Consider the following 57,198-nt stretch of genomic DNA (forward strand, 5'->3'; position numbering starts at 1 on the left):
CCGGCCGCGCCGGCGATGATGGCGGTGGCGAGCCGGTCGTTGACGACGGGCGGGACGCCGCGGGTGTACTTGACCTCGACGTCGGCGCCGGTCGGCGCGATCACGTCGTGGACCAGCTTGGTGACCAGCTCGGGCAGGTCGCGCCAGGCATCGCGGCTCAGCACGCGGATCGTGCCGCGGGCCATGCCCTCGATCGGGATCGCGTTGGCCGCCTCGCCGGCCCGCACGGCACCCCACACCATGGAGACCCCGGCGCGGGCGTCGAGCTTGCGGTCCAGCAGCGACGGCACGTCCACCAGGATCCGGCCGAGCGCGTGGACGAGGTCGGCGGTCAGGTGCGGCCGGGCGGTGTGCCCGCCGCGCCCGGTGAGCCGGACCTCGATCTTGTCGGCGGCGGCGGTGAACGGCCCGGAGCGGACCCCGACCAGCCCGACCGGCAGCTGCGGCGCGCAGTGCAGCGCGTAGATCGCGGCGACGTCCTTCAGGCCGCCGGCCGCGATGACCTCGGGCGCGCCGGACGGCATCGTCTCCTCGGCGGGCTGGAACAGCAGCCGCACCCGGCCGGGCAGCTCGTCGCGCTCGGCCAGCTGGGCCAGGGCGAGACCGACGCCGAGCAGGATCGTGGTGTGCACGTCGTGGCCGCACGCGTGGCAGACGTTGTCGACGGTGGAGCGGTAGGGCACGTCCTTGGTGTCGGGCAGCGGCAGCGCGTCCAGGTCGGCGCGTAGCGCGATGACCCGGTCGCCGTAGCCGATGTCGCACATGACGCCGTTGCCCTTGGGCAGCATGCGGGGCGACAGACCGGCGCGGGTCAGCTCGCGGGCGACCAGGGCCGCCGTCTCGAACTCCTGGCCGGAGAGCTCCGGATGCGCGTGAATGTGACGTCGGACGGCTACGAGCTCGGCACCCCGGGAGGTGAGCCAGCGGTCGAGCTGACCGGGCAGCGGATCGGCCCCGGGTGGAGTCTCGGGCCAGGACGACGTCAACTTGCTGACCCGTGCCGCCGCGGCGGCAGGATCGGGCAGCGTCAGCGCTCTCGTCACGGTGAGTTCTCTATTTCGGTCTAAAGGAGCGGCCCGCCCCATGCGTGCCACGGACAGACTAACTGGGTCAAGGTGACGGAGCGCAACATCATTCTCGTGATGCTGGGATAGCTGAGCGTCACTTGATTGGTACTGGAGGCGTAAAGTTGCTGGCCCCGTCGGAAGTGCACGGTCCGCTTCAGACAAGAACCCCTCACCTCCTACAACGGGTGACAGGCGCCACGGTCACGTGGTGTCGCGAGTAACTTTTCGCCTTGGTGCCGCCGTCATCGTCGCCCCAGATCGACGCACAGTGACGGAAGACGTCGCAGCGTGGCATGCACCCGGGGGTCGGCGCGCCGCACCGTGCGTCCGTCCAGCCCCCCGATCGGCAGGTGCACCAGGAAATCCAGGGAAAGTAGACCCCCGATGTTCCGGGCGCGTTTCGGTACCCCTGCGGTAGACGCTGCACCGCACCGTTCCGGTTCCCAGAAAGCGGGGATTCAATCCTGCCGTTTCAGGAGCGCGACACGATCAGTACGCAGGGTTGCCCACGGGTCACGGTACGGTGAAGGACCGGACCCCACCTTTCTTAACCGGCGAGCAGCAAGCAAGATAGTGGGGACCGCGGTCGTACAGCGAGAAAGTCATCTCCCCTTCATGACGACGGTTTACTGCCTGTGACTCAGCTCCCGACGTGGCACGGCGAGCCCCTGCCACCCACCGGCGCTCTGGCCTCCGCCGGAGCCGGGCGCGATCCTGCGCGCGGCCCTGAGCAGCGGGAGCCCCGCGAGCCTGGCTCCACGAGCATGCCCGTGCCCGGCCAGCGTGCCGCGCCGGGCGTGGTGATCGGCGGGCGCTATGCGCTGCGCACCGCCATCGGCCATGGCGGCATGGGCACCGTCTGGCGCGCCAGCGACACGGTGCTGCGCCGCGACGTGGCCGTCAAAGAGGTCATCCTGCCGCCGAACATGGCGCCCAGCGACCGCGACTCGATGTATCAGCGGACGCTGCGCGAGGCCCGCGCCGCCGCCGCGCTGTCGCACCCGGCCGTCGTCCAGGTCTACGACGTGGTCACCGAGGCCGGTCGCCCCTGGATCGTCATGGAGCTGCTCCAGGCCCGCAGCCTCGCCGAGATGATCGTGGAGGACGGCCCCCTGGCGGCCCGCGCGGTCGCGAAGATCGGCATCGCGCTGCTCGGCGCGCTCGAGGTCGCCCACGCCGCCGGCGTGCTGCACCGCGACGTCAAGCCGGCCAACGTCCTCATCGCCGGCGACGGCCGCTGCGTGCTCACCGACTTCGGCGTGGCCCGCATGCCCACCGACAGCGAGCTGACCACGCCCGGGATGGTGCTCGGCTCGCCGCACTTCATCTCCCCCGAGCGGGCCATCGGCGCCAAGTTCGGCCCGCCCAGCGACCTGTTCTCCCTCGGCGTCACCCTGTACACGGCGGTCGAGGGTCGCCCGCCGTTCGACCGGCGCGACCCGTTCGAGACGATGCGCGCCGTCGTCGAGGAGCCCCCGGCCCAGGCGGTCCGCGCCGGCCCGCTCGCCGGCGTGCTCTACGGCCTGCTGGAGAAGGACCCGGCCCGCCGGTGGAACGTGGAGACCGCCCGCGCGGTCCTGCGCGACCTGCTCGCCGGCCCCCTGGCCAGCAACGCTCCCGCGCACATGACGGACCCGTATGCGGTGGTCCGCCCGACCCACCAGCCGACGGTCGTGACCCCGCAGCACGCCCCGACCGGCCAGATCGGCGGCCGGGCGATGATGGCCCCCGGCGAGACGGTCAGCGGCGCCCTGCGGCGCATGCACTCCGGTGCCCCGGCCAGCCCCGCGCCCGACGTGGAGCTGGAGCGCACCGACGCCAGCCGGTATGCGGCGTACCAGGACGGCCCGCTCGGCACGACCGACTGGACGCAGGCCCCGGCCGCGCCCCCGAAGCAGCCCGGCACCGACTTCAAGCGCCTCGTCACCCAGGCCCCGACCTGGATGAAGGCGGCCGTCGCCGGGGGCGTTGTGGTCGTGCTGGTCGTCGCGCTCGCCATGTCCGGCCTGTTCTCCGGCGACGGCGACGACTCCCCCGCCGGCAAGCCCCCGGTCGCCGCGTCGAGCCCCCCGGCCCGCCCGCTGCTGGACGTCGAGGCGTTCACCCACCCGGGCGGCATCACGGTCAACATCCCGAAGGGCTGGACGAAGAAGCAGCTGGGCAACGCGTCCGCGCCGTACTTCGACATCACCGACCCGGCCGACCCCAACCGGCGCATCCGCATCAACATCGAGAAGGCGTCGAACACGCCGCGCGCCTTCCTGGAGGGCGCGGAAAACCGGTTGAGGACGACCACGTCGAGCTGCGCGCAGCCCTACACCCACGTCGACATGACCGACAACAAGCTCGACGGCCACGACGCGGCGATCCTCGAATACACCTGCGGCGCCGGCGACCAGCAGCGCCACGCGCTGTGGAACGCGGTCGTCCAGGGCGGCAAGAGCTACCACTTCTTCGTGACCGTGCCCGAGGCCAACTTCACCGACAGCCGGATCATCTTCGACGAGATGGTCCGCTCCTTCAAACTCACCCCTCCGACCACGGGCGCCTCCACCGGCCAGTAGGTCGCTGCTCTCCCGACCCGGCGACGGACGCCGCTGCTGATTTCCGAGCGGCGTCCGGCCGGGTTTTCGCTGCCGGCGGGCGAGCTCCGGCCGGTTTCAGCGGCGGCAGACCTCACCCGGCGTTCAGCGGCGACGTCGACCGAGGCTCGGTTCGGGCCAGGCGGCGAGCGGGCTCGGTTCGGGCCAGGCGGCGAGCGGGCTCGGTTCGGGCCGGCGGCGACATCGGCCACGGCTCCCTTCGGCGCGCAGGCGGCAACACGCGCCGCCCAGCCCGAAGGTTCAGCGGCGTGCGGTGGGCGGGCTCGCTGGCGGTACCACGGCGCCGGTTCGTAGGCGGTGATCCACGGCCGGATCGGACCGGGGCGCGCTTGCCCGATGACCAGATCCGTCCCGCGGCCGAAGGGCGCAGGTCCGAGGGGGTTACCGGTGGAGCCGCGGTGGCGGGCGGGCCGACCGGGCGAGGGACGGTGGCGGCGCGTGCTAAGAACGACGGATGAGTGATCTGCGCGCCGAAGCGGAGGCCTGGCTGGCCGACGATCCCGATCCTGCCGATCGGGACGAGTTGCGGGCGGTGCTCGACGATCACCAGGAGCTGCGGGAGCGGTTCGCGGGGCCGTTGACGTTCGGGACCGCCGGGCTGCGGGGGCCGTTGCGGGCCGGGCCGAACGGCATGAACCTGGCCGTCGTGCGGGGCGCCGCGGCGGGGCTGGTCAGGTGGCTGGCGGAGGCGGGCGTCGAGGGGCCGCTCGTCGTCGGGTACGACGCCCGCCACGGCTCGAAGGCGTTCGCCGAGGAGACGGCGCGGGTGGCGCAGGGGGCGGGACGGCGGGCGCTGGTGCTGCCCGGGCCGCTGCCGACGCCGGTCCTCGCGTTCGCGGTGCGGCACCTGGGCGCGGCGGCCGGGGTCATGGTGACCGCGAGCCACAACCCTCCGCAGGACAACGGCTACAAGGTGTACCTGGGCGACGGCTCGCAGATCGTGCCGCCCGCGGACAAGGAGATCGAGCGGGCGATCCGGGCGGTCGGGCCACTGCGCGACGTGCCGCTGGGTGACGCCGGCGAGACGCTGGGCGAGGACATCGTCGACGCGTACGTGGCCGGGGCGCTGCGCACCGTCCAGCCGGACGGGCCGAGGGACCTGGTCGTGGCGTACACCCCGATGCACGGCGTGGGCAGGGACGTCTTCGCGGCGGCGGTCGTCGCGGCCGGGTTCCCGGCGCCCGCGGTCGTGGCGGAGCAGGCCGAGCCCGACCCGGACTTCCCGACGGTGGCGTTCCCCAACCCGGAGGAGCCCGGCGCGACGGACCTGCTGCTCGCCCTGGCCACGGCGCGGGGCGCGGACATCGCGATCGCCAACGACCCCGACGCGGACCGGTGCGCGGTGGCGTACCGGGGCGCCGACGGCTGGCGGCTGCTGCGGGGCGACGAGGTGGGCGTCCTGCTCGCCGACCACCTGATGCGCCGCGGGGTGAAGGGCCGCTACGCGACCACCATCGTGTCGTCGAGCCTGCTGTCGCGGATGTGCGAGGCGCACGGCGCGCTCTACGGCGAGACGCTCACCGGCTTCAAGTGGATCGTGCGGGCCGGCGACGACCTGGTGTACGGCTACGAGGAGGCGCTCGGGTACTGCGTCGCGCCCGGACACGTGCGGGACAAGGACGGGATCACCGCGGCGCTGCTGGTGTGCGAGCTGGCCGCGGGGCTGAAGACGCAGGGCCGGACCCTCGGCGACCGGCTCGACGAGCTCGCGCTGTGCTACGGGCTGCACGCGACGGACCAGCTCAGCGTCCGTGTCGACGACCTGGCCGACATCGCCGCGGCGATGGCCACGATCCGGCGGCGGCCGCCGGTGGACCTGCTCGACGAGCCGGTGCACGCGGTCGAGGACCTGCTGCCGGGCGCGGACGTGCTGATCGTGCGGGCCGGCACGACCCGGGTGGTGGTGCGACCGTCCGGGACCGAGCCGAAGCTCAAGGCGTACCTGGAGGTGGTCGAGCCGGTCGCGGACGGTGACGTGGCCGCCGCCCGGGAGCGGGCGCGGGCGTCCCTGGCCGCGCTGCGCACGCAGACCGCCGAGGCGCTGGGACTCCCGTAGGTGTAGACCGGGGTCGCGGTCAGCCCGACCCTCGCGCTGCGCACGCAGACCGCCGAGGCGCTGGGACTCTGACCACCGTCGCGCCGCGATTCGGCGCGCTACAGCACCGCCGAGAACACCGTCGACTCGGCCAGCTTCCGGAACTCGGCGAGCGCGGCCTGGGAGCTGTCCGGCCGCGTGTCGCCCTTCGGCGCGTTCGGCGAGTCGAAGTACACGAGGGCCTTGATCGCCGGGAACCGGCCGAGCTGCTGGCGCACCGTCGAGTAGATCCAGGCCTTCTGGGCGGGGTCGGCGGCGTGCTCGTACACGCCCCATTCGGCGACCATGAGGGGCTTGTTGCCGTGGGTGCGGGTGACCCAGGTGTAGAACCCGGGCCACTTCGCGGGGTCCGAGGTGCGGTCGACCAGGTAGGCGAAGTCGCCGTGGCCGTAGCCGCCGGGCCTGGCGTACAGGTACGGGTCCATGCCGATCCAGTCGACGACGTCGTCGCCCGGGTACAGGTCGCCGAACCACGGCTGCACGCACCACGGCTCGTACGCCATGTAGACCATGACGAAAACGACGTTGGTGACGCCGGCGGCGCGCAGGCGCAGGACCGTGTGCCGGTACATGGCGGCGTAGTCGCGGGCGGTCATGCCGCCGCCGGCCCGCACGTCGTTCTCCGGCTCGTGGTGCAGCGCGACGAACAGCTTGCCGGGAAACGCCCTGAGCCGGGCGGCGGCGCGGTCGATGCGGGCGTCCTGGCCGCCGGCGGCGACGTCGGCCCAGGTCGTGTTCCAGGCGACCTTCCAGTTCGCGAACAGGATCCGCTTGCGCGGCTGCTGCACGATGGCGATCTCGTCGGCGGTCGGCCAGATCTCGTCGCCGCGGTGGTAGGAGTGCAGGATGTCGGCGGGGCGGCCGGTGGTGCGCTCGAAGTTGCCGAGCGCCTGCGACGCCGGCAGGTCGGTGAACGCGCCCGGCGCGACCCCCCACAGCAGCCCGCAGCCCGGCACCAGCTTGGCGTTCAGCCCGCAGCGGGTGCGCTCGGCGGCCTTCGTGGTCGCGGGCGGCGTCCCCGGCGGCACGGCGGACGACGGGGCCGGCGAGGGGGTTGCGGCGCCGGTGCCGAGGCCGGCCGTGTCGTCGTGCTGCGTCGCCGGTACGGACGCCGCCCGCGGCTCGGGTCTGCCGACGGCCGTCGCCGCGAGGGCGCCCGAGCCGGCGAGGACCCCGACCGCGAGTGTCACGGCGAGGACTGGATGGGTGCGCAGGAAGGAGCGTCGGTGCTTCATCGCCGGTCACCGTAGGCCGCCGCCGCACTCACCAGGCAATGCCTGAGCAGCGGGAATCCCCCGATCCGGCGACGAGACTTAAGCCGCCGCTCAGAAACGGGGCATGCCGCCGAACTGCCGGTCGCCGGCGTCGCCGAGGCCCGGGACGATGTACATGCGCTCGTTGAGCTTCTCGTCGATCGCGGCCGTGACCAGCCGGATCGGCAGGCCCGAGTCGGCGAGGCGCTCGATACCGGCGGGGGCGGCAAGGACGCACAGCACGGTGATGTCGGTCGCGCCGCGGTCGACGAGCAGCCGCACGCAGTGCAGCAGCGAGCCGCCGGTGGCCAGCATCGGGTCGAGGACCAGCACCGGGATGCCGGTCAGCACGCCGGGCAGCGACTCCATGTAGGCGCGCGGCTCGTAGGTCTCCTCGTCGCGGGCCAGCCCGACGAAGCCCATCGAGGACTCCGGCAGCAGCGCCAGGGCCGAGTCGGCCATGCCGAGCCCGGCGCGCAGGACCGGCACCAGCAGCGGCGGGTTGGCCAGGCGGGTGCCCCGGGCGGTCGCGACCGGCGTCTGCACCGGGAACTCCTCGGTGGCGAAGGAGCGGGCGGCCTCGTACACCAGCATCGTGGTGAGCTCGTGCAGTGCGGCACGGAACTGGCCGTTGTCGGTCCGTTCGTCACGCATCGCGGTCAGCCGCGACTTGGCCAGGGGGTGATCCACCACGAGTACGTCCACGACGCGTAAGCCTAGACTCGGGGGCATGACCCTCACCGCCGAGGTCGCGCGCTCACAAGGCGCCCTGCGAACCTTTCTGCACGGTTTGCCCGGTGTCGACCAGGTCGGCGCGGAGCAGCGCGCCGCCATGCTGGGCACCCGGTCGATCAAGACGTCCGCGAAGGCGCAGGCCCTCGACCTGGCGATCCGTATGGTCGATCTGACCACCCTCGAAGGCTCCGACACCCCGGGCAAGGTCCGGGCGCTGTGCGCGAAGGCGATCCGGCCCGACCCCGCCGACCCGACCTGCCCGAGCGCCGCCGCCATCTGCGTCTACCCGGCGATGATCTCCGTGGCGGCCGAGGCGCTGCGCGGCAGCGGGGTCCACCTGGCCAGCGTCGCGACCGCGTTCCCGTCCGGTCAGGCGCCGCTGGAGGTGAAGCTCGCCGACACCCGTGCCGCGGTCGCCGACGGCGCCGACGAGATCGACATGGTGATCAAGCGGGGCGCGTTCCTGGCCGGGCGGTACGCGGAGGTCCACGACGAGATCGTGGCGGTCAAGGAGGCGTGCGGCGACGCGCACCTCAAGGTCATCCTGGAGACCGGCGAGCTGGCCACCCTCGACAACGTGCGCCGGGCCTCGTGGCTGGCGATGCTGGCCGGCGCCGACTTCATCAAGACGTCCACCGGCAAGGTCCAGCCGGCCGCGACGCTGCCGGTGACGCTGGTCATGCTGGAGGCGGTGCGCGACTTCCGGGCCGCGACCGGCCGGATCATCGGGGTGAAGCCCGCCGGCGGCATCCGCACCGCGAAGGACGCGATCAAGTACCTGGTCATGGTCAACGAGACGGCCGGCCCCGACTGGCTGGACCCGGACCGGTTCCGCTTCGGCGCCTCCACGCTGCTCAACGACCTGCTCATGCAGCGCACCAAGCTCGCCACCGGCCACTACGCGGGCCCCGACTACTTCACCTTGGACTAGGGCGATGGACTTTCAGTACGCACCCGCGCCGGAGTCACGCTCGGTCGTCGACATCCGGTCCTCCTACGGCCTGTTCATCAACGGCGAGTTCGTCGACGGGCGGGGTGAGTCGTTCAAGTCGGTCAACCCGGCCACCGAGGAGACTCTGGCGGACATCGCGGCGGCCGACGCGGCCGACGTGGACGCCGCGGTACTGGCCGCGCGCCGCGCCTTCGACACGGTGTGGGGCCCCATGCCCGGGCGGGAGCGGGCCAAGTACCTGTTCCGCATCGCGCGGATCATCCAGGAGCGGGCCCGCGAGCTGGCGGTGCTCGAGTCGCTGGACAACGGCAAGCCGATCCGGGAGTCGCGCGACGTCGACGTGCCCCTCGTCGCCGCCCACTTCTTCTACTACGCCGGCTGGGCCGACAAGCTGCCCTACGCCGGGTTCGGCCCGGACCCGCGCCCGCTCGGCGTCGCCGGTCAGGTCATCCCGTGGAACTTTCCGTTGTTGATGTTGGCGTGGAAGATCGCGCCGGCGCTCGCGGCGGGCAACACGGTGGTGCTGAAGCCGGCCGAGACGACGCCGCTGACCGCGCTGCTGTTCGCCGAGATCTGCCAGCAGGCGCAGCTGCCGCCGGGCGTGGTCAACATCGTGACCGGCGCCGGGGACACCGGCCGGCTGCTCGTCGAGCACGACGGGGTCGACAAGGTGGCGTTCACCGGCTCGACCGAGGTCGGGCGGGCCATCGCGAAGGCCGTGGCCGGCACCCGCAAGCGGCTCACCCTGGAGCTGGGCGGCAAGGCCGCCAACATCGTCTTCGACGACGCGCCGTTCGACCAGGCCGTCGAGGGCGTCGTCAACGGCATCTTCTTCAACCAGGGGCACGTCTGCTGCGCCGGGTCGCGCCTGCTGCTGCAGGAGTCGGTCGCCGAGGAGTTCCTCGAGGCGCTGAAGCGGCGGATGGCGCAGCTGCGGGTCGGTGACCCCCTGGACAAGAACACCGACGTCGGCGCGATCAACTCCGCCGAGCAGCTGGCCCGGATCCGGCAGCTGTCGCAGGTCGGCGAGGACGAGGGCGCCGCCCGCTGGTCCGCGCCGTGCGACCTGCCGGCGCGCGGGTTCTGGTTCGCCCCCACGATCTTCACCGGCGTCACGCAGGCGCACCGGATCGCCCGGGAGGAGATCTTCGGGCCGGTGCTGTCGGTGCTGACGTTCCGTACCCCCGACGAGGCCGTCGAGAAGGCCAACAACACGCCCTACGGGCTGTCCGCCGGGGTCTGGACCGAGAAGGGGTCCCGCATCCTGCACCTCGCGGACCGGCTGCGCGCCGGCGTGGTGTGGGCCAACACGTTCAACAAGTTCGACCCGACGTCACCCTTCGGCGGCTACAAGGAGTCCGGCTACGGCCGTGAGGGCGGCCGTCACGGGCTGGAGGCCTACCTTGAGCACTGAGTCACCGGCGCGTCTCGCGGTGCGCAAGACGTACAAACTCTTCATCGGCGGCGCGTTCCCCCGCAGCGAGTCCGGGAGGTCCTACCAGGTGCATTCGGCCTCCGGCGAGTTCCTGGCCAACGCCGCCCTCGGCTCCCGCAAGGACGCCCGCGACGCGGTCAAGGCGGCCCGCGCGGCCGTCGGCAAGTGGTCCGGCGCCACCGCGTACAACCGCGGCCAGATCCTCTACCGGGTGGCCGAGGTCCTCGAGAGCCGCCACGACCAGTTCGTGAGCGAGGTGAAGGCGGCCGAGGGCGTCTCGCGCAAGGAGGCCGCCGCGCTGGTGGACGCCGCGACCGACCGCTGGGTCTGGTACGCGGGCTGGTCGGACAAGATCGCGCAGGTCCACGGCGGGGCCAACCCGGTCGCCGGGCCCTACTTCAACCTGTCCGCGCCGGAGCCGACCGGGGTCGTGGCCGTCGTCGCGCCCGCCGCGTCCTCGCTGCTCGGCCTGGTCAGCGTCATCGCGCCGGCGATCGTCACCGGCAACACCGTGGTGGTGGTCGCCTCCACCGACCGGCCGCTGCCGGCGATCTCCCTCACCGAGGTCCTCGCCACCTCCGACCTGCCCGGCGGCGTCGTCAACGTGCTCACCGGGAAGGTCGCGGAGATCGCGCCGTGGCTCGCGGCGCACATGGACGTCAACGCCGTCGATCTCACGGGTGTGACGGACGACACGCTCGCCAAGGAGTTGGAGATCGCCGCCGCGGAAAACCTGAAGCGGGTGATCCGACCTGCGAACCCGGACTGGAACGCCGACCCGGGCGTGTCCCGCATGCTTGCATTGTTGGAGATCAAGACGGTCTGGCACCCCAAGGGGGTCTGACCGTCGCCAACCGGGCACACTAGGGTGTTTGTGCGCGAGGCCATCTCAGTGAGCAGTGTGCCCGCACGCCGAGCCGACTACGGAGGTCACAGTGGCCCGCCAGTCTTCCCGTCCGTCTTCCTCACGTCCGGCGTCCTCGCGCCCAGCGGCTGCGAAGAAGAGCACGCCGGCGCCCGCTGCACAGGAGCCAGCCGAGGTGTCCGAGATCGCAGACACCACTGAGACCACGGAGACCACTGAGACCGCCGAGGTCGTCGAGGACGCCGCGGCGGTCGACGACGTCGAGGCGGTCGAGGACGACGAGGTCGAGGCGCTGGACGACGACGCCGACCTGGACGAGGAGGACGGCGACCGGGAGCGCTCCGCGCAGGCCGACGCCATGTGGTCCGACGTCAACATCCAGCCGGTCGAGATCGCGCTGCCCAAGGGCGTCGGTTACACCCTGCGGGCGTACCGGCTGTCGACCGAGCTGACCCCGACCGAGCTGGACGAGGAGGAGGACGACTTCGCGATCCTCCACCGTCGCGAGGCCGATGTGGACGACGAAGAGGTCGTCATCCTCGACGAGAACGCTGAGCTGTTCGTCGACGAGGAGCCCGAGCCGGCCCCGTCGCTGTCGAAGCCCAAGAAGAAGAAGTCGGACGACGACTCCGACGACGAGGACGAGGCCGTCGCCAAGGACGACTCGGAGGATGAGGACGAGGCGGACGAGGTCGACGCCGAGGCGGACGCCGAAGACGAAGCCGACGAGGAGGACGAAGCGGACGAGGAGGAGCCCGAGGAGGTTCCCGCGTTCCTCAGCCACCGCGGCAAGCTGCTGCTCTTCCGCAGCGTCGAGGGCCTGGTCGAGTTCGTGAAGTCCGACGCGGAGCACGACCTGCGCCAGCTGGACACGTGGAGCAGCCTGCAGACCCGCATCACCGCCTCGTCGGTGGTGCCGAAGGACGAGGACCGCTACGAGCTGGACCTGGTCGTGGAGAACCTCCGCGGCGGGCAGGACGCCTGGGACTCCGACCTGCTCATCGCGGCCGGCGAGGCCGCCCGTGACCTGGCCTACTCGCTGCGCCTGGAGCCGGTCCGCACCGCCCTCGCCCCCGGCTCCCCGCTCGACGACCTGGACGAGGCGCTGCGCGCGGCGGCCGGCGGCGGCGTCAGCGGCTTCTTCGCCAAGCGGCGGCTCAAGAAAATCGGGGCACAACAGGCAGCGCTCGGCTGGCGGACGATAATCGGCAAGATTTCTGCCGCCGTGGACTGGCGTGATTGATTTGTGACCGACAGGATCTAAGCCGTGAGCATTTTGGCACGGCGGGCACGACCCGGCCTTTGACCGGACGGGTGGCGGCGGTGCGCGACGATCAGCCGAGGACGGCATTCAACCGAAACGGCTGATCGCGTCACCCGCCCGCAACCTGTTTAGTAGAGGTCGTTCAGTTTGACCTGCGGTAACACACGGCGGGGCGCCGGGACACGTCCCCGCCGACGTGGTGAAAGCTCAACTGATGTCCCGAGAGGAGGACGACGCGGTGGCGCTCGTTCGGGTGTACTGCGGTCTGGCGTCGGCTGATCTCGCCGAGCCGCAGTCAAGCTCCGAAATCTGGTTGACCGTCGCGGTCGTCGACGACGCCGGCCGACTCATCGACATCTGCGAGGTGAGCGACGACGCCGGCGGCTACGCCGAGCTCAGCGCGCTGCTCGCGCAACGCTCCGGCGGTCAGTCCGCCGTCGCGGTCGCGGCCGAGAGCGACGACCACGTCGTCACCCAGCTGCTCACCGCGGCCGGGCGCAACCTCGCCTTCACCGACGACGACTCGGCCGACGACTACGCCGAGCGGTTCGCCGACGACGAGTCGCCGGAGGAGATCCAGTCCAACGCCGCCGAGCGGCGCGCCGTGGGCCTCGCCCGCGCGCTGCAGGCCGGCGTGCTCTCCGCGGTCGGGCAGTCCCCGCCGCGGGACATGCTGCCGCTGAAGCCGGTCCTCGCCGCGCACGCCGCGGTCGTCGCCGGCCGCCAGAGCGCCGCGGCGACGCTGCGGGAGGTGCTGCGCGAGCTGTACCCGGCCGCGCTGCGCGCCTACCCGGACCCCGCCGAGACGATCCCCCTGGCGGTCCTCGACGCGCTGCCCGAGCCGGGCATCCTCGGCGGCGGGGCCGCCGGGCGCAACCGGGACGCCCAGGTCGTCGCCGAGCTCGCCGCCGCCGGGGTGGCCGACGCCGACACGCTCGGCGAGGCCATCACCGCGCTGCGGGTCGCGATCGCCGAGACCCCCCGCCGCACCGGGGTCAACCGGGCGCTGACCACCGCGGTCGCCGAGACCATCCGCCAGTCCGTCGCCGCCGTGCGCGCCTGCGACGCCGCCGCCGCCTCGCTCGTCGGGGTCCTGGCCGACAAGATGAGCCCGTCGCGGCTGCAGCCGGGCCGCCAGCGCTCGCCGCTGACCCCGGTCGCGCCGCTGCGTGCCGCGCCGCCCGCGCCCGTCTCCTCGCCGAGCGCCGCCGGCGCCCACGGTGCCGTGCCCGCCGTCGGGCAGGACGCCCCGCCGACCCGCAGCCGGGTCGCCGCGCGCGCCGCCGAGGCCGCCCGGGCCGCCGAGTCGACCGCCGCCCAGGCCGCACCCGCCGCACCCGCCGCCTCGTTCGGCGCCGGGGCCCAGCCCGCGGCCGCCGCCGGGCGCACCAACGCCGCCGCGGCGACCGGTGGCCGCCGCCGCGCCCAGGCGGGCAACGCCGGCACCCCGCAGATGCCCACCCAGGCGCAGCCGCCGGCCGTGTCCGCCCCGCCCGCCGCCTCCGTCGTGTCGGGCCCGCCCGGACGCCGGGCGGTTGTGTCCGGGCCGCCCGCGGTCTCCTCGGCCCCGCCGGCGACCACGACGCCCCCGGGCTACCAGCCCGCGGCCGCGGCCTACGGCCAGCCGGTCACCTCCACGCCGCCCGGCCTCGGCCAGCAGGTCGCCACGGCGCCGCCCGCGTACGGGCCGCCGGTCACGTCCACGCCGCCGGTCACGTCGACTCCGCCCGGTTACGTCGCCTCGACGCCGCCGGCCTACGGGCAGCCCGTCACCTCGACGCCGCCCGGCTATGTCGCGTCGACGCCCCCGGCGTACGGGGTCAGCTCGACCCCGCCGGCGTACGGCGTGACCTCCACGCCGCCCGGCTACTCGCCGACCTTCCCGGGGGCGTTCGACGCGCCCGGTGCCGGGTCCGCTCCGGCGTACCAGCCGGCCGCGTACCAGCCGCCGACGCCGACCTACGCGCCCGCCCCGCCGATCCCGCCGACGTACCAGCAGCAGCCGATCCCGGCGTCGATGCAGTCGATCCCCGTGCCGCTGCAGCCCGCGCCGCCGCAGCCGGTCCCGGTCGCGCCACTGCCGGTCGCACCCGCCCCGGTCGCGCCGCCGCCGGTGGCCCCGGCCCCGGTGATCCCGCCGCCGGCCGCGACCGAGCCGACGTTCTCCTCCCTGATGCCGACGCCCCCGCCGGACATCGCCCCGCTGCTGGCCGACACCGGCCTGGACTTCACCCGCCCCTCCTCCTCGCCGCCGGCCGCGGCCCAGGAGAGCGACAGCGGCGCGATCCGGCTCAGCGACCTGAGCTCCCTCGGCGAGCCGCCGAGGCTGGACCCGGCGACCCCGGCCCCCGGCAGCCGCAGCGGCTGGCCGCTGGGCGGCGACAGCAGCGACGCCTTCGACGGCGACCCGCTGAACGTCGCGTCGTCGTCCACCTTCTCCTCCGACCTGAGCAGCCTGCCGCGCCTGAGCGACCTGCCCAAGCCGCCCGTGGAGCTGCAGGACCTGGAGACCCCCGGCGAGTTCGGCCGCCGCGCGGCCGCCGAGCCCGCAGGCCGCGCCGAGCTGCTCAACCGCTCCGAGCTGAGCCGGTCCGACCGGCACCGGGCCGACCGCAACCGCGCCGACCGTGACCCGCTCAACCGCTCCGACCTGCCGGGCTCCGACGCTGACAGCGGTGCCGAGACGACCGGCCGGCGGCGCGGCAGCCGCGCCGACGAGGCCGCCACGACCGGACGCGCCGAGGGGCGCCGCTCGGAGCGCGCCCGCGCCGAGGCGTCCGCCGAGTCCTCCTCGCGGGCCGAGTCCACGCCCCGCACCGAGACCCCCCGGTCCTCGCGCACCGAGATCCCGCGCTCCGAGCGGGCCCGGACCGAGATGCCGCGCTCGGAGCGGGCGCGCACCGAGATCCCCCGCAGCGAGCGTTCGCGGGCCGAGCGGCCGGTCGAGCTGCCCCGCCAGCGCGAGGGCCGCGTCCCGCCACCGTGGCAGACCGGCGACCTGCCGGCCGAGCCCGCGGGCCTGCGCCTCGTCGAGCCGGCCCCCGTGCCGGACCCGGCGCTCACCGGGTACCCCGACGAGCTGAGCGGCGAATACAGCGGCGAGTTCCGCTTCGAGCCGCCCGCGCTGCGCCTGGTCGAGGGCCCCGCCGAGCGGGCCACCGCCCGCAGCAACGGCACCGGCGCGGGCCGCAGCCGCCGCGCCGCGGCCGAACGCGCCGAGTCCACCACCAAGCCCTCCGACGAGGCCGACGGCGACCTGCTCATATTCGCCGCCGCCCGCTCCGCGTGGTTCACCGACTGGGACGCCGACAGCGAGTCGGAGTCGGCGGCGGCGCGCCCCGCGGTCAGCTGGGAGAGCCAGAACGACTCAGCCTGGCGCGCCGCCGAGCAGGCCGCGCAGCCGAAGCTCGGCGACGAGACCTCGACCGGCCTGCCGCGGCGCGTGCCGCAGCAGAACCTGGTCCCCGGCTCCCCGGTCAACGCCCCGGAGCGCCCGCTGCGCATCGTCCGCGACGCCGCGCAGATCGCCGCGCACACCACCGGCTACTTCCGTGGCTGGCGCCGGGGCCAGGAGGTCGGCGGGTTCTCCGTCGGCGGCCGCCCGGGTCGCGAGGCGGCGGGCGGCTGGGACTTCAGCCGCGAGCGTGAGGCCAGCCGCGACTACCAGGAGCGCGAGTACGAGTACCGGTCAGCTCGCCGCTGACGCTGTTCTTCCTCGGAAGAGGGTCGCCCGGTTTTCGGGCGGCCCTCTTCTGCTTTTGCCCTGCGTCTTTACTTGGTGACTGTGCGTTGAAGTTCAGGGTCGGCGGTGGACCGGGGCGGCGCCCGGCGGGAGAATTTGAGTCACGAAGGCGGCCCGTCGGGCGCGGACATGGCCGTCAATCCCGCTCAAGCACGCCGTCAGTGGCGTTGACGCCTTTCTACGTGTCGGAGGAACCATTGAGCGTTGTTGAGCCGCCAGCGGCCTTACAGACCTGACCGGGCTGCCGCCTCCATGATCCCGAATGGTTCTGGCTGCCAGGGCTACCGGAACTGTTCGGGATCATGAGCGGCGGCGGGTGGTCCGGCGCGCTGGGCAACCGGGGCGACCCGACGCGAGCCCGGCCCGGCGCGGACAGCACACGACCCAGTTCGACGCGGCCCAGGTCTGCGATGCGGCCCAGATCTGCCATCGCGGTGCCGGCAAAAGCCGCGCCTCCAGCCACCGCACCACCCAGGCCGGCCCTGCACCGGCTCGATCTCCGTACGATACGCCGTGCTGGGAGAGGCGCCGGGACTCCGTGCCGGGGAGAGACGCCAGGCGGAAGCGCGACGCAGGTGCGCCAGCGGCCGATCTCAGTGGCGGTCGGATCGCGGGGACGGCCGGATCGCGGGCACGGCCGGATCGCGGGGACAGCCGGATCGCGGGCACGGCCGGATCGCGGGGACAGCCGGATCGCGGGGACAGCCGGATCGCGCCGGCGGACGGATCGCGGGGGCGGACGGCCGCGCTTCGCGTGGCTCGCTCTGCCAACCCGCCGGAAGGCGCTCCGGCCACGGCCTGGACGCGGGAACAGACGCGCACCGGGTCCGCCGGGGAAGCGCACCGGCCGCGGAAACAGACGCGCGCACCGTGTCCGCCCTGCTGAGGAGGCGGACGCGGTGCGCGCGTGACGACGTGCGAGAGAGGGGGTATTACCAGGGGTGTTACGCGGGGGCGGTGGCCCGGGTGCGGCGCATCGAGAGGACGTACTCGACGAGCGAGATGAGCACGTTCTTCGTCGACTCGCGGGAGCGGGCATCGCAGGAGACGACTGGGACGTCGCTGGAGATGGCGAGCGCCTCGCGCACGTCGTCGGCGTTGTGGTACTGGACGCCGTCGAAGCAGTTGATCGCGATCAGGTACGGCAGCCGGCGGTGCTCGAAGAAGTCGATCGCGGCGAAACAGTCGGCGAGACGCCGGGTGTCCACCATGACGACAGCGCCGATGGCGCCGCGGACCAGTTCGTCCCACATGAACCAGAAACGGGTCTGGCCCGGGGTGCCGAACAGGTACAGGATCAGGTCACGGTCGATCGAGATACGACCGAAGTCCATCGCGACCGTGGTCGTCGTCTTGCCGGGCACATTGCGGGTGTCGTCCACACCGACGCCGGCGGAGGTCATGATGGCCTCGGTGGTCAGCGGTGTGATCTCCGAGACCGAGCCGACCAGTGTGGTCTTGCCCACGCCGAAACCTCCGGCGATGACGATCTTCGCTGACGTGACCCGCCCTGGGCGGACTGCCACGTCAGAGCCTCCGAAGTCCACTCAGCACCCTCTCAAGCAGTTCTGTGCCCACCGACTCGTTTTCGTCGAGCGAGGTCGGCTCGTACACCGCGACGAGTCCGTCGGCAGCCATGTCCGCCACGATGACCCGCGCCACACCCAGCGGAAGCTGCATGCGCGCCGCGATCTCAGCGAGAGACTGCAAGCGACCGTCGCACAGCGTGGAAATGTATTGCTGTTCTTGCCCGTGAGCACCGCCCGGCCGAGAGTTGGCCGCTCGACCACGCACGGTGGTCTCGACCAGCGCCTCGATCGCAATATCCAGCTTGGGCCGGGTGCGACCTCGGGTGACGGCGTACGGCCTGACCAACGCGCCGGTTGGTTCATCGCGCTCGGCCATGGTCGCCGTTCACCTCCTCACTCGTCGGGCCTCGTCAACAGCTAATGCGTCAACAGCTAATGCGTAAAGCTCTGTCACCTAGTTCAGCTTCAGCCGAGCATCGATGCGGTCGGCCGGGGTGGCGGTGTCAATGCGTCACCGACCCGGTCAACCAGCAGCGCCATTTCATAGCCGACCTGACCGACGTCACACGCCCGGGCCGCGAGGACCGCGAACGACGAGCCGTCGGAGATCGACATGAGGAAGAGGAAGCCGTTGTCCATCTCGACAACGGTCTGCAGCACTGCGCCGCCCTCGAAGCAGCGGGAGGCGCCCTGCGTGAGGCTCACCAAACCGGAGGCGATCGCGGCGAGCTGGTCACCACGGTCGCGCGGCAGGTCACGAGAGGCGGCCAACAGCAGACCGTCTGCCGAGACGGCTACCGCGTGGGCGACGCCCGGCACTCGGTCTGCGAAGTTGGCGAGCAGCCAACCGAGATCCTGCGTAGATGTCATGCCTCTTGCTCCTTGCCAACCTGCGAGTTTTGAGGCCCGGCCGAAGTGGGCTCCGGGGTTTTCGAGTCGTCGGACCGGGTGCGGCCGCGCTGAACGCCTCGGTGATACGCGGACAACAGACCACGCACGGACTCCGGCGTGCGCCGGTGCACCGTGGCGGGGTTCTTCTCCACCCCGCCGGGGACCAGTTGCGCCTGCGGCACGCGTTTTGGCAAACCCGTGTCGGTCGTCGCAAATTCCTGAGCCTCGGCGAGTGCGGCGGCCGCCTGCCATCCTTCGTCTGCCGCAGTCTGCCAGTTTACCGCCGAACCGCCGGATGTCCGGTCGGCCGAACCTCGCGAGGTTTCACCCGGAACCCGGGTTTCAAAACGCTGCGGAGGCACGTATGCCGTGTCGCTGTACGTGACCTCGACCGGCCGCGTCGAGGCACCGTTGGACGCCGGTGCCGGCACCGCCGCGGGGGCGGGCGGGGCGGCCGCGACGGGCTCGTCGTCGAAGGTCGGGCGCTTGCTGGTGGTCTGGAACCAGGCCGACTCCAGCTCGCGGAAGATCGGCAGCTCCATCGTCTCGTCGACGAAGCGCTGGCGGGAGTCGGTGGCCTCGACCTCGGAGGTCGCGGGGTCCCAGTCGAGCCGGACCTGCGGGATCTCCGCCGTCATGTCGACCGGCGGGTACGCCTCGGGCTGGGCCTGCTGGGCGGCGGCCGCCGCGTAGCGGTCGGGCTGCGCCGCACCGGGCTGCCCGGGCGCCGCGGAGACCGGCGGCCAGACGGGCGGTGCCGCCGCGGCCGGGGGCGGTCCACCGGCGGCGTACGCCGTGGGCGCCTCGTAGCCGCGCGAAGCGGGAGCCTCGGGGCGCTGGCGCGGGATCTGGCCGCTGACCTCGTCCTCGGCGACCTCGCCCTCGACGGTCCAGTTCTCGTGGGCGCGGCGCTGCGGCAGCGGGTTGAGGTCGCCGGGCGACTGGCGGCCGCGGTCCCCGTCGCCGTTGACACCGGTCAGGTCGGACCAGGCGGGCAGGCTGCGGGCGGGTCCGGCACCGGCCGGCGGGCGGCCGGCGAAGCCACCGTCGCGCGGGGGCGGGCCGGAGGGGTCCTTGCTGAAGCCGCCGCCGTCGCGGAAGGCGCTGGGTCCACCGTGCGGCGGCTGCCCGTTGGCCGCGGGAGGGGTCTCGCGGCGCGGCGGGGTGCCGTTGGCGAAGCCGTTGACCGTGGGCCGCTCGCCGGTGTGCGGGCCGGCGCCGAAGAGCCCGCTGCTGGTGAGCGTGCCGAAGCGCGGTCCGCCGCCGTTGCCGCCGCCGACCGGCGACGGGCCGCTCTCCAGCGCCAGCGGCGAGACGAGCGGGGAGCGCGGTGCGGGCGTCGACGGGATCGGCCGTGCCTGGACGACGTCGTTGGGGCCCACGGCGGGCATGCCCGCGGTCGGCATGCCGGCGTTGGCGCGGCCGGACAGCGCCCGCGGCACGAGGACCCCGGCGGGCAGCGTCATGTCGGCGATGGTGCCACGCTCGCGCGCGGCCCGCAGCTCGACCTTGACGCCGTGGCGGGCGGCCAGCCGGGCGACCACGACGAGACCCATCATCCGGGAGACGGCTACGTCGACCATGGGCGGGTTGGCGAGGCGGTCGTTGAGCTCGTTGAGCTGCTCGGGCGAGACGCCGATGCCGTGGTCTTCCACCAGCAGGACGGCACGGTCGCCGACGCGGCGGGCCTCGACGATGACCGCCGAGTCCGGCGGGGAGAAGGCGGTCGCGTTGTCGAGCAGCTCGGCGACCAGGTGGACCATGTCGTTGACCGCGTGGGCCGCGATCTCGATGTCCCGGTCGATCATGCCGAACTCGATGCGCGTGTAGTGCTCGACCTCGGACTGCGCGGCGCGGAGCACGTCCATGAGCGGGGCGGGCTCGCGCTGGATGCGGGTCGAGTCGGCGCCGGCGAGGACCAGGAGGTTCTCGTCGTTACGGCGCATCCGGGTGGCGAGGTGATCGAGCTGGAAGAGCTCGGCGAGCCGGTCCGGGTCCTCCTCGCCGCGCTCCAGCCGGTCGAGGTGGCCGATGAGCCGGTCGACCAGGATCTGGGAGCGGCGGGCGAGGTTGACGAACATCGTCGCGACGCTGGCCCGCAAAGCGGCCTGCTCGGCGGCGGTGCGGACGGCTTCGAGGTGCACCGCGTTGAACGCCTCGGCCACCTGACCGAACTCGTCCCGGCTGCGGACCGGGAGCGGCTCGGCGATCTGTAGTGCGAGCTGGTGCGGCGACATCTGCCCGGCCAGGGCCGGGTCGCGCAGCCGCTGCACGGCCTGGGGCAGCCCGTACTGCGCGACGGTGAGTGCGCCGTGGCGCAGCTCCCGCAGCGAGCGGGCCATCGACCGGGCCACGATCCAGGCGAAGAGGATGGCCAGCAGCAGCATGCCGAGCAGGGCGCCGGCGGTGACGAGCACCTGGCGTTGCAGGTCGTTGCGGTGCGCGGTGGCGTCCTCAATGTTGTGCTCGTCGAACTCGGTCTCGATGCCGCGCAGCAGGTTGGTCTTGTTGACCATGGCGTTGTCCCAGGCGGCGACGGTGAAGATGTCGCCCGGCAGCGCCTCGGTGGTGAGCGGCGTCAGCTGGCCCTCGAACTTGGCGGCCTCGCGCAGGTCCGAGCCGGCGATCTTGCGGTCGAACAGGTCGCGGTGCCACGGCTCGGAGACGACCCGGAACTGCTCCTCGGCCTGTTGCTGACCGTTGAGCGCGGCGTCGAACTCCTTGCGCAGCTGCGGGGTGAACGCCCTGGTGGTGAGGACCCGCAGCACGACGACCCGCTCGAGGGAGACCTGCTCCTTCATCTCGGAGATCGCCGCGGCGGCGCGCATGTCGGCGCCGAGCGCCGGGTTGTTGGACAGCTCGGCGGCGGCGTCGCGGATGCTCAGCAGGTCGTCGATCAGCGTGCGGTAGCGGCTCACGACGGTGCTGGCCAGGATCTCCTTGCCGCCCTCGGAGATCTGCTTGCGCATGCCGGGCAGGTCGAGCAGCTGGGTGTCGATCGATGCGAGCCGCTTGCGGAAGTCCTCCGGCGGGTCGGCGAGGCCGGACCGGGTGAGCCGGTACTCCTTGCTGGCGTCCTCGGTCTTCTGGATCTGGCGCTCGAGGGCGGCCCGCGCCTCGACGTCGCCGCCCTGCACGGTGAGCACGCCCAGCAGCAGCGCCGCGTTGGCGCGCTCGCTCTGCAACTCGTGGACGAGGGCCGAGGCCTGCGCCGAGAGGCCCGACAGCGTGCGGGCCCGGTCGGCGTCGTTGGCCTCACCGATGTTGTTGACCAGGCCGTTGGTGCCGACCACGATCGTCGCGATGATGGGAACGATCATGATCAGGCCGAGCTTCGACCAGATCGGCAGGTCTCGGAGCCGGCCTACCGGGAGACGCAGACGCGACGAGACCGGCTCCCGCGTCGTTGGCCGTTTGCTCACTTCACCGCCCTCCGAACCGGGGCCTTGTGCAACAGCAGGCACCCGCGACCGGCCGACCCTACTGGGCCAGACCTCCGAGATTCCACCATGTCCCGTCGCAAGAAGAAAGCCCAGGCCTCCCGCTAGCCGATATGTACTAAGTCAAGAAATCTGTCCGTTTGGCGGGTGCTTCAGCCGATCGTCCGGTGACGCTGGGCGATTTACCCGATGCACGCAGATGATGACGAGTGACAAATCAGGACAAATTTACGACATCAACTTCGCGTACGCCGGCTTGATGACGTCATTGATCAACGCCAGGCGCTCATCAAACGGAATGAAGGCACTTTTCATTGCATTCACCGTGAACCACTGCAATTCAGACCATCCATAGCCGAAGGCCTCGACCAGCAGCGTCATCTCGCGGCTCATCGAGGTCCCGCTCATCAGCCGGTTGTCGGTGTTGACGGTCACCCGGAAGCGCAGGTCCCGCAGCAGCCCGATCGGGTGCTCCCGGATCGAGGCGGCGGCGCCGGTCTGCACGTTGGACGACGGGCAGAGCTCCAGCGGGATCCGCTTGTCCCGCACATACGCGGCGAGCCGGCCGAGGGAATTGTCGGCCGCGATGTCGTCGACGATGCGCACACCGTGTCCGAGCCGGTCCGCCCCGCACCACTGGATCGCCTGCCAGATCGACGGCAGCCCGAACGCCTCGCCGGCGTGGATGGTGAAATGCGAGTTCTCGCGCTGGAGGTACTCGAACGCGTCCAGGTGCCGGGTGGGCGGGTACCCGGCCTCCGCGCCGGCAATGTCGAAGCCGACCACGCCCGCGTCGCGGTACTGCACCGACAGCTCGGCGATCTCCATCGAGCGCGCCGCGTGCCGCATCGCGGTGAGCAGCGTGCCGACCCGGATCGGGGTGCCGGCCGCGGCCGCCTCCGCGGAGCCCTCCCGGAAGCCGTCCAGGACCGCCTCCACCACCTCCGTCAGCACGAGGCCCTGCGCGAGGTGCTGCTCGGGGGCGAAGCGCACCTCGGCGTAGACGACGCCGTCGGCGGCCAGGTCCAGGGCACACTCCCTGGCCACCCTGACCAGGGACTCCCGGGTCTGCATCACCGCGACGGTGTGCGCGAACGTCTCCAGGTAGCGCTCCAGCGAGCCGGAGTCGGCCGCCGCGACGAACCACTCGCCCAGCCCTTCCGGGGTCGCGGCGGGCAGCTCGTGGCCGATGGCGGCGGCGAGGTCGAGGATGGTGGCGGGGCGCAGGCCCCCGTCGAGGTGATCGTGGAGCAGGGCCTTCGGCGCGCGACGGATCTCGTCGTAGGTAGGAGCAACCATGGAACGACACTAGTAGCGTGCACGCTTCCGTCATCACACATCTGCGGTGTCCGGTCTGTGCCGGCGGTCTCACGGACGCCGGCCGGGCGCTGCGGTGCGCCGCGGGCCACTCGTTCGACGTCGCCCGGCAGGGCTACGTCGACCTGACCGCGGGGCGGACCGTGCATGCGGGCGACAGTGCCGACATGGTCGCGGCACGCGAGTCGCTGCTGGACGCCGGGCACTTCGACCCGGTGTCCGACGCGGTCGCCGAGGCGGCTGCCGCGGTACCGGGAGCAGGGCTGATCCTGGAGGTCGGCGCCGGGACGGGCCGGTACCTGGCCCGCGCCCTCGGCCCGCACCGGGTCGGCCTGGCCGTGGACGTGTCCAAGCCGGCGCTGCGCCGCGCGGCCAGGATCGACCCGCGCATCGGCGCCGTACGCGCAGATGTGTGGCAGGGCCTGCCGGTGCGCGACGCGACCGCCGACGTGATCCTCGACGTCTTCGCCCCGCGCTCGGGCGCGGAGTTCGCCCGGGTGCTGCGCCCCGACGGCGCCCTCGTCGTGGTCACCCCGGCCCCCGGTCACCTCGCCGAGCTGGTCACGGCGCTGGGCATGGTCGGCGTCGACCCGGCGAAGGAGGAGCGTCTCGCGGCGAGCCTTCGGCCGTGGCTGACCCCGGCCGGCACCGTCCCGCTGCGCGCGGAGCTGTCGCTGGACCGGGCCGCGGCGGCGGCGCTCGTCGGCATGGGCCCGAGCGCCTGGCACACCGACCCGGAGAAGGTCGCCGCGACCCTGGCGGGCATGCCGGAGCCGATCACCGCCACGCTCGCGGTGCGGCTCAGCACGTGGCGGTCAGGTTGACAGGTCGACGTCCTCCCAGCCGGGCGGGTCGCCGTGGTAGGGCCCGGTGAAGATCACCGCCCACTCCAGCGCCCAGCGCCGCTGGCCGATGGTGTTGGAGTCGATCTGCCCTGGCAGCGGCAGCCGCCGGCGCTCCGCCTCCAGATAGGACCAGTCGAGGCAGTAGTAGAGGTCCAGCTGCGCGGCGGCGGCGTCGGCACCGCGCGGGGCGGCCAGGGTGCGCTGCCGCCACGCCGCGAAGGTCTCTCCCTGCGGCAGGTTGGGCAGCCGCTCCATCAGCCCGTCGGCGGAGGGCAGCAGCGGGTCCAGGTCCATGGCGATGCCCAGCAGCCAGGACAGCGCGAACAGCGCCTCCAGGTGCAGCGCGAAGGACCGCTCGTCGCCGTCGCCCTCGGCGACGAAGCGCCACTCGGGCCCGGTCACCCGCTCCTCCAGCCGCGCCTCGCGCAGCCATTGCGTCGCCAGTTGCGGCGGCATGCCGAAGGCGCGGGCGAGCACGACGTTGAGGATCGCGGCGCGCGCCTCGATCTCCTCACCGGAACGCAGCTCCACCAGGTCGCCCGGCTCCCACGCAAGTGGGAAGTTGGGCGGTGGCAGGGGCAGCCGCAGGCGGTGCAGCGCTTCGAGGCTCGCCTCCCGCACCCGCTGCGGATCGGGCGACGTGACGGTCACCCGCGCACTGTAGCCGCCCGTTCAGGCAGTGTCTCTCCGGGCCAGGTCGGGTCCGAACGCGGGCAGGCACACGGCGACGTACTCGGCGCCCTCCGCGGTGGGGGTGGTGTACCGGATCCGTTCACCCGCCCGGGTGACCACGGCCTGGCCCGCCTCGACGTCGAAGTGCCCGCCGTCGTGCTCGACCCGGACGGTGCCGCGCAGGACGATCGTGAACTCGTCGAACTCGGGGGTCTGGAACGGCTCGGTCCAGCCGCCGGGCGCGAGCATCCGGGCGATCGACACCGCCGACTCGCCGGAGTTGACCCGGCCCACGTACTCGTCGATGACCTTGCCGCCCGGGACCGGGATCTGGGTCGGGGCCTTGATCAGTTCTGGCATCAGGAGATCCTGTCGAGAATCAACGGTCGGGACGGTGGTGGCGTGTCCGACAGCGTGACCGCCTCGCGGGCCACGTCCAGCGCCGCCGGCAGCTTGCCGGCGTCCTCGGCGCGCAGCTCCATGATCACGTCACCGGTACGGACCGCCTCGCCGGGCTTGCGGTGCAGGATGATCCCGGCCGAGAGGCTGACCGGGTCCTCCTTGCGGGCCCGGCCCGCGCCGAGGCGCCAGGCAGCCACACCGACGGCGTAGGCGTCCATGGTGGCGACGAACCCGTCGTGCGTGGCGGTGATCGTCTCCACCTCGCCGGCCACCGGCAGCGGCGCGTCCGGGTCGCCGCCCTGGGCACGGATCAGGGCCCGCCACGAGTCCATCGCCCGCCCGTCGGCGATCGCCGCCTGCGGGTCGACGTCGCCGAGGCCGGCCGCGTCGAGCATCTCCCGGGCCAGGGCCAGGGTCAGCGTCACGACGTCCTGCGGGCCGCCGCCGGCGAGGACCTCCAGGGACTCCTCGACCTCCAGGGAGTGCCCGACGGTCCGGCCGAGCGGGACCTCCATGTCGGTGAGCAGGGCAACGGTGGTCACACCGTGCGCCTTGCCCAGCTCGACCATGGTGCCGGCCAGCTCCCGGGCGTCGGCGACCTGGCGCATGAAGGCGCCGGAGCCGAACTTCACGTCCAGGACCAGCGCGCCGGTGCCCTCCGCGATCTTCTTGCTCATGATCGAGCTGGCGATCAGCGGGATCGCCTCGACGGTGCCGGTGACGTCGCGCAGGGCGTACAGCTTGCGGTCGGCGGGCGCGAGCCCCTCACCGGCGGCGCAGATCGCGGCGCCAACGGTGCGCAGCTGCTCGACGAACGCCTCGTTGGACAGCTTCGTGCCGAACCCGGCGACCGCCTCGAGCTTGTCGAGGGTCCCGCCGGTGTGCCCCAGGCCGCGGCCAGACAGCTGCGGCACCGCCGCGCCGCACGCGGCGACCAGCGGGGTCAGCGGCAGCGTGATCTTGTCGCCGACGCCGCCGGTGGAGTGCTTGTCGACGGTGGGCCGGCCGACCCCGGACAGGTCCAGCCGCTCCCCCGAGGCGATCATCGCCGCGGTCCAGCGCGCGATCTCCCCGGCGGTCATGCCGTTGAGCAGGATCGCCATGGCGAGCGCGGACATCTGCTCGTCGGCGACGACCCCTTTGGTGTACGCGTCAACGACCCAGTCGATCTGCGCGTCGCTGAGCACACCCTTGTCCCGCTTGGCGCGGATGACATCGACGGCCGCAAAGGTCATGCCCCACTCCAGTCCTGCTCGATGCCCGCCGGGCGGGGGGTGTCCCCGGCCCAGCTGGTGCCGCCCTGGGCGTCCACCACGACGACCCGTGGGGTGCGGATCCGGCCCCAGGCGACCGCGTCGGCCGCGGTGTCCCAGGTCGGCCCCTCTTCCAGGATGCCCGCCGGCTCGGCGTCGGCGGTGCCGGAGGAACGCTCCCAGTAGGCGGTCCAGACCTGCCGGCCGTCGGCGACGTCGGGGTGGACGAACACGGTGCCGGTGCCGACCTTCAGCGCCAGCGCGGCCGGGACCGTGGGTGCCGAGGCGGCCTGGTGCGACGCGATGCGCCCCAGGTCGGTGTCGTCGAAGGCGTACGGCAGCAGCGCCGACATCGGCAGCGGGCCGTCGGCGTGGTCGATGAGGCAGCCCGGGCCGCCGTGCTCCCACAGCAACTGCCGGCACCGGCCGCACGGCATGAGCGGCCGCCCGTCGCCGTCGACGCAGGCCAGGGCGACCAGCCGCCCGCCGCCGGTGACCTGCAGGTTGGACACCAGGCCGCACTCCGCGCAGAGGCCGACGCCGTAGGAGGCGTTCTCGACGTTGCAGCCCACGACGATCCGGCCGTCGTCGACCAGCGCCGCCGCGCCGACCGGGAACTTCGAGTACGGCGCATAGGCGCGCGCCATCACGGTGACGGCCGCCTGGCGCAGCGCCACCCAGTCAACGTCCGCCACGCTCAGCCTCCACGCCGGTACGGCTTGCCGTCCGCGGCGGGCGGTCTGAGCCGCTGCGCCGCGAGCGCCAGCACGACCAGCACCGTGATGTAGGGCGCTGCCTGCACCATCGCCGTCGGGATCTTGTCCACAGAGAAGAACAATACGTAGGACAGGACGCCGAGGACCGCCGAAGCGATCGCCACCAGGCGGTTGCGCCGGATGAACTCCCAGACCGCGAGGGCCAGCAGCAGCGCGCCGACGAGGATGAGCAGGGCGTGCACGGACTCGCTGCCGCGCCGCAGCTGGAGCGCGTCGGTGTAGCCGAACAGGGAGGCTCCGACGGCCAGCCCGCCCGGCCGCCAGTTGCCGAAGATCATCGCGGCGAGGCCGATGTACCCGCGCCCGCCGGTCTGCCCCTCGCGGTAGATCGCGGAGGTGACCGTGGACAGGTAGACGCCGCCGAGCCCGGCCATCGCGCCGGAGATCACCACGCCGTAGTACTTGTAGCGGTACACGTTGAGCCCGAGGCTCTCCGCCGCGTGCGGGTCCTCGCCGACGGACCGGACGCGCAGGCCGAAGGCGGTCTTCCACAGCAGCCACGCGGTGAGCGGGATGAGCAGCACGGCGAGGATCGTCACCAGCGACACCTCGTGCAGCAGGCCGCGCAGGATCCCGGCGACGTCGCTCACCAGGAACCACTGGTGCTCCTCGAGGCCCTTGAGACCGTTGATGCCGGGCACGGAGATGCGCGGCACCTGGTCCACGACCTGCGGGGACTGGGTCGCGCCGGCGCTGCCCCAAGTGATGTAGGACAGGTAGCGCACGACGCCGGGCGCCAGGATGGTCATCGCGACGCCGGAGATGATGTGGTCGACGCCGAACGTGACCGTGGCGACCGCGTGGACGAGGCCGCCGACGGCGCCGCCGAGGATGCCGATGAGCAGCCCGATCCACGGTCCGAACTCCAGGCTGCCCCACGCGCCGAACCAGGTGCCGAGGATCATCTGGCCCTCGAGGCCGATGTTGACCACGCCGGCCCGCTCCGCCCAGAGGCCGCCGAGACCGGCGAGGCCCAGCGGGACCGCCGCCTGCAGCGCCGCCTGGATCGCGCCCTGCGAGGTGACGTCGGGGGCGTTGGCCAGCTGGTGCACCAGGGACAGCCCGACCAGCGCGCCGGCGATGATCAGCAGGATCGTGCCGGTGGACATGCGCCGGCTGCGGGGTTTGACCGCGGGCTGCGCCGCCTCCGAGAGCATCGTGTCGGTGCTCACTTCGACTCCTCCACTACCGCCGCGGGGACCGGCGCGGCCGTGGCGGTGGCCACGCCCACCCGCCGTTGTTGCGCCCGCCGGCCGATGCGGGCGGCGAGCTCGTAGGCGATGACGACCGACAGGACGGTGACGCCCTGCATGATCAGGATGATTTCCTTGGGGATCCCGTCGAGGTCGAGGATGATCTGTGAGCTCGCCAGGAAGCCCCACAGGATCGCGCCCAGGGCCATGCCGATCGGGTGGTTGCGGCCGAGCAGCGCCACGGCGATACCGGTGAAGCCGATGCCGCCGAAGCCCTCCGTGTAGGTGTGGCTCTCCCCCAGCATGCGGGGCAGGTTGACCAGGCCGGCAACCGCGCCGGAGATCAGCATCGCGGTGATCACCATGCGCTTGGCGTTGACGCCGCTGGCGACCGCCGCGAAGGGGTTGTGGCCGGTGGCCCGCAGGTCGAAGCCGAAGCGGGTCCGGTTGATCACGAACCAGTACGCGGCGCCGAGGACCACCGCGATCGCGAAGAAGCCGAGCACCTTCTGGTCGGTGCCGGAGATGATCGGCAGGCCGGGCATCCAGGAGCTCTCCGGCAGGATGCCGGTGGTCTTGATCTGCGCGCCGGGCTCGGTCACGCCCCAGTGGTCGTTGAGCAGCCAGGTGACCACCAGGCCGCCGATCGCGTTGAGCATCAGCGTGGAGATGACCTCGCTGACGCCGCGCTGGGTCTTGAGCAGCGCCGCGATGGAGGCCCAGGCCGCGCCGACGATCATCGCCACCACGACGATGAGCACGATGCGCAGGCCACCCGGCATCCAGTCCATGAACGACGCGCTGGCCAGGGCGCCGGCGAAGAACGCGCCGACCTTCGACTGGCCCTCGACGCCGATGTTGAACAGGCCCATCTTGAAGCCGATCGCCACCGCGACGGCGGCGATGTACAGCTCGCTGGCCTTGTTGAGGATCTCGACCATCTGGTCGGGCTGGGTGCCGAACTCGTACATGTGCTGGAACGCGACAAGCGGGTCCTTGTCGCTGATCAGCAGGGCGATCGACGAGATCGCGGCGGCGATGACGAGCGCGACGACCGGTGCGATCAGCTGCGGCAGCAGCTTCCCGACATCGATGCGCCGCGCGCCGACGGCGGCCGTGGTCATGAAGCGATCTCCTCACCTGTGGCGCCGGTCATGGCGACACCGAGCTGCTCGGGGGTGACGGTCGACGGGTCGGCGTCGGCCACCAGCCGACCACCGTAGATCACCTTCAGCGAGTCGGACAGGCCGATCAGCTCGTCGAGGTCGGCGGAGATGAGCAGCACGCCCATGCCGGCGATGCGCGCGTTGCGGATGTGGTCCCAGATCGCGGCCTGGGCACCGACGTCCACCCCGCGGGTGGGGTGGGCGGCGATGAGCACCTTCGGCTGGTGGCTCATCTCCCGGCCGACGATGAGTTTCTGCTGGTTGCCGCCGGACAGCGCGACCGCGGCGACGTCGATGCCGGGGGTGCGCACGTCGTACTCGGCGACGATGCGGGTGGTGTCGCGGCGGGCGCCGCCGACGTTGATCAGGAAGCCGCGGGCGTTGGGCGGCTCGGTCTGGTGGCCGAGGATGCGGTTCTCCCACAGCGGCGCGTCGAGCAGCAGGCCCTGCCGGTGCCGGTCCTCCGGGATGTAGCCGAGCCCCGCCTCGCGGCGCCGGCGGGTGTCCCACCCGTCGATCTCGACGCCGTCGAGCTCGACGGTGCCGGTCGAGGCGCGCATGCCCATGACCGCCTCGGCGAGCTCGGCCTGGCCGTTGCCCTCGACGCCGGCGATCCCGACGACCTCGCCCTTGTGGATGGTGAACGAGGCGTCCGCCACGATCGGGCGCCCGTCGGCGCCCCGGACCGTGAGGCCCCGCACGACCAGGACCGGCACGTCGGTGACGGTCGACTCGCGCGCCTCGGGGCTGGGCAGCTCGCTGCCGACCATGAGGGTCGCCAGCTGGCGGGCGGTGACCTGGTCGGGCTTGACGGAGGCGACGGTCGTGCCGCGCCGGATGACGGTGATGTCGTCGGCGACGGCGCGGACCTCGTCGAGCTTGTGCGAGATGAACAGCACGGTCAGGCCCTCGCGGATGAGCTCGCGCAGGTTGCCGAACAGTTCGTCGACCTCCTGCGGGACCAGCACCGCGGTCGGCTCGTCGAGGATGAGGATGCGGGCGCCCCGGTAGAGCACCTTGAGGATCTCGACCCGCTGGCGGTCGCCGACGCCGAGGTCCTCGACGAGCGTGTCGGGCTCGACATCCAGCCCGTACCGCGTGGAGATCTCCTCGATCTTGGCCCGGGCCCGGGCGCCGATGCCGTGCAGCTTCTCGGCGCCGAGGACCACGTTCTCCATGACCGTGAAGTTGTCGGCGAGCATGAAGTGCTGGTGGACCATGCCGATGCCGACCTTGATCGCGCCCTGGGGGGAGGAGAACCTCACCGGGGCGCCCTCGATGAGAATCTCGCCCTCGTCCGGCGGCTGCATCCCGTAGAGGATCTTCATCAGCGTCGACTTGCCGGCCCCGTTCTCGCCGACGATCGCGTGGATGGTGCCCTTACGGACGGTGAGGTTGACGTCCGAGTTCGCCACGACGCCGGGGAACCGTTTGGTGATCCCCTTCAGCTCGACGGCGAGTGGGTCCGCGGTCACGAGATGCTCCTTCAACAAGTGATGGCGGGGGACCGGATCACAGTCCCCCGCCTCACGTCCAGCTAGCGATTACTTGGTCGGCACCGTGATCTTGCCGGAGACGATGTCCGCCTTGAACTCGTCGAGCTTGGTCTTGATGTCGTCGACCTGACCACCGGAGGTGGCGTAGCCCACGCCGTCGGCCTTGAGGTCGAAGACGATCGGACCGGCCTTGAACTTGTCCTCGGAGAAGTCCTTGACGAAGTTGAACACCGCGTTGTCGACCCGCTTGAGCATCGACGTCATGATGACCGTCTTGAGCGAGGCGTCAGTCACGGTGTTGTACTGGTCGGAGTCGACGCCGATCGCGAGGGCGTTCTTGGCCTTGGCGGCCTCGAAGACGCCGGTGCCGGAGCCGCCGGCCGCCGCGTAGATGATGTCGGCCTTCTGGTCGTACATACCGGTCGCCGCGGTCTTGCCACCGGCGGGGTCGTTAAAGCCCTTGCAGGCCTCAGCCGGGGTCGACAGGTAGTTGGTCAGCACCTTGATGTCGGCCTTGGCCGCCTTGGCGCCAGCGGCGAAGCCCGCCTCGAACTTCTTGATCAGGTCGACCTGGCAGCCACCGATGAAGCCGACCGTGCCGGTCTTGGACTTCAGCGCCGCGGCCGCACCGACCAGGAAGGAACCCTGCTCCTCGGCGAACACGAGGTCGGCCACGTTGTCGGCGGTGGTGCCGCCGTCGACGATGGCGAACTTGGTCTGCGGGCAGTCCTTCGCCGCACGGGCGAGCGGGCCGTTCTTGGCGTCCGCGCCGTCGTAGACGAAGCCGACCGCGATGACCGGGTTGTAACCCGTCGTGCAGAGCAGCTTCAGCCGTGCGTACTTGTCGTTCTCGCTCTCGCCGGCGACGGCAGCCAGGTCCTTGACCTCGAGGTTGAGGTCGGTCTTGACCCGGTCGAGACCAGCGGCGGCGGAGTCGTTGAACGACTTGTCGCCACGGCCGCCGATGTCGAACGCGAGGCCGACCTTGACGTTCTTCTTCGTGCCGGCACTGCTCGTGCTGCCCGGCTCGTCGCCCTTGTCATCGCCGCAAGCGGCCATGCTGCCCAACGCGACAATCGCCACCGCGGCGGCCGCGAGAACCTTCATCCCACGCACTCGGCGCAAGACGGTCTCCCTTCACCAAAGCACCGCCCCAACGCGGTGTAACCCAACGGCGGGAGCGTACGCCCTCCGACCGACAGTTCCGCTGTTTGCTGCCGGGTTGGGAGGAGTGCGTTATAGGGCCGTGACGTGCGGACGGTCCTACCAGCCTAGCGAGAAGGATCTTGTAACACCCGGTTTACTTCCAAAAGACGGCAACGGCGGCGTTAACGAGCGTTAGCCCCACCAAAGCCAGGAAATGCCCACGGTTGACTTCCTCACGCTTGCGCGAGAAGAAGGCCATGGCGAAGATGGCCAGGCCGATGACCGCCTTGACGACGAGCTTGGCGGCCGGCGGTTCGTCGCCGTCGCGCAGCGGCGCGGACAGCGCGATGCCGGTCACCACCTGGATGGTCGCGCCCCACAGCATCGCCGCGTTGATGCGCAGCTTCCCAGTGAGGTACTGGGCGACCGCGCCACCCAGCAGCAGCGCGAACCCGATCAGGTGGGCGTACAGGAGGATGAGCCGCAAAGGTTCCACCCGCGCAAGGTAACGCCTCGTTGACTCTCCCGTTGCTGGAGGGTCCACGATGGCGACATGAACATCGGCGAGCTGTCCCGATTGTCCGGCCTGCCGGTCAAGACCATCCGGTACTACTCCGACGTCGGCCTGGTCCCGGAGGCCGAGCGCTCCCGCGCCAACTACCGCCGCTACGACCACGCCTCGCTGGTCAGGCTGGAGTTCGTACGGACCCTGCGGGAGCTGGGGCTGGACATCGCGACCATCAAGCGGGTCCTGGACCGCGGCGAGGACCTCGGCTCCGTGGCCGCGGCGCACGCCGAGGCGATCGGCGTGCAGATCCGGGTGCTGCGGCTGCGCCGGGCGGCGTTGCGCGCGGTGGCGCTGCATTCGGCTCAGGGCGACCCGGCCCCCGCCGAGCTGGACCGCATGGCCCGCATCGCCCAGGCGGGCACCGACGAGCGGCGCCGGATCGTCGAGGAGTTCTTCGACAGCATCTTCACCGAGATCGCGGACTCACCGGAGGCCGCACAGTTCACCCAGCGGATGCGCAGCGTCTCCCCGGACCTGCCCGACGACCCCACCGACGCCCAGGTCGACGCCTGGATCGAGCTCGCCGAAATGCTCCGCGAACAGGATTTCCGGGCCCGGCTGCGGGAGATGGGCAAGCGCAGCTTCGCCCCGTCCGAACGCCGCCTGGTGCCCACAGACACGCCGGAGATCTCCTGGTTCACCGGCCACGTCGGCGAGCACATGGACGCGGGCGTGACACCCGGCAGCCCGCAGGCCGACGCCGTGGTCGCCACCGTGCTGCGGCGGTGGGGGCTCACGGAGCGCGACCGGGAGGCGCTCATCGACCAGCTCACCCTCGCCGTCGACCCGCGCGCCGAGCGGTACTGGCAACTCATGGCCGTGATCAACGGATGGCCGCCGATCCCGGCCACGATGCACCGGTGGATGTGGTTCCTGAACGCCCTCCGCGCGGGCCGCGGACCGTTAGCGTGACCTGGTGGAATGGTGGCGGCACGCGGTCATCTACCAGGTCTACCCGCGCAGCTTCGCCGACGCCGGCGGCGACGGTGTCGGCGACCTGCCCGGCATCACCGCGCGCCTCGGGCACCTCGCCGACCTCGGGGTCGACGCGCTGTGGCTCTCGCCGTTCTACCGCTCCCCCATGGTCGACGGCGGCTACGACGTCAGTGACCACCGCGACGTCGACCCCGTCTTCGGCACCCTCGCCGACTTCGACGCGCTGCTCGCCGAGGCGCACCGGCTCGGGCTGCGGGTCATCGTCGACATCGTGCCCAACCACACGTCCTCGCAGCACCCGTGGTTCGTGCAGGGCCTGCGCGACCGGTACATCTTCCGCGACACCCCGAACGAGTGGCGGTCGCTCTTCGGCGGTCCCGCCTGGACGCAGGTCGCCGACGGGCAGTGGTACCTGCACCTGTTCGCCCCCGAGCAACCCGACCTGAACTGGGAGAACTCGGACGTCAGGGCGGAGTTCGACGGCATCCTGCGCTTCTGGCTGGACCGGGGCGTCGACGGCTTCCGGGTCGACGTCGCGCACGGCATGATCAAGGACCTGGCCGGCGTGGAGCTCTTCGACCACGAGGACGTCCACGAGATCCACCGCGGCTGGCGCAAGATCCTCGACTCCTACCCGGGAGACCGGATGGCCGTCGCCGAGGTGTTCGACACCGCCCCGGACCGCGTCGCGCGCTATGTGTCGGTGGGCCAGCTGCACCAGGCGTTCAACTTCGACTTCCTGGAGGCGCCCTGGGACCCGGTGGTCCTGCGCCGGGTCATCGACGCGTCCCTTGCCGCCGCGGCGGCGGTCGGCGCGCCACCGACCTGGGTGCTGTCCAACCACGACCGGCGCCGGCACGTGACCCGCTTCGGCAGCGTCCGGCGGGCCCGGGCGGCGGCCCTGCTGATGCTTGGCCTGCCCGGCAGCGCCTACCTGTACCAGGGCGAGGAGCTCGGCCTGCCGGAGGTCCTGGACCTGCCGGACGAGGTGCGCACCGACCCGCAGTGGATCCGCTCCGGCGGCGCCGAGCCGGGCCGGGACGGCTGCCGGGTGCCGCTGCCCTGGTCGGGCGACGCGCCGCCGTTCGGCTTCGGGCCGGGCGGCGCCTGGCTGCCGCAGCCGGCGGACTGGGCCGCGCTGACGGTCGAGGCGCAGCGCAAGGACCCGGGCTCGATGCTGCGGCTCTACCGGTCCGCGCTGCGGCTGCGCCGGCCGGCCACGTCGCTGCGCTGGCTCGACGCACCCGCGGGGGTGCTGCTGTTCGAGACGGAGACGTTGCGGGTCGCGGCGAACCTGAGCGCGGCGCCAGCGCCCCTGCCGGTATCCCTGGAGTGGCCGGCCATCCCGCTGCTGAGCAGCGACGGGATGGCCGGCGAGCTGCCACCGGACACGACCGCCTGGTGGACGATCGAGGAAAGCTAGGCCGTCAGCTTGGCCGCGATGCGGGCGAAGCCGGCGCGGATCTCCTCGATCGACGGGGGCTCGTGCGTGTGGTCGGGGTCGTCATGGTCGTGGTCATGGTCGTGGCCATGACCGTGATGGTCGTCGTCGTAGCCGGCGAGCTCCTCGTCGAGCGCCGCCGTCTCCAGGTCTTCGTTCTCGGCCGCCAGGCGGGAGGCGGCGATGTCACCGAGGATCTGCTCGGCGGTGACGTGCGGCTGCAGCGGCTCGACCACCGCCATCAGCTCCTCGTCGGCCACCACGGCCTCGGCGAGGGCGAGCGCGTGCGCCCGCTCGTAGGGCCCGCACACGACGGGCTCCCACTCCTCGTCCTCGTTCAACGGGCCGAAGGTGATGATCCACGGCAGGGTCAGCGCCGGCGCGTCGGCCGGCAGGTCCAAAGTCACAAGTGCACCCACGGCGCCCATCATGACGGGTCGCGCGGCTCCACCGGCGCCGAACCGCCGGACGGGACGATCCGCCGCGCCATGTCGGCGGCCACCGCCACCGCGTCCGGGGCCGCCGGCCGGTCCTGCCGCGGTCCGGCGGAGCGCCCTTCCACAGCGCCGGCGAGGTGCCCTTCCACAGCATCGGCGGGGTGCTCGGCGCGCACCGTGGCCGCCGCCCGCTCGGCGGTCTCCGCGGCCTCCTCGACCAGCTGGGCCGCCCGCACCGCCGCCCGCACGTCGCTGCGCGGCTGGCCGCCGGCGAGGTCCTTGGCCCGGCCGTGCGTGGCGGTGGCCGCGAGCGCGGCGGCGAACAGCAGCAGCTGGTGCAGCAGGTACATGTAGAGCAGCAGCCCGATCGTGCCGGCCACCAGCTGGTAGGCCGGGTTGTCCTCGATCCGGGTGATGTAGAGCTTGCCGAGCGTCTTGAGCAGGCCGAGCCCGACCGCGAACAGCAGCGCGGAGGGCAGCAGGCGGCGCATCGACATGCGCAGCCGCGGCACGCCGGCCAGCAGCGCCATGCCCAGGACCAGGTCCACGACGCCGGACAGCAGCGTCGAGGCGCCCCGCAGCGCCACCCGCACCGGGTCCTGCTCGAAGTCGCCGGCCAGCCAGTACAGCAGCTCCTGCACGCCGGCGAAGATGCCGATCGACACGATCAGCAGCATCCCCAGCGCCACCAGCACGGCGAGGTCCACCAGCCAGCGCACCACCGCGTTGCCCGGGTGCTCCTGCAGGTGCCACAGCGCGCGCTGCGAGGAGCGCAGGTTCTCCACCCAGCCGACGCCGGCGATGATCAGGCCGACCAGCGCGATGAGCCCGATCTGCTGGCTGCCGGCGAAGATCTGGTCGGAGTGCAGCTGCGGCAGGTTGACCGCCAGGTAGCCCTGGACCCGGTCGACGACGGCCGCGTTGCCGCCGAGCACCCGGCCGAGGATGAAGAACGCCACGACCACCATCGCGAAGACGGCGAAGAAGCCGTAGTAGGCGGTCGCAGCGGCGAGCCTTGCCGCGTCGACGTCGAAGTAGCGCTCCTGCGCCCGCCAGAAGTGGTCGAACGCGCGGGAGCGGCGGCGGCCGGCGGCCACCACGCGGTCGAAACCGGCTTCCAGCCGGTCCAGCAGGCTCACCGTTCTATCGTCGCTGATCGACCGCGGAGCGGCGCGGTGACAGCCGGTACTGCGCGTACGGCCGCCATCGACCGCTCTCGTCGTGCTCGAAGAGGGCGAACCCGTCGACGGGGAACGCGGCCTCGTACCCGGCGAGGTCGGTGAACGCGGCGTCCAGCCGCTCCGGGGCCACGTTGTGCGCGACCGTCACGTGCGGGTGGTACGGGTACGGCACCGTCGCCTGGATCTCGGCGGCGTCCAGCACCGCCCGGTGCAGCTGCTCGCACTCGCCGATGCCGGCCGCGACCGCCACGAAGACCACCTGGGTCAGCGGGCGGAACGTGCCGGTCCCGCGCAACCGCACCGTGAACGGCGCGTGCCGCCCCGCGACCCCGGCCAGGTGCCGGTCGATCGCGGGCAGGTCGGCTGCGGCGACGTCGGTCGGGCCGAGCAGGGTCACGTGCGCGGGCACGTGCGCGGCGGCCGGGTCGCCCGCGGCGAGGCGGGCGGCGGTGAGCTCGCTGCCCCAGGGGTCCGGGAGGTCGATCGCGACGCCGATGGTGGTCCGCAACGCCCCGGCCACGTCAGTGCGTAGCACCCGGTGCGAGGAACCCGATCCGGTCGTAGACCGTGGCCAGGGTGGCGGCCGCGACCGTGCGGGCCTTCTCGGCACCGATCGCGAGCAGCTTGTCCAGCTGCGCCGGGTCCTCCAGGTAAGTGTTGGTGCGCTGCTGGATCGGGCGCAGGAACTCCACCACGACCTCGGCGAGGTCCTTCTTGAGGTCGCCGTAGCCCTTGCCGTCGTACGCCGCGACGAGGTCCTCGATGCTGCGCCCGGTCAGCGCCGAGTAGATCGTGAGCAGGTTGGAGATGCCCGGCTTGGCGGCCTGGTCGAAGATGATCTCGCGGCCGGTGTCGGTGACCGCCGACTTGATCTTCTTCGCGGCCCGCGCCGGGTCCTCGAGCAGCTCCACCAGGCCGGTCGCGGTCGACGCCGACTTCGACATCTTCGCCGTCGGCTCCTGCAGGTCGGTGATCTTGGCGGTGTCCTTGATGATGTACGGCGCCGGCACCGTGAACGTCGCGCCGAACGTCGTGTTGAACCGCTGGGCGAGGTCGCGGGTCAGCTCCAGGTGCTGGCGCTGGTCCTCGCCGACGGGCACCGCGTCCGCCTGGTACAGCAGGATGTCGGCCGCCTGCAGGATCGGGTAGGTGAACAGCCCGACGCTGGAGCGCTCCGCGCCCTGCTTGCTCGACTTGTCCTTGAACTGCGTCATCCGGCTGGCCTCGCCGAAGCCGGTGATGCAGCCCATCACCCAGCCGAGCTGCGCGTGCTCCGGCACGTGGCTCTGCACGAACAGCGTGCACCGCTCGGGGTCGAGCCCGACCGCCAGCAGCTGCGCCGCGCTCACCCGGGTGCGCCGGCGCAGCAGCGCCGGGTCGTGGCCGGCGGTGATCGCGTGCAGGTCGACCACGCAGTAGAACGTGTCGTGCGTGTCCTGCATCGCCACCCAGTTGCGCAGCGCGCCGAGATAGTTGCCCAGATGGAACGAGTCGGCGGTGGGCTGAATCCCGGAGAGCACCCGAGGACGGGCGGTGCTGACGGACGGCGACATGCGGTTCATTCTGTCAGCACCACCACAGCGGTGGCGCAACCGGGAGCACGTGACAGCAGTCTTGTTCGGTGAGGGGGTGACGGGGTGGGCGAGGAGCTCGAGGCACGCGAAGCCGTCCGTGACGCGTACGAGGCGCACTACCGGCGGCTCGTCGCCGCGCTCTACGCGCTCACCGGCGACCACGCCGAGGCCCAGGACCTGGTCCAGGAGGCCTACGCGCGCGCCCTGGCGCGGCCCCGGCAGTTCCTCGACGTCGCCGACCCGGAGGCGTGGTTACGCACCGTGGCGATGAACCTGGCCCGGACCCGCTGGCGGCGCCGGCGCCTGTTCGACACACTGGTGCGCAGCGGCCGGGTCGCCCGGCCGGTGGAGAGCGTCCCCGGCGTCGACCCCAACCGGGTCGCCCTCGTCGCCGCCCTGCAGCAGCTGTCACAGGCCACCCGCGAGACGATCGTGCTGCACCACCTCGCCGACATGTCGGTGCACGAGGTCGCCGACGCCCTGGGCGTGCCGGTCGGCACGGTGAAGGCCCGCTTGTCGCGGGGCCGCGCCATGCTCGCCGCGCTGCTCAGCGACGCCGACCCCGACGCCGACGGCACCGGGCTGCGCAGGCGGCCGGCCGCCCTGTCGCAGCGCGACGTCCAGGAGGTGCGAGATGCGCCCTGACCTGGACTTCCGCACGCTCCGGGCGCAGGTGGAGTCGGCCACCTGGATGCCGGACTTCAGCCTGCTGTCCCGCCGGGCCGGGCAGGTGCGCCGGCGCGACCGGCTGGCCGTCGTCGGCGCGCTCGTCGGCACGCTCGCCGTCTTCGCGCCCGTCGCGCTCGCCGGGGTGTTCGGCCGGCCGTCGCCCTCCGCGCTCGGGCCCAACCCCGACCTCGGCGAGCCGTGGACCCCGCTGCCGTCGGTCTCGCCGCCGGCCGGCGGCAGCTTCGAGACCACCCGCACGGTCCGGGCCGCCGCCGGCGACCTGCCCGAAGGCGTGGTCGCCGCGGTCGACGTCTGCGTCGAGGTGCCGCAGGCCCGCCGGTGCAACCTGCAAGTGGTCGTGTTGCGGGGCGAGCCGCGTGGCACCCCGCTGCTGTCCGACGCGCTGCGGCAGAGCTCGCTCGACCAGGTGGACCACGTCGACCTGGTCCGGCTCGCCCCGCAGACGTTCATGCTCAGCGGCGAGGTCAGCGGCGGCTCCCGCACGAGCGTCAAGTTCCGCCTCGACGACCCGGCCGTCACCCCGGTCATCGGCCCGGAGACCCGCGAGGCGCTCGGCGCCGCCGACCGGGTCGTGCAGCTGGTGGAGTACGGCGACCTCTTCGGCGTCCGGCAGAGCGACGGCACGCTGAGCCTGCTCGTCGACCAGCCGCCGATGGCCCGGCGCGCCGTCGCGGGCGGGCTGCCGGTCGCGGCCGGCTGGTGGGTCACCGGCGCGGACCTGCGCACCGGCGCGCCGGCCGTCGCGGTCAGCAAGGACCAGGGCCGGCGCTGGCTGGCCCGCGCGCTGGACGCGCCGCCGGGCATCGACGCGCCCACCGTGGTCACCCGGGACGGCACGACGGCGCACGCCTTCATCCGGTACGCCAAGGGCATCCGGCACTTCCGCTCCCGCGACGGCGGGGAGAGCTGGCAGGAGGTGACCACGAAGATCGAGCTGCCGGCGCCGCTGGACAACGACGGCGCCCTGAACGGCCGCGCCTTCGGTGCGCTGGTCCGCCCCGACCGGTCCGTGCAGCTGTGGATCAGGGGTGACTCGGAGACGATCTACCTGGAGAGCCTCGACGGGGAGCACTTCGGCGTCGTCGCCGGGCCCGGCGGCCCGCTGCACGCCGTCGACAACGGCTTCGCCACCCTCAGCGACCCGCCCCGGCTGTCCACCGACGGCCGCAGCTGGGACACCGGGGGCATGCCGGCCACCCTGCTGCCCGAGTGAGCACCGTTTCGTAGAAGGTTGGAACCGGCTCGCCCGGTCGGGGATCGTGAGCGGTGTGAGCGAGCTCGAGGAGGTCTACCACGCCTGCTACCGCAGGCTGGTGACGCAGCTCTACGCGTTCACGACCGACCTCACCGAGGCCCAGGACGTGGTCCAGGAGGCGTTCGCCCGCGCCGCCGCGCGCCCCGGCGGCTTCGCCGGCATCGACAACCCCGAGGCGTGGCTGCGCACGGTGGCGGTCAACGTGGTCCGCCGCCGCTGGCGCCGCCGGAAGCTGCTCGACCTGATCCTGCTGCGGGAACGCGCCGGCCAGCGGCACGTGGAGGCCGGGCCGTCGCCGGAGCGCACCGACCTGACCGAGGCCCTCGACGCCATCCCCCGCACGTACCGGGAGGTCATCGTGCTGCACTACTACGCCGATCTCAGCGTCGAGGAGATCTCCGCCGCGCTCGGCGTCCCCGGCGGCACCGTCAAGTCGCGGCTGTCGCGGGGGCGTGCCGCGCTCGCCGAGCGGCTCCCGGGCTACTCCCCCGCGACGTCGCCCTCGACGGAGGTGCGCCATGCCTGACGAGCTGGAGACCTTGCTGCGCGCCCAGCGGCTCGACTTCGCCCAGCCGCCCCTGGCCACGATCACGGCCCGGGCCCGCGTCCTGCGCCGCCGGCGCCGCGCCACCCTGGCCGGCGCGGTCGCCCTGACGCTGCTCGCCGCGTTCTCGGTGGGCCTGCTCGTGCCCCGGGGCACCCCGGCGCCGCAGGTGGCCACGTCGGCGTCCGCGCCGGCCGGCGGCGTGTGGACCGGCGGCGGCATCACCGTCAACGGCCTGCCCGGCCAGCCCCGCGACCTGCCCGGCACGGTGCGGGACGTGGAGTTCCTCGACGCCGACCGGGGCTACCTGCTGACGCTGGAGTGCGCCGCCTCGTGCACCGCCTGGGTCAGCGCGACCACAGACGGCGGCCGGACCTGGAGCACGGCCCGCGCGCCGGGCGGCTTCGGCACCCCGGCGCGCGGCGCGGAGCCGTCCCTGGTGGTCACCGGCTCCCGCATCACGCTCGTCGGGCAGAGCACCGGGTCTGGCACCGGGCCGGGTCTGGCCCGGGCCAGCAGCGCCGACGGCGTCGCCTGGGACACCGCCGACGGCCCGCCCGCGCCGGCCGGCACCGCCCTGCCCGGCGACGCCCGCCTGGTCCTGCTCGGCGGGCGGCTCGCGGCGCTGCTGCACGACGGGACGAGCCTGGTCGCGCCGCCCGCCCAGCCGCCGCTGACGATCGGCTGGGTCGCCCCGGTCCGCGCCGGCGACGGGTCGTGGTGGGTCGCCGGCACCGTCGACGGCCACCCGGCGGTGGCGGTCTCCCGCGACGGCGGGGCCTCGTGGAGCCCGACGACGTTCCCGGGCGGCGGCACGCCCAGGGTGTCGTTCCTCGGCCGGGACGTGCACGTGGCGATCGTCGACCCGGTCACCACCCCGGCCACGCTGCTGGGCGTCGCCACCTCCGCCGACGGTGGCGCCGGCTTCACCGGCCTCCAGCCCGTCACCGGCGTCACCGTCGGCGGTGACGTGGTGCCGCTGCTGGACGGCCGCCTCCTGCTCGTCGACGGCGCCGGGCACTGGCTGGTGTCGACCGACCGCGGCGGCACCTGGCAGCGGGTCTCGGGCCTGCACCCGACCGACCGCCTGGCCAGGACCCAGACGGGCTGGGTCGCCTACGGCATGTCGACGATCTACACCGCGTACTCCGTCGACGGCACCACCTGGCAGAAGCTCGACGCCCAGTAGGTCAGCCGCGGATGAAGTCCCAGGCGTCCTGGACCATGGTCGCCAGCTCGGCGCGCTCCGGCGTCCAGGACAGCTCCCGCTTCGCCCTGTCGGAGGCGGCGACGAGCTGCGCGGGGTCGCCGGGGCGGCGCTGCGCCATCTCGACCGGGACCGGGTGGCCGGTGACCTCGCGGACGACCTCGACAACCTGGCGGTTGGAGAAGCCGGTGCCGTTGCCGAGGTTGTACACGCGGTGGCCGGGGCCGTCCATGGTGCCGAGCGCGAGCAGGTGGGCGGCGCCGAGGTCGCCGACGTGGATGTAGTCGCGGATGTTGGTGCCGTCGGGTGTGTCGTAGTCGTCGCCGAAGAGCTGGAGCTTCTCCCGGCGGCCGAGCGCGACCTGCAGGGCGATCGGGATCAGGTGCGTCTCCGGGTCGTGCCGCTCACCGATCATGGAGCCGTCGGGACGGCGCAGGGCGCCGGCGACGTTGAAGTAGCGCAGGCTGACCGCGGAGATGCCGTGGCCCACCGCCTCGCCGGTCAGGGCGTGGTCCGCGGCGAGCTTCGAGGTCGCGTACGGGTTCGGCGGCCGCACGGCGGCGGTCTCCGGGATCGGCACGGCGTCGGGGTCGCCGTAGACGTTGGCGGTGGAGGAGAAGACCAGCCGGCGGGTGCCGGCGGCGCGCATCGCGTCGAGGAGCAGCAGCGTGCCGACGGTGTTGTTCTCCCAGTACTTCTCGGGCTTCTGCACGCTCTCGCCGGCGGCGATGAACGCGGCGAAGTGCAGCACCCCGTCGAACGCGGCGTCGCGGGTCAGGACGTCGCCGATCGCGTCGTGGACCCGGCCGCGGACGAAGACGGCGCCCTGCGGCACCGACGACTCGTGACCGGTGGAGAGATCGTCGAGCACCGTCACGTCGTGACCGGCGTCGAGCAGCAGAGCGGTGACGACGCTGCCGATGTAGCCGGCGCCCCCGGTGACGAGCAGTCTCACGGCACTCCTCCAAAAACCATCAGGAACCAACAAATCTACACGTCCGAGGTGAACGACGCGGTCCCCGCCGCCTACAATTCCGGCATGCCGGAGCCTGGCCCCGGAGCCATCAGGCAGACCGTCGCCGGTCTGCTGAGCCGCTGGGCGCACCGCCTGCACGCTACCAACGGGTCCGTGGACGTCAGCGAGGCCGAGCTGCGCACACTCATCGCCGGCGGCACCGGCACCGGCCACGTCCGCGAGGTGATGGTCCCCCGCACGGAGGTGCTGTTCCTCGACGCGGGGCTGACGGTCGCGGAGGCGGTGGCGCAGGTACGGGCGACCCGCCACTCTCGGTTTCCGGTGATCGCCGGCGACCAGGACGACGTGCTCGGCTTCGTCCACGTGCGCGACCTGACGCTGCTGCCCGCGGTCGACCCGTGCCTGCGCCTGCGGGAGCTGACCCGCGAGGTGAAGCGGCTCCCGGCGAGCAAGCGCGTCCTGGCGGCGCTGTCGGAGATGCGCCGGGAGGGCCACCACCTGGCGGTCGTCATGGACGAGTACGGCGGCACCGCCGGCATCGTCACCCTGGAGGACCTCATCGAGGAGCTCGTCGGGGAGATCCACGACGAGTACGACGCGCCGCCGGCACCCGAGCCCGAGCCGGACGAGTCCGCCGAGGTCGACGGCCGGATCAACCTCGCCGACCTGGCGGAGCGGACCGGCCTGGCGCTGCCGAGCGGCCCGTACGAGACGGTGGCCGGCTTCGTCATGGCCCGCCTGGGCCGGCTGCCGCGCACCGGCGACGAGGTGCGCCACGACGGCTGGCACCTGCACGTCAGCACCGTCGAGGGCCGCCGGGTGGCGCGGGTCGCCGTGATCCGCCCGCGCCAGCCGTGAAGCGGGTCAGCCGGCCTCGATGATCATGCCGGCACCGACGGTGCGGTTGGTGGCCTCGTCGATGATGATGAAGCCGCCGGTGGTGCGGTTGCGCCGGTACTCGTCGGCGAGCAGCGGCACCGTGGTGCGCAGCTTGACCCGGCCGATCTCGTTGAGGGCCAGCGAGGTCGCCGACTCGTCGCGGTGCAGCGTGTTCACGTCCAGCCGGTACTGCAGGCCGCGGATCACCGTGCGGGCCGAGCGGGTCGTGTGCTTGATCGAGTACTTGCCGCCGACGGTCAGCGGGCGGGTCTCGTCCATCCAGCAGATCATCGCCTCGATGTCCTGGGCGACGGCCGGCGCGTTGTGGGGCCGGCAGATCAGGTCGCCGCGGGCGATGTCGATCTCGTCGGCGAGGCGGATCGTCACCGACATCGGCGGGTAGGCCTCCTGCAGCGGCCCGTCGGCGGTCTCGATGTGCGTGATCTTCGTGGTGAAGCCCGAGGGCAGCACCATGACCTCGTCGCCGGGCTTCAGCACGCCGGAGGCGACCTGGCCGGCATAACCGCGGTAGTCCGCGACCGTCGTGGACTGCGGGCGGATCACGTACTGCACCGGGAAGCGCACGTCGACCAGGTTGCGGTCGGAGGCGATGTGCACGTGCTCCAGGTGGTGCAGCAGCGACGGGCCCTCGTACCACGGCATGTTCTCGGACCGGGTGACCAGGTTGTCGCCGTGCAGGGCCGAGATCGGGATGACGGTCAGGTCGGGCGCCTCGAGCTTCGCGGCGAACGAGGTGAACTCGTCGGCGATCCGCTCGAACACCTCCTGCGAGTAGTCGACCAGGTCCATCTTGTTGACGCAGAGCACCAGGTGCGGCACGCGCAGCAGCGAGCACAGGAAGGCGTGCCGCCGGGACTGCTCGACGAGGCCCTTGCGGGCGTCGACCAGGATCAGCGCCAGGTCGGCGGTGGAGGCGCCGGTGACCATGTTGCGCGTGTACTGGATGTGCCCGGGCGTGTCGGCGATGATGAACTTGCGCCGCGGGGTGGCGAAGTAGCGGTACGCCACGTCGATCGTGATGCCCTGCTCCCGCTCGGCGCGCAGGCCGTCGGTGAGCAGCGCGAGGTTGGTGTACTCGTCGCCGCGGGAGCGCGAGGTCGCCTCGACCGCCTCCAGCTGGTCGGTGAAGATCGCCTTCGAGTCGTACAGCAGGCGCCCGATCAGCGTCGACTTGCCGTCGTCGACGGAGCCGGCGGTGGCGAAGCGCAGCAGGTCCATCTGCCGCTGCGCGGGCGTCTCAACAACGGCGGTCATCTTAGAAGTACCCCTCACGCTTGCGGTCTTCCATGGCCGCCTCGCTGACCTTGTCGTCGCCGCGGGTCGCGCCACGCTCGGTGATCCGGGTGGCGGCGACCTCGTCGATGACCTTGTCGATGGTGTCCGCGTCGCTGCGGACGGCGGCGGTGCACGAGGCGTCGCCGACGGTGCGGTAGCGCACCCGCTCCACGAACGGCGTCTCGCCCGCCTTCAGCGGCAGGAACTCGTTGATCGCGTAGAGCATGCCGTTGCGGTCGACGACCTCGCGGTCGTGCGCGTAGTAGATGCCGGGCAGGTCGATGCCCTCGCGGGCGATGTAGTGCCAGACGTCCAGCTCGGTCCAGTTGGACAGCGGGAAGACCCGGATCGACTCGCCGGGCGCGATGCGGGCGTTGTAGAGCGCCCACAGCTCGGGCCGCTGGTTGCGCGGGTCCCACTGGCCGAAGTCGTCGCGGAAGCTGAAGACGCGCTCCTTGGCGCGGGCCTTCTCCTCGTCGCGGCGGGCGCCGCCGAACAGCGCGTCGAAGCGGTACTTCTCGACCGCGTCGAGCAGCACCGGGGTCTGGATCCGGTTGCGCATGCCGTCGCCGGACTCGCGGACCAGGCCGCTGTCGATCGCCTCCTGGACGCTGGCCACGATGAGCTGCACGTTGAGCTCGTTGACGCGGCGGTCACGGTAGGCGAGCACCTCGGGGAAGTTGTGCCCCGTGTCGACGTGCATGACCGGGAACGGGATCCGTCCGGGGGCGAACGCCTTCTCCGCGAGACGGAGCATGACGATCGAGTCCTTGCCGCCGGAGAACAGCAGGACGGGCCGCTCGAACTCGGCGACGACCTCGCGCATGATGAACAGGCTCTCGGCCTCGAGAGCGTCCAGATGCGACACGCGGTAGGGCGCGCGACTCATGGTTGGCGGATACCTTTCCCTAGGGGGCGACAGACGCGCTGATCGCGGCCAGCAACTGAGGCGCCAGTGCCTTCCGACACACCACCAGGTCAGGCAGCCGTGGGTCGGGCTGGTTGTATTCCAACGTAGTCCCGTCGATCCGGGAAGCGTGCAGGCCCGTGGCGACCGCCACAGCGACCGGTGCGGCGGAGTCCCACTCGTACTGGCCGCCGGCGTGGACGTAGGCGTCGACGGCGCCGTCGATCACCGCGGCGATCTTCGCGCCGGCGGAGCCCATCGGCACCAGCTCGATCGGCAGCCGCTCGGCGAGCGCCGTGAGCAGGGCCGGCGGGCGGGTGCGGCTGGCGGCCAGGCGGATCGGCTCGCCCTGCACCCCGGGCATCGGCGGGAACGGCGGCGGCGCGTCGGTGCCAAGCACACAGTGCTGGGCCGGCAGGGCCACGGCGCCGGCCAGCAGGCGGCCCCAGCCGACTGCGCGCTGCGGCTGCGGGGTGCCGTCGCCGGCGTACTCGGTGATCCGCGCGGACGTGCGTCCCCACAGAGCGACGTGGACCGCCCAGTCGGCGCGGCCCTCCTCGCCGAACTCGCGGGTGCCGTCGAGCGGGTCGACGATCCAGACGCGGTCGGCGCTGAGCCGGGTGGCGCTGTCGGCGCCCTCCTCGGACAGGACCGCGTCAGCCGGGCGCCAGCGCTCCAGCTGCGCGACCAGCAGCTCGTGCGACAGCCGGTCACCGGCCTTGCGCAGGGCCGCCGGGTCGGCGTAGCCCATCTCCTCGCGCAGCTTGAGCAGCAGGTCGCCGGCGCGCTGGGCCAGCCAGCGGGCGAACCCGCCGTCGGTGGCGGGTGGCAGATCGGTCATCAGTACGCTCCAGCCCCTCGGGTCACCGCGCTCAACGTCCGCAGCATGATCACCAGGTCGAGCGACAACGACCAGTTCTCCACATACTGCAGGTCGAGGCGGACCGCTTCGTCCCACGATAGGTCCGACCGGCCGGACACCTGCCAGAGGCCGGTCATCCCGGGCCGCACGGCCAGCCTGCGGCGGGCGTCGTCCGGATACACGGCGACCTCCTCCGGCAGCGGCGGGCGCGGCCCGACCAGTGACATGCTGCCCCCGAGCACATTGAGCAGCTGGGGCAGCTCGTCGAGCGAAAACTTGCGCAGAAGCCGCCCGACGCGGGTGACCCGGGGGTCGTTGCGCAGTTTGAACAGCGCGCCGCCGACTTCGTTGAGGTGCCGCAGCTCGGCGAGGCGGGCCTCGGCATCCACGTGCATGGTGCGGAACTTGACGATCACGAACTCACGACCGTCTTTGCCCACACGTACTTGACGAAACAGTACCGGCCCTTGTGACTCCGCGCGAACCGCAAGCGCCAGACCAGCCAGAAGAGGGCTCAGCAGGACCAGCAGCACGAGCGCGCCGACCCGGTCCACGACCGCCTTCAGCACCCGCCGCGCGCCGGTCAGCGTGGGATGCTCGACGTGCAGCATCGGCAGGCCGTCGACCGGGCGGATGGTGGTGCGGCTGCCGGCCACGTCGATCAGGGTGCTCGCCACGATCAGGTCGATGTCGTCGCGCTCCAGGCGCCAGGCGAGGCGGCGCAGCGCGTGCCCGTCCAGCTCCGGGCAGGACAGCACCAGCACCGTGTCGGCCCTGGCCTGGCGGACCGCGCCGGCGATCTCGTCGAACGTGCCCAGCACCGGCACGCCGGGCACGGTGCCCTCCTCGGCGAGGCAGGCGCCGACGACCTTGAGGCCGTGGTAGCGCTCCCGGCACAGCTGCCTGGTCATCGCCTCGACGGCCAGCTCGTGCCCGACGACCACGACCCGGCGCATGCACGCGCCGCGGGTCTTGCGGGCCCGGTGCAGCAGCTGCCGCAGCACGAACCGCGACACCAGGCACCCGGACGTGACCAGCGGCAGCGCGACGATGAACCAGCCGCGGGCGATCGAGACCTCCGCGGCGTAGGCGCCGACGATGGTCGCGGCGGTCAGCCCCAGGCCGGCGCGCAGCACCCGCTGGTACTCGTCGGTGCCGACGAACAGGTACCGCTTCTCGTAGGCGCGGTTGGCGGCGAGGGTGGCGGTGAAGGCGACCGGCAGGAGGGCGCTCAGCAGCGCGTAGCGGCTGTTGTAGTGGGTCAGCACCGAGCCGAAGCGCGCCTCGAACGCGACGAGCCCGGCCAGCACCCCGATCAGGGTGTCGATGAGCAGCAGGGTCCGCAGGTAGCGCCCCTCCCACGCCCAGCGGGCCCGGTGCCGGGGCGCCCTGGCGGGTTCGGCCGGCGGCTCGGCGGGTTTCGCGTGCGGCGGTTCGGTGGGTTTCGCGGCCGGCACGAACGTGGCCGCCCGGCCGACGGCGTCCTCGACGGCGGCTTCGAGCTGCGGTGAGACGTGCGCGGGCGGGACCGGCGGGCCGGGCGCGGGCGACACGGGGGCGGCAGTCCGGGCGGCCGCGGCGGCGGGGGATCCGGGACGGCGGTTGACCGTGCCGAGCGGGCTGGGCCGCCGCCGCACCACCTGCCGTTCGACGGTCTCGGCCCGCTGGACGCTCTCGGCGGGCGCGACCGGCGCGACGGATGCCATCGGCGCGGCCTGCGTCGTGGCCGTCACGGGTCGCTGGCTGGCCTGGAGGGTGTTGCTCTGCCGTTCCGGACGGCGCAGCCCGCCTGAGCGTTCGTCGCGCCGCCGGGCGCCCGGGCGCTCCTCCCACCGCAGGCCGGCGCGCTCCTCGCGGCGTGGCCCGTCCGCCCGCTCCTCGCGGCGCAGGCCGCCGGGGCGGTCCTCTGGGCGCAGGTGTGCCGGGCGGTGGAAGCCGTCCGGCGTTCGCCCGCTGTCGACCGCCACGCACGCCTCCTCAAGTCCGCCTTCTTTGCAAAAGGTGCGACTTGGAGTACAACGTGCAACTCGGACATGCGTCACGCCGACACACGGACCGGCATGCAGGGTTCAGACCGTACGGCCGATGGACAACTGGCCGTCAGGACGCGTGGTACTGGTTCTGCGTCGGCTCGAGCCCGCGCTCGACGACCATCTCCACGGCGTCCGCGGCGCGGTCGATGAAGAAGTCGAGCTCCTTGCGCTCCACCGCGGTGAAGTCCGACAGCACGAAGTCGGCCGGGTTCTGCCGCCCGGGCGGCCGGCCGATGCCGAAGCGGACCCGCACGTAGTCCTTGCTGCCCAGCGACGACGACATTGACCGCAGCCCGTTGTGGCCGCCCTCGCCACCGCCCTGCTTGAGCCGCAGCTGCTCGTAGGGCACGTCGAGCTCGTCGTGCACGGCGATCACCTGGCCGACCGGCACCTTGTAGAACTGGGCCAGCCCGGCGACCGGGCCGCCGGACAGGTTCATGAAGGTCAGCGGCTTGACCAGCACGATGCGGGGCCCACCGATGCGCAGGCGCCCCTCGGCCACGTCGGCGGCGACCCGCCGGTGCCGGGAGAAACGCAGCCCGGCCCGCTGCGCGATCAGGTCGGCCACCATGAAGCCGACGTTGTGGCGGTGGCGCGCGTACTCCGGGCCGGGGTTGCCCAGCCCGACGATCAGCCAGGGCGCGGTGTCCGTCATCAGGTCCCCTCATACGGCAAGGTCGCGGGTGCCCTCGGGCGCCCGCGACCTTGTGTCGAACGACTCAGGCGTCGGCCGGCTCCGGGGTCGCCTCGGTCTCGGCCGGGGCGGCCTCGCCGGTCTCGCCCTCGAGCGCCTCGGCGGTCGGGGAGGCGGAGACGACGGCGACGACGGTCTCGGGGTCGGCGGCCAGCTCGGAACCCGCGGGCATCTGCACATCGCCGGCGGTGACGAGGCTGCCGGCCTCGAGGCCCGCGATGGAGACCTCGACGAACTCGGGCAGCTTGGTGGCGTCGGCGAGCACGGCCAGGGTGGTGTTCTCCACCATGACCAGGGTGTCGCGGGCGGCCTCGCCGGTCAGGTGGACCGGGATCTCGACCGTGACCTTCTCGCCGCGGCGCACGACCAGCAGGTCGACGTGCTCGTAGGTGTCCTTGATCGGGTCACGCTGGATCGCCTTCGGCAGGGCGAGCGCGGTGCCGCCACCGGTGATCTCGATGTTGAAGATCTGGTTCTTGCCGCCGTGCCGGATGGCGGCGGCGAACTCGCGGGCGGGCAGGGCGATGTGGCGGGGCGCTTCGCCGTGGCCGTACAGCACGGCGGGCACCTTGCCGGCCCGGCGCGTGCGACGGGCACCACCCTTGCCGAACTCGGTGCGGGGCTCAGCGCTGATCTTTACCTCGGACACGGCAAAAACTCCTGATGCGGTTGTGCGGCGGGCACCGGCCGGCGCGACCGGTAACAGTTGTCGTGGTGCGGCGCTCGGGCGAGGAGGCGCACGGGGCACAGGCCCGGAGCACCGCGTCGATCACGGAGCCCTCATGGCCGTCATGCCGAGCCGGTGAGAACCGCTTTCGCGACCGTCATCGGAACGCACGCCCGGCCCTTGGAGCACCCTCGCCGTGGCAACCGGACCAGCTTACCCGAGACCGCTGAGCGCCTTCACATCGCACCCGTCCGGTTGTGCAGATCACGCGCCCGTGTCAACCGGACGGGCCGCGGAGCCCGCCAGGAAATCAGGACAGGCCGCCGAAAAGGGTCGTGACCGACCCGTCGTCGAACACCTCGCGGATCGCCCGGGCCAGCAGCGGGGCGATGGAGAGCTGGGTGATCTTGTCGACCTTCTTGTCGCTGGGCAGCGGCAGCGTGTTGGTCACCACGATCTCGCTGATCCGGCTGGCGGCGAGCCGGTCGCAGGCCGGGTCGGACAGCACCGGGTGGGTCGCGGCGACCACGACGTCGGCGGCACCCTCGTTGAAGAGGATGCCGGCGGCGCCGACGATCGTGCCGCCCGTGTCGATCATGTCGTCGACGATCAAGCAGACCCGGCCCTCGACCTCGCCGACGACCCGGTTGGCGACGATCTGGTTGGGCTTGGACGGGTCCCGGGTCTTGTGGATGAACGCCAGCGGGCAGCCGCCGAGGCGGTCGGTCCAGCGCTCGGCGACCCGCACCCGGCCCGAGTCGGGCGCGACGACGGTGATCGGGCGCCCGGCGTACTTGGCCTCGATGTGGTCGGCGAGGGTGTTCATCGCGAACAGGTGGTCGACCGGCCCGTCGAAGAAGCCCTGGATCTGCGCGGTGTGCAGGTCCACGGTGAGGATCCGGTTGGCGCCTGCCGTCTTGAGCAGGTCGGCGACGAGCCGGGCGGAGATCGGCTCGCGCCCGCGGTGCTTCTTGTCCTGCCGGGCGTACGGGTAGAACGGCAGGACGACCGTGATCCGCTTGGCCGAGCCGCGCTTGAGCGCGTCGACCATGATCAGGCACTCCATCAGCCAGTCGTTGATCGGCGCGACCATCGACTGCACGACGAAGGCGTCCGAGCCGCGCACCGACTCCCGGTAGCGGATGAAGATCTCGCCGCTGGCGAAGTCGTAGGCGTCCATCGGTGTCGGCTCGACGCCGAGCACCGCCCCGATCTCCTCAGCGAGCGCGGGAAACCCCCGGCCGGAGAAGAGCATGAGGTTCTTGCGGTTCTCCGAACTGATGCTGGCCATTAGGGTCGCCCGCTCCCGATCTCGTGGTTGGGCTCATTGTTCGTCGCGCGGCCCCACGTCTGCCACCGAGGCGGGGGTGACGTGGTTTTCTTCACGTGTCTGGGCATCGCGCGCGGCTTGCGCGGCGGCTGTGCCTGGGCGCTTGCGCTCCACCCAGCCCTCGATGTTGCGCTGCGGCGCGCGGGACACGGCGAGCGCCCCCGGCGGCACGTCCTTGGTGATCACGCTGCCCGCGGCGGTGTAGGCACCGTCGCCGACGTGCACCGGGGCGACGATCATGTTGTCGGCGCCGGTCCGCGCGTGCGCGCCGATCACGGAGCGGCGCTTCTGCACCCCGTCGTAGTTGACGAAGACGGTCGCAGCGCCGATGTTGGTGCCCTCGCCGATCTCGGCGTCGCCGACGTAGGACAGGTGCGGAACTTTCGCGCCATCGCCGACGGTGGCGGCCTTGGTCTCCACGAACGTGCCGATCTTCGACTTGCGCCCGAGGCTCGTGCCGGGGCGCAGGTAGGCGAACGGCCCGACCGACGCCTGCGGCCCGATCTCCGAGGACAGCGCGTGGGTGCGCATGACCGTGGCACCGTCGCCGACGACCACGTCGACGAGTGTGGTGTCCGGGCCGACCACCGCGCCCTCGCCGATGCGGGTCGCGCCGCGCAGGTGCGTGTTGGGCTCGACGACCGCGTCCCTCGCGAGGGTGACGGTGACGTCGATCCAGGTGGTCGCCGGGTCGATGATCGCGACGCCGTCGCGCATCCACTCGTCGTTGATCCGGTCCCGCATGAGGGCGCGCAGCCCGGCGAGCTCGGCGCGGTCGTTGGCGCCGAGGGTCTCCGTCGCGTCCGGGGCCCGGTGCGCGACGATCGGCGCGCCGGCCTCGGCGAGCAGCCCGATGACGTCGGTGAGGTACTCCTCGCCCTGGTCGTTGTCGGTGGACAGCTTGCCGAGCATCTCGCGCAGCCGCTCGGCGTCGAACACGTAGGCGCCCGAGTTGATCTCGCGGATGCCCCGCTGGGCGGGGGTGGCGTCGCGCTCCTCCACGATGGCGGCGAACTCGCCGCCCCGGTTGCGCACGATGCGGCCGAGGCCCGTGGGGTCGGCGACCTCGGCGGTCAGCACGGTGGCCGCCGCCTTGGTGCTCTCGTGCGTGTGGATCAGCGCGCTGAGGGTCTCGGCGCGCAGCAGCGGGATGTCGCCGTTGAGCACGACCACGGTGCCGGTGAGCCCCGCGGCCAGCCCCGGGGCCTCGTCCAGCGCGATGCGCACGGCGTGCCCGGTGCCGCGCTGCTCGATCTGCGTGACCGGCACCGCCTCCGGAGCGACCTGCTCCAGGTGGGCCCGGACCAGCTCACCGCCGTGACCGACGACCACCGTGACGGCGCCGCCGACGGCCTCCTGCGCCGCGGCCAGCACGTGCCCCACCAGGGTCCTGCCGAGCAGCGGATGGAGCACCTTCGGCAGGGCGGACTTCATCCGCTTCCCCTCGCCGGCGGCCAGGATGATCACGTTTCGCACGGGCGCGCTCCTCGACGGTGTCGGTGCGCCCCATCGTAGTCAGGTGGCTGGGGTGCCAGGATTCGAACCTGGACTGCGAGGCTCCAAAGGCCTGCGGGCTGCCGTTACCCCACACCCCAAAGATCTGCGAGTGCAGCGTACCGGGCGCATGAATCCGGCTTGTATCGAGGCCGGTTTGCTCACCCGCGCGGCGGGCCGGCCGATCTTTCCGGACGAACATCACACAAGGCGGCGGGTAATCAGCTTGACACAGAGCTCGTCTGGCGAACCTACGGACCCGTAAGTTACGGTGACGTAAGCGTAGCCCCGTCGATCTCCCCGCCCGGCGAAGAGCCCGTTGAGAGGTGTCATGTCCGCTGTACTCCTTGATCCCGCCCCAGGTCACCCCCCGGACCGCGGGCCGAAGGCCCTGACCCAGGGGCGCCAGAGCGCCGGAATCCTGGTCGCCCTGTGGGGCTTCGTGGTCCTGCCGTTCGTCGCCCTGCTGGCGGCCGTCCCCGTCGCCTGGGGCTGGGGGCTCACCTGGCTCGACGTCGCGCTCGGCGCCGTGTTCTACGTGATCGGCGGGCTCGGCATCGGCACGGGCTTCCACCGGTACCTCACCCACGGCGCCTTCAAGGCCAACCGGGGGCTGCGCATCGTGCTGACCGTGGCCGGCAGCAGCGCGATCGAGGGCAGCCCGACGCAGTGGGTCGCCGACCACCGCCGCCACCACGCGTTCTCCGACCGCGAGGGCGACCCGCACTCGCCGTGGCGCTTCGGGGAGTCCGTCAGCGGCCTGGTGAAGGGCCTCTTCTACGCCCACGTGGGCTGGCTGTTCTTCCGCGAGCTGTCCAACCGGGAGCGCTTCGCCCCGGACCTGCTCGCCGACAAGGACATCCGCCGCATCGACAAGCTCTTCCCGGTCATCGTGATCCTGTCCGCGACGCTGCCCGCGGTGATCGCCGGCCTGGTCACCTGGTCGTGGCAGGGCGCGCTGTCGGCGTTCTTCTGGGCCGGCCTGGTCCGCATCGGCCTGCTGCACCACGTCACCTGGTCGATCAACTCGATCTGCCACGTCTACGGGGAGCGGCCGTTCGAGACCCGCGAGGGCGACCGGGCCAGCAACTTCTGGCCGCTGGCGATCCTGTCCTTCGGCGAGAGCTGGCACAACCTGCACCACGCCGACCCGACCTGCGCCCGCCACGGGGTCGACAAGGGCCAGGTCGACATCAACGCCCGGCTCATCTGGATCTTCGAGAAGCTCGGCTGGGCCGCCGACGCGCGCTGGCCGAAGCGTGACCGGCTCGATGCGAAGCGGGTCGCCGCCGCCGGCGGCACGGCTGGCACGATGAGCGGGTGACCGACCTTCCGGAGGAAACACCGCACGTCCAGCGCTCGACGAGCCCACCGCCACCGCCGAGCCTGCCGAAGTCCCGGGTGCGGATGTCCGCCGCCCAGCGCCGCGAGCAGCTCATCGCCATCGGGCGGGCGCTGTTCGCGGAGCGGGGGTTCGACGCCACCTCCATCGAGGAGGTGGCGTCGCGTGCGAAGGTCTCCAAACCCGTCGTCTACGAGCACTTCGGCGGCAAGGAGGGGCTCTACGCGGTGGTCGTGGACCGCGAGGTCCGCGGCCTGCTGGACCGGATCACCAACGCGCTGACCGCGGGCCACCCGCACGAGCTGCTCGAGCAGGCGGCCCTGGCGCTGCTGGACTACATCGAGAACGAGACCGACGGCTTCCGGGTCCTGGTGCGCGAGTCGCCGGTGATGTCGCCGACCGGCAACTTCATGAGCGTCCTCAACGACGTCGCCCACCAGGCCGAGCACATCCTGGGCTCGGAGTTCAAGCGCCGCGGCTTCGACCCGAAGCTCGCCGAGCTCTACTCGCAGGCCCTCGTCGGGATGGTCGCGCTGACCGGCCGGTGGTGGCTGGAGGTGCGCAAACCGCGCAAAGAGGTCGTCGCGGCGCACCTGGTCAACCTGGCGTGGAACGGCCTGTCCAACATGGAGGCCAAGCCCACGCTCGTCACCAGGCAGGGCAAGTAGACGGACGCGGGCGGCGCCCAGGAGGCACCGCCCGCGGTCTCACGCCGTGCGGGGACCGTGGCGGAACTGCTCCTCGGCCTCGGCCGCGGAGGTGCTGCCGACCCGGTCGTAGAGGCTGGCGGTGCCGGTGACGCCCGCGAGGATGAACGTGACGATCACGTTGACCATCGAGAACGCGAAGATGTTGGCCTCGGTCTGCAGCAGCGCGAGCATCGCCATGCCGACGACCGTCAGCACCACGCCCGCGAGCTGGTTGATGTGGTGGGCCAGGTTGCGGCCGATGAGGTTGGCGCCGAGCACGACGACCCCGGCGACCAGCGACAGCAGCGAGAAGGCGGGGTTGGTGCGCAGCCCCAGCACCCACTCGGCCCCGTCCTGGCTGAAGAACGGCTGGCCCGACGTCTGGACGAATCCGACCACGCCGAAGACCAGCATGTAGAGACCGGCGACGACGCAGAGCAGCCGGTACAGGGGCCGGAGGTGGTGGTTGATCGGAAAGTGAGCGGCCATGACCGCATTCTAGGGCCGGGTCATCCGGCGATCTCGACGAGGGCGAGCCATTGCTCCTCGACGATCGCTTTCTCCTCCTGCACCGCGCGCAGCTCGGCGTCCAGCGAGGTGATCCGGGCGTAGTCGGTGGCGTGCTCGGCCAGCTGGGCGTGCAGCGCCGCCTCCTTCTGCGCGAGCCGGTCCATGCTGCGCTCCAGCTTCGCCAGCTCCTTCTTCGCCGCCCGCGCGTCCTTCTCCGACGCGCGCAGGTCCGCGGCGCGTTCCCGGCCTGGCTGCGCCGCGGCGTCGCGCCCGGCGCCGAAGCCCTCCCCGGCGACGCTGATGCGCTCCAGGTACTCGTCGACCCCGCCCGGCAGGTGGACCAGGTGCCCGTCGCCGAACATGCCGTAGACGACGTCGGCGACCCGCTCGACCAGGTACCGGTCGTGGCTGGCCACCACGATCGTGCCCGGCCAGGAGTCGAGCAGGTCCTCCAGCGCGGCGAGGGTGTCGATGTCCAGGTCGTTGGTCGGCTCGTCGAGCAGCAGCACGTTGGGCTCCGCGGCGAGCAGGCGCAGCAGCTGCAGCCGGCGCCGCTCGCCGCCGGACAGGTCGGCGACCGGCGTCCACACCCGGGCGCCGCTGAAGCCGAACACCTCGGCCAGCTGCGACGCGGTCAGCTCCCGGTCGCCGAGCCTGACCCGCTTGGCGACCTCCTCGACCGCCTCGAGCAGGCGCAGCCCGGCCGGCAGCTCGTGCAGCTCCTGCGACAGGAACGCGGCCCGCACGGTGCTGCCGCGCAGGATCCGGCCGCTGTCGGGCTCGCGGACGCCGGCCAGGACCCGCAGCAGCGTCGTCTTGCCGGCGCCGTTGGCACCGAGGATCGCGATCCGGTCGCCGGGGCCGACCAGCCAGTCCACATCGGACAGCAGGGTCCGCTGCCCGGCGCGCAGGTCCACCTTGGACAGTTCGTACACCTGCTTGCCCAGCCGCGAGACCGCCAGGCGCTGCAGTGACACCGTGTCGCGGGCCGGCGGCACGTCGGCGATGAGCGCGTTGGCCGCGTCGATGCGGAACTTCGGCTTGCTGGTGCGCGCCGGCGGGCCGCGCCGCAGCCAGGCGATCTCCTTGCGCAGCAGGTTCTGCCGGCGCGACTCCGCCTCGGCGGCGACCCGCAGCCGCTCCGCCCGGGCGAGGGTCCAGGCCGCGTACCCACCCTCGTAGGCGCGCACGGTCGCGTCGGCGACCTCCCACGTGGTCGTGCAGACCGCGTCGAGGAACCACCGGTCGTGGGTGACCACCATGAGCGCGCCGCGGCGCTGCAGCAGGTGCCGGGCCAGCCAGGCGATGCCGGCGACGTCGAGATGGTTGGTGGGCTCGTCGAGGATCAGCAGGTCCGCGGGGCGCACCAGCAGCGCGGCGATCGCGATGCGCCGCCGCTCGCCGCCGGACATCGGCCCGACCGGCGCGTCCAGCCCCAGGTGCGGCATGCCGAGCCCGTTGAGCACCGTGCGGACCCCGGCGTCGCCGGCCCACTCGTGCTCCGCGGCGAACGCGGCCGGCAGCCAGGCGGTGCCGATGATGACGTCGC

49 protein-coding genes and 1 tRNA gene (2 of these 50 running past the window's edge) are annotated in these 57,198 nt (G+C 72.4%); 17 read left to right on the top strand and 33 right to left on the bottom strand.

Translation table 11 applies throughout. From position 1 onward, the window contains the following. Positions 1-1,085, bottom strand: the 5' portion of a protein-coding gene (locus tag AB0H83_RS26560) for an amidohydrolase (RefSeq protein WP_360099081.1). The gene continues 241 nt to the left of window position 1, outside the view; the window shows 1,085 of its 1,326 coding nt (coding positions 1-1,085); the start codon lies at positions 1,083-1,085; its stop codon lies beyond the left edge, outside the window. A gap of 746 nt (positions 1,086-1,831) precedes the next feature. Between AB0H83_RS26560 and AB0H83_RS26565 the strand changes: the two genes are divergently transcribed. Both AB0H83_RS26565 and AB0H83_RS26570 read left to right on the top strand, forming a co-directional pair. Continuing rightward, on the top strand, positions 1,832-3,631 hold the full coding sequence (locus tag AB0H83_RS26565; RefSeq protein ID WP_360098980.1) for a serine/threonine-protein kinase: 1,800 nt from the start codon (positions 1,832-1,834) through the stop codon (positions 3,629-3,631). Positions 3,632-4,124: 493 nt separating this feature from the next. Further along, entirely contained in the window at positions 4,125-5,726 is a 1,602-nt protein-coding gene (locus AB0H83_RS26570) for a phospho-sugar mutase (RefSeq protein ID WP_360098982.1), read from the top strand. 98 nt (positions 5,727-5,824) lie between these two features. On the opposite strand, the gene AB0H83_RS26575 is transcribed toward AB0H83_RS26570, so the two are convergent. Further along, positions 5,825-7,000 (bottom strand): endoglucanase, encoded by a 1,176-nt coding sequence (locus AB0H83_RS26575; protein WP_360098984.1) that lies wholly within the window; start codon positions 6,998-7,000, stop codon positions 5,825-5,827. Positions 7,001-7,090: 90 nt separating this feature from the next. Further along, positions 7,091-7,723, bottom strand: coding sequence for a uracil phosphoribosyltransferase (gene upp / locus AB0H83_RS26580; protein ID WP_360098986.1), 633 nt, complete (start codon positions 7,721-7,723; stop codon positions 7,091-7,093). Between the two features lie 25 nt (positions 7,724-7,748). Between upp and deoC the strand changes: the two genes are divergently transcribed. The 5 genes from deoC to AB0H83_RS26605 all read left to right on the top strand — a co-directional run bounded on the left by deoC (position 7,749) and on the right by AB0H83_RS26605 (position 15,972). Further along, a complete protein-coding gene (gene deoC, locus AB0H83_RS26585; RefSeq protein ID WP_360098988.1) occupies positions 7,749-8,684 on the top strand; it encodes a deoxyribose-phosphate aldolase in 936 nt (311 codons plus the stop codon). A 4-nt stretch (positions 8,685-8,688) separates the two neighbouring features. Next, the gene (locus AB0H83_RS26590; protein WP_360098990.1) at positions 8,689-10,119 is read left to right on the top strand and encodes an aldehyde dehydrogenase family protein; all 1,431 of its coding nucleotides are present in this window, start codon (positions 8,689-8,691) and stop codon (positions 10,117-10,119) included. Continuing rightward, the gene (locus tag AB0H83_RS26595) at positions 10,109-10,984 is read left to right on the top strand and encodes an aldehyde dehydrogenase family protein (protein ID WP_360098992.1); all 876 of its coding nucleotides are present in this window, start codon (positions 10,109-10,111) and stop codon (positions 10,982-10,984) included. The genes AB0H83_RS26590 and AB0H83_RS26595 overlap by 11 nt, the downstream gene beginning before the upstream one ends. 379 nt (positions 10,985-11,363) lie before the next feature. Then, the gene (locus AB0H83_RS26600; RefSeq protein ID WP_360099083.1) at positions 11,364-12,248 is read left to right on the top strand and encodes a DNA primase; all 885 of its coding nucleotides are present in this window, start codon (positions 11,364-11,366) and stop codon (positions 12,246-12,248) included. A gap of 235 nt (positions 12,249-12,483) precedes the next feature. Then, on the top strand, positions 12,484-15,972 hold the full coding sequence (locus AB0H83_RS26605; protein WP_360098994.1) for a hypothetical protein: 3,489 nt from the start codon (positions 12,484-12,486) through the stop codon (positions 15,970-15,972). 983 nt (positions 15,973-16,955) lie between these two features. Here the strand turns inward: AB0H83_RS26605 and AB0H83_RS26610 are convergent. The 5 genes from AB0H83_RS26610 to AB0H83_RS26630 form a co-directional block, all read right to left on the bottom strand. Further along, a complete protein-coding gene (locus AB0H83_RS26610; RefSeq protein ID WP_360098996.1) occupies positions 16,956-17,558 on the bottom strand; it encodes an ATP/GTP-binding protein in 603 nt (200 codons plus the stop codon). After that, entirely contained in the window at positions 17,539-17,916 is a 378-nt protein-coding gene (locus AB0H83_RS26615; protein ID WP_033358337.1) for a DUF742 domain-containing protein, read from the bottom strand. The genes AB0H83_RS26610 and AB0H83_RS26615 overlap by 20 nt, the downstream gene beginning before the upstream one ends. 89 nt (positions 17,917-18,005) lie before the next feature. Then, positions 18,006-18,410: a roadblock/LC7 domain-containing protein gene (locus AB0H83_RS26620; RefSeq protein WP_033358336.1), complete on the bottom strand. Its 405-nt coding sequence runs from the start codon at positions 18,408-18,410 to the stop codon at positions 18,006-18,008. Next, positions 18,407-21,751, bottom strand: a complete 3,345-nt coding sequence (locus AB0H83_RS26625) for a sensor histidine kinase (RefSeq protein ID WP_360098999.1) — start codon at positions 21,749-21,751, stop codon at positions 18,407-18,409. The genes AB0H83_RS26620 and AB0H83_RS26625 overlap by 4 nt, the downstream gene beginning before the upstream one ends. A 348-nt stretch (positions 21,752-22,099) precedes the next feature. Then, complete coding sequence (locus AB0H83_RS26630; RefSeq protein ID WP_360099001.1) at positions 22,100-23,170, bottom strand: adenosine deaminase; 1,071 nt, start codon at positions 23,168-23,170, stop codon at positions 22,100-22,102. A gap of 17 nt (positions 23,171-23,187) precedes the next feature. On the opposite strand from AB0H83_RS26630, the gene AB0H83_RS26635 reads away from it, so the two are divergent. Next, positions 23,188-24,012 carry a putative RNA methyltransferase gene (locus AB0H83_RS26635; protein ID WP_360099003.1) on the top strand — a complete coding sequence of 275 codons (825 nt, stop codon included), beginning with the start codon at positions 23,188-23,190 and terminating at the stop codon, positions 24,010-24,012. Here the strand turns inward: AB0H83_RS26635 and AB0H83_RS26640 are convergent. From AB0H83_RS26640 to AB0H83_RS26680, 9 genes are all read right to left on the bottom strand, one after another. Beyond that, a complete protein-coding gene (locus AB0H83_RS26640) occupies positions 24,004-24,684 on the bottom strand; it encodes a DUF4272 domain-containing protein (RefSeq protein WP_360099005.1) in 681 nt (226 codons plus the stop codon). The genes AB0H83_RS26635 and AB0H83_RS26640 overlap by 9 nt on opposite strands. A gap of 21 nt (positions 24,685-24,705) precedes the next feature. Then, positions 24,706-25,065, bottom strand: a complete 360-nt coding sequence (locus AB0H83_RS26645) for a cupin domain-containing protein (protein ID WP_360099007.1) — start codon at positions 25,063-25,065, stop codon at positions 24,706-24,708. Then, positions 25,065-26,342: a thymidine phosphorylase gene (locus AB0H83_RS26650; RefSeq protein ID WP_360099009.1), complete on the bottom strand. Its 1,278-nt coding sequence runs from the start codon at positions 26,340-26,342 to the stop codon at positions 25,065-25,067. The genes AB0H83_RS26645 and AB0H83_RS26650 overlap by 1 nt, the downstream gene beginning before the upstream one ends. Further along, a complete protein-coding gene (locus tag AB0H83_RS26655) occupies positions 26,339-27,055 on the bottom strand; it encodes a cytidine deaminase (RefSeq protein ID WP_360099011.1) in 717 nt (238 codons plus the stop codon). The genes AB0H83_RS26650 and AB0H83_RS26655 overlap by 4 nt, the downstream gene beginning before the upstream one ends. Before the next feature lie 2 nt (positions 27,056-27,057). After that, complete coding sequence (locus AB0H83_RS26660) at positions 27,058-28,308, bottom strand: ABC transporter permease (protein WP_360099013.1); 1,251 nt, start codon at positions 28,306-28,308, stop codon at positions 27,058-27,060. Further along, positions 28,305-29,453: an ABC transporter permease gene (locus AB0H83_RS26665; protein ID WP_360099015.1), complete on the bottom strand. Its 1,149-nt coding sequence runs from the start codon at positions 29,451-29,453 to the stop codon at positions 28,305-28,307. Before AB0H83_RS26665 ends, AB0H83_RS26660 begins: the two co-directional genes overlap by 4 nt. Beyond that, positions 29,450-30,970, bottom strand: coding sequence for an ABC transporter ATP-binding protein (locus AB0H83_RS26670; RefSeq protein ID WP_360099017.1), 1,521 nt, complete (start codon positions 30,968-30,970; stop codon positions 29,450-29,452). The genes AB0H83_RS26665 and AB0H83_RS26670 overlap by 4 nt, the downstream gene beginning before the upstream one ends. Before the next feature lie 69 nt (positions 30,971-31,039). Beyond that, the gene (locus tag AB0H83_RS26675) at positions 31,040-32,098 is read right to left on the bottom strand and encodes a BMP family ABC transporter substrate-binding protein (protein WP_360099019.1); all 1,059 of its coding nucleotides are present in this window, start codon (positions 32,096-32,098) and stop codon (positions 31,040-31,042) included. Between the two features lie 193 nt (positions 32,099-32,291). Then, complete coding sequence (locus AB0H83_RS26680; RefSeq protein ID WP_360099021.1) at positions 32,292-32,633, bottom strand: hypothetical protein; 342 nt, start codon at positions 32,631-32,633, stop codon at positions 32,292-32,294. 57 nt (positions 32,634-32,690) lie between these two features. Between AB0H83_RS26680 and AB0H83_RS26685 the strand changes: the two genes are divergently transcribed. Both AB0H83_RS26685 and AB0H83_RS26690 read left to right on the top strand, forming a co-directional pair. After that, positions 32,691-33,617 (top strand): MerR family transcriptional regulator, encoded by a 927-nt coding sequence (locus AB0H83_RS26685; protein WP_360099023.1) that lies wholly within the window; start codon positions 32,691-32,693, stop codon positions 33,615-33,617. 1 nt (position 33,618) lies between these two features. Beyond that, entirely contained in the window at positions 33,619-35,064 is a 1,446-nt protein-coding gene (locus AB0H83_RS26690; RefSeq protein ID WP_360099085.1) for a glycoside hydrolase family 13 protein, read from the top strand. On the opposite strand, the gene AB0H83_RS26695 is transcribed toward AB0H83_RS26690, so the two are convergent. The 4 genes from AB0H83_RS26695 to trpS are packed head-to-tail and all read right to left on the bottom strand — an operon-like array spanning position 35,061 to position 38,262. Continuing rightward, entirely contained in the window at positions 35,061-35,501 is a 441-nt protein-coding gene (locus AB0H83_RS26695; RefSeq protein WP_360099025.1) for a hypothetical protein, read from the bottom strand. The two genes, AB0H83_RS26690 and AB0H83_RS26695, sit on opposite strands and share 4 nt — an antisense overlap. 8 nt (positions 35,502-35,509) lie before the next feature. Next, positions 35,510-36,658: a YihY/virulence factor BrkB family protein gene (locus AB0H83_RS26700; protein ID WP_360099027.1), complete on the bottom strand. Its 1,149-nt coding sequence runs from the start codon at positions 36,656-36,658 to the stop codon at positions 35,510-35,512. Between the two features lie 4 nt (positions 36,659-36,662). Then, positions 36,663-37,235 carry a 2'-5' RNA ligase family protein gene (locus AB0H83_RS26705; protein ID WP_360099029.1) on the bottom strand — a complete coding sequence of 191 codons (573 nt, stop codon included), beginning with the start codon at positions 37,233-37,235 and terminating at the stop codon, positions 36,663-36,665. Continuing rightward, positions 37,222-38,262 carry a tryptophan--tRNA ligase gene (gene trpS, locus AB0H83_RS26710; RefSeq protein ID WP_360099031.1) on the bottom strand — a complete coding sequence of 347 codons (1,041 nt, stop codon included), beginning with the start codon at positions 38,260-38,262 and terminating at the stop codon, positions 37,222-37,224. Before trpS ends, AB0H83_RS26705 begins: the two co-directional genes overlap by 14 nt. A 75-nt stretch (positions 38,263-38,337) precedes the next feature. Here trpS and AB0H83_RS26715 point away from each other — a divergent pair, with 75 nt between their 5' ends. From AB0H83_RS26715 to AB0H83_RS26730, 4 genes are read left to right on the top strand one after another with little or no spacing between them, the layout of a single operon-like run. Beyond that, on the top strand, positions 38,338-38,919 hold the full coding sequence (locus AB0H83_RS26715; RefSeq protein WP_360099033.1) for a sigma-70 family RNA polymerase sigma factor: 582 nt from the start codon (positions 38,338-38,340) through the stop codon (positions 38,917-38,919). After that, complete coding sequence (locus AB0H83_RS26720; protein ID WP_360099035.1) at positions 38,909-40,177, top strand: sialidase family protein; 1,269 nt, start codon at positions 38,909-38,911, stop codon at positions 40,175-40,177. The genes AB0H83_RS26715 and AB0H83_RS26720 overlap by 11 nt, the downstream gene beginning before the upstream one ends. Before the next feature lie 55 nt (positions 40,178-40,232). After that, a complete protein-coding gene (locus tag AB0H83_RS26725; RefSeq protein WP_360099037.1) occupies positions 40,233-40,745 on the top strand; it encodes a sigma-70 family RNA polymerase sigma factor in 513 nt (170 codons plus the stop codon). Further along, positions 40,738-41,952 (top strand): sialidase family protein, encoded by a 1,215-nt coding sequence (locus AB0H83_RS26730; RefSeq protein WP_360099039.1) that lies wholly within the window; start codon positions 40,738-40,740, stop codon positions 41,950-41,952. Before AB0H83_RS26725 ends, AB0H83_RS26730 begins: the two co-directional genes overlap by 8 nt. A 1-nt stretch (position 41,953) precedes the next feature. Here AB0H83_RS26730 and galE read toward each other — a convergent pair whose 3' ends face one another. Beyond that, on the bottom strand, positions 41,954-42,925 hold the full coding sequence (gene galE, locus AB0H83_RS26735) for a UDP-glucose 4-epimerase GalE (protein ID WP_360099041.1): 972 nt from the start codon (positions 42,923-42,925) through the stop codon (positions 41,954-41,956). Positions 42,926-43,009: 84 nt separating this feature from the next. Between galE and AB0H83_RS26740 the strand changes: the two genes are divergently transcribed. Further along, entirely contained in the window at positions 43,010-43,804 is a 795-nt protein-coding gene (locus AB0H83_RS26740; RefSeq protein ID WP_360099043.1) for a hemolysin family protein, read from the top strand. 6 nt (positions 43,805-43,810) lie between these two features. Here AB0H83_RS26740 and cysN read toward each other — a convergent pair whose 3' ends face one another. The 9 genes from cysN to AB0H83_RS26785 form a co-directional block, all read right to left on the bottom strand. Further along, positions 43,811-45,100 (bottom strand): sulfate adenylyltransferase subunit CysN, encoded by a 1,290-nt coding sequence (gene cysN, locus AB0H83_RS26745; RefSeq protein ID WP_360099045.1) that lies wholly within the window; start codon positions 45,098-45,100, stop codon positions 43,811-43,813. 1 nt (position 45,101) lies between these two features. After that, positions 45,102-46,010 (bottom strand): sulfate adenylyltransferase subunit CysD, encoded by a 909-nt coding sequence (gene cysD, locus AB0H83_RS26750; protein ID WP_360099047.1) that lies wholly within the window; start codon positions 46,008-46,010, stop codon positions 45,102-45,104. Positions 46,011-46,029: 19 nt separating this feature from the next. After that, positions 46,030-46,869, bottom strand: coding sequence for an inositol monophosphatase family protein (locus AB0H83_RS26755; RefSeq protein WP_360099049.1), 840 nt, complete (start codon positions 46,867-46,869; stop codon positions 46,030-46,032). Continuing rightward, positions 46,869-48,857, bottom strand: coding sequence for a sugar transferase (locus AB0H83_RS26760; RefSeq protein WP_360099051.1), 1,989 nt, complete (start codon positions 48,855-48,857; stop codon positions 46,869-46,871). The genes AB0H83_RS26755 and AB0H83_RS26760 overlap by 1 nt, the downstream gene beginning before the upstream one ends. 133 nt (positions 48,858-48,990) lie before the next feature. Continuing rightward, positions 48,991-49,581 carry an aminoacyl-tRNA hydrolase gene (gene pth / locus AB0H83_RS26765; RefSeq protein ID WP_360099087.1) on the bottom strand — a complete coding sequence of 197 codons (591 nt, stop codon included), beginning with the start codon at positions 49,579-49,581 and terminating at the stop codon, positions 48,991-48,993. Positions 49,582-49,642: 61 nt separating this feature from the next. Then, positions 49,643-50,266 (bottom strand): 50S ribosomal protein L25/general stress protein Ctc, encoded by a 624-nt coding sequence (locus tag AB0H83_RS26770; protein ID WP_360099053.1) that lies wholly within the window; start codon positions 50,264-50,266, stop codon positions 49,643-49,645. Between the two features lie 328 nt (positions 50,267-50,594). Then, complete coding sequence (locus tag AB0H83_RS26775; protein WP_360099055.1) at positions 50,595-51,575, bottom strand: ribose-phosphate diphosphokinase; 981 nt, start codon at positions 51,573-51,575, stop codon at positions 50,595-50,597. Positions 51,576-51,608: 33 nt separating this feature from the next. Further along, entirely contained in the window at positions 51,609-53,090 is a 1,482-nt protein-coding gene (gene glmU, locus AB0H83_RS26780) for a bifunctional UDP-N-acetylglucosamine diphosphorylase/glucosamine-1-phosphate N-acetyltransferase GlmU (protein ID WP_360099057.1), read from the bottom strand. 44 nt (positions 53,091-53,134) lie between these two features. Further along, a tRNA-Gln gene (locus AB0H83_RS26785) sits at positions 53,135-53,209 on the bottom strand. A 230-nt stretch (positions 53,210-53,439) separates the two neighbouring features. Between AB0H83_RS26785 and AB0H83_RS26790 the strand changes: the two genes are divergently transcribed. Next, positions 53,440-54,432 carry a fatty acid desaturase gene (locus AB0H83_RS26790; protein ID WP_360099059.1) on the top strand — a complete coding sequence of 331 codons (993 nt, stop codon included), beginning with the start codon at positions 53,440-53,442 and terminating at the stop codon, positions 54,430-54,432. A gap of 83 nt (positions 54,433-54,515) precedes the next feature. Beyond that, complete coding sequence (locus tag AB0H83_RS26795; protein ID WP_360099089.1) at positions 54,516-55,118, top strand: TetR/AcrR family transcriptional regulator; 603 nt, start codon at positions 54,516-54,518, stop codon at positions 55,116-55,118. A 39-nt stretch (positions 55,119-55,157) separates the two neighbouring features. On the opposite strand, the gene AB0H83_RS26800 is transcribed toward AB0H83_RS26795, so the two are convergent. Together AB0H83_RS26800 and AB0H83_RS26805 are read right to left on the bottom strand one after the other, a co-directional pair. Beyond that, positions 55,158-55,628, bottom strand: coding sequence for a DUF4383 domain-containing protein (locus AB0H83_RS26800; protein WP_360099061.1), 471 nt, complete (start codon positions 55,626-55,628; stop codon positions 55,158-55,160). Positions 55,629-55,648: 20 nt separating this feature from the next. Continuing rightward, on the bottom strand, positions 55,649-57,198 hold the 3' portion of the coding sequence (locus tag AB0H83_RS26805; RefSeq protein ID WP_360099063.1) for an ABC-F family ATP-binding cassette domain-containing protein. It continues 253 nt past the right edge of the window; only the last 1,550 of its 1,803 coding nucleotides appear in the window; its start codon lies beyond the right edge, outside the window; the stop codon is at positions 55,649-55,651.

Origin of the sequence: Dactylosporangium sp. NPDC050688, assembly GCF_040654515.1 — a bacterium.
GTDB lineage: Bacteria > Actinomycetota > Actinomycetes > Mycobacteriales > Micromonosporaceae > Dactylosporangium.

What these genes read in the sequence shown, in the direction of transcription:
- AB0H83_RS26565 (WP_360098980.1), top strand. Translation starts at nt 1,832, where the DNA reads ATGCCCGTGCCCGGCCAGCGTGCCGCGCCGGGCGTGGTGATCGGCGGG.
- AB0H83_RS26775 (WP_360099055.1), bottom strand. Translation starts at nt 51,575, where the DNA reads ATGGCCAGCATCAGTTCGGAGAACCGCAAGAACCTCATGCTCTTCTCC.
- AB0H83_RS26620 (WP_033358336.1), bottom strand. Translation starts at nt 18,410, where the DNA reads ATGACATCTACGCAGGATCTCGGTTGGCTGCTCGCCAACTTCGCAGAC.
- AB0H83_RS26625 (WP_360098999.1), bottom strand. Translation starts at nt 21,751, where the DNA reads ATGATCGTTCCCATCATCGCGACGATCGTGGTCGGCACCAACGGCCTG.
- AB0H83_RS26800 (WP_360099061.1), bottom strand. Translation starts at nt 55,628, where the DNA reads ATGGCCGCTCACTTTCCGATCAACCACCACCTCCGGCCCCTGTACCGG.
- AB0H83_RS26740 (WP_360099043.1), top strand. Translation starts at nt 43,010, where the DNA reads ATGCCGGAGCCTGGCCCCGGAGCCATCAGGCAGACCGTCGCCGGTCTG.
- AB0H83_RS26645 (WP_360099007.1), bottom strand. Translation starts at nt 25,065, where the DNA reads ATGCCAGAACTGATCAAGGCCCCGACCCAGATCCCGGTCCCGGGCGGC.
- deoC (WP_360098988.1), top strand. Translation starts at nt 7,749, where the DNA reads ATGACCCTCACCGCCGAGGTCGCGCGCTCACAAGGCGCCCTGCGAACC.
- cysD (WP_360099047.1), bottom strand. Translation starts at nt 46,010, where the DNA reads ATGAGTCGCGCGCCCTACCGCGTGTCGCATCTGGACGCTCTCGAGGCC.
- AB0H83_RS26685 (WP_360099023.1), top strand. Translation starts at nt 32,691, where the DNA reads ATGAACATCGGCGAGCTGTCCCGATTGTCCGGCCTGCCGGTCAAGACC.
- AB0H83_RS26600 (WP_360099083.1), top strand. Translation starts at nt 11,364, where the DNA reads ATGTGGTCCGACGTCAACATCCAGCCGGTCGAGATCGCGCTGCCCAAG.
- AB0H83_RS26755 (WP_360099049.1), bottom strand. Translation starts at nt 46,869, where the DNA reads ATGACCGATCTGCCACCCGCCACCGACGGCGGGTTCGCCCGCTGGCTG.
- cysN (WP_360099045.1), bottom strand. Translation starts at nt 45,100, where the DNA reads ATGACCGCCGTTGTTGAGACGCCCGCGCAGCGGCAGATGGACCTGCTG.
- AB0H83_RS26675 (WP_360099019.1), bottom strand. Translation starts at nt 32,098, where the DNA reads ATGAAGGTTCTCGCGGCCGCCGCGGTGGCGATTGTCGCGTTGGGCAGC.
- AB0H83_RS26730 (WP_360099039.1), top strand. Translation starts at nt 40,738, where the DNA reads ATGCCTGACGAGCTGGAGACCTTGCTGCGCGCCCAGCGGCTCGACTTC.
- AB0H83_RS26575 (WP_360098984.1), bottom strand. Translation starts at nt 7,000, where the DNA reads ATGAAGCACCGACGCTCCTTCCTGCGCACCCATCCAGTCCTCGCCGTG.
- AB0H83_RS26570 (WP_360098982.1), top strand. Translation starts at nt 4,125, where the DNA reads ATGAGTGATCTGCGCGCCGAAGCGGAGGCCTGGCTGGCCGACGATCCC.
- trpS (WP_360099031.1), bottom strand. Translation starts at nt 38,262, where the DNA reads ATGAACCGCATGTCGCCGTCCGTCAGCACCGCCCGTCCTCGGGTGCTC.
- AB0H83_RS26615 (WP_033358337.1), bottom strand. Translation starts at nt 17,916, where the DNA reads ATGGCCGAGCGCGATGAACCAACCGGCGCGTTGGTCAGGCCGTACGCC.
- AB0H83_RS26630 (WP_360099001.1), bottom strand. Translation starts at nt 23,170, where the DNA reads ATGGTTGCTCCTACCTACGACGAGATCCGTCGCGCGCCGAAGGCCCTG.
- AB0H83_RS26605 (WP_360098994.1), top strand. Translation starts at nt 12,484, where the DNA reads ATGTCCCGAGAGGAGGACGACGCGGTGGCGCTCGTTCGGGTGTACTGC.
- AB0H83_RS26590 (WP_360098990.1), top strand. Translation starts at nt 8,689, where the DNA reads ATGGACTTTCAGTACGCACCCGCGCCGGAGTCACGCTCGGTCGTCGAC.
- AB0H83_RS26795 (WP_360099089.1), top strand. Translation starts at nt 54,516, where the DNA reads ATGTCCGCCGCCCAGCGCCGCGAGCAGCTCATCGCCATCGGGCGGGCG.
- AB0H83_RS26665 (WP_360099015.1), bottom strand. Translation starts at nt 29,453, where the DNA reads ATGACCACGGCCGCCGTCGGCGCGCGGCGCATCGATGTCGGGAAGCTG.
- AB0H83_RS26650 (WP_360099009.1), bottom strand. Translation starts at nt 26,342, where the DNA reads ATGACCTTTGCGGCCGTCGATGTCATCCGCGCCAAGCGGGACAAGGGT.
- AB0H83_RS26720 (WP_360099035.1), top strand. Translation starts at nt 38,909, where the DNA reads ATGCGCCCTGACCTGGACTTCCGCACGCTCCGGGCGCAGGTGGAGTCG.
- AB0H83_RS26790 (WP_360099059.1), top strand. Translation starts at nt 53,440, where the DNA reads ATGTCCGCTGTACTCCTTGATCCCGCCCCAGGTCACCCCCCGGACCGC.